Genomic DNA, 57482 nt, shown 5'->3' on the forward strand with positions numbered 1-57482 from the left:
TGGGCATTGTCATCGGGAAACACGAAGGAGCCCTGCACGGCTTCGACCACGCCAGCCTTGGCGCGAGCATAACGCGGCAACCTTGTGTGGCCGGTCGGATTGAAATTCCTCGTGCGCACGCGATCGCCGACGGCAAAGAGCGGTGCGGTATCAACAGGCCGATCGCAAGGGCCGCCCTTGTCGAGGACCGCATCAACCATGCCAGCCGTCAGAACCCGCTTCGGCACCGCGCCCTGCTGGAGAGAATGGCCGGTTTGCAACTCCTCGGCTGTTGCGAAGCCGTGCCGCTCCAGGAGCACGTCGATGGCGCGGGTCCAGATCTCATAGTAGCTGGCGGCAAGGTAATCGGCTGTCGGAATGTTCTCGCGCGCATGCCGGCTTTCGTCGATAGTCCAGGCTCCGAAGGCACCGCAGGACAATGTGATGCCGAGCGCCCGCTTTTCCCACTCGGCATGGAAATATGGCTCATTCGGTTCCGGCGCAACCGGGCCAAACCCCATTTGCCCGCCGAGATCATGCGGCCCGTTCATATCGCCGCCTCCGGAGATCTGGCGACCGCCGTTCCGATCATGGCATCGCGGCTGACGAAATCGGCCAATACAGCCTCGTCCAGGCCTTCGGAGCCGGCGGGCCGCTGCGGGATGACCAGATAGCGCAGCTCCGCCGTCGAATCCCAGACACGGATTTTCGTTTCCTGCGGCAGCGTCAGGCCGAATTCAGCCAGCACACCACGCGGATCAATCACCGCGCGCGAACGATAGGCCGGCGCCTTGTACCAGACAGGCGGTAGTCCGAGCACGGACCATGGGTAGCAGGAGCAAAGCGTGCAGACGACCAGATTGTGCGTATCCGGCGTATTGAAAACCGCGCGCATATGCTCGCCCTGACGGCCGGTAAATCCGAGGCTCGCAATCGCTGCCGTAGTGTCGCGCCGCAGCCAGTCGGCAAAGGCGGGATCGGCCCAGGCTTTTGCCACCACCTGCGCCCCGTTGCGCGGCCCGATCTTCGTCTCATAGGTTTCAACGATGCGATCGATCGCCGCCGGATCGATCAGGCCCTTTTCCGTCAGCAGCGTTTCCAGCGCTTTCACGCGCGCCTGCATATCGGAATAGCTGTTGTCGTGATCATGGTGATGGTGGTCGTCATCATGCGAATGCCCGTGGGACATGACTGTCTCCTGTCTTTGCCGGCCTATTTTAACATCGGCCAGAGACTGAGCACCAGCAGCACCGCCATCGTTATGTTAAACCATTTGAGGCGAACCGGATCGGACAGCCAGTCGCGCAGCGCCGAGCCGAAACCGGCCCAGGTCGAAACGCTCGGCACGTTGACCGCGGCGAAAGCGAGGCCGACCAGCAGCACGCTGAAGAGATAAAGCTGCTCATTGGTATAGGTCGCCATTGCGGTGACGGCCATCACCCACGCCTTGGGATTGACCCATTGAAAGGCGGCGGCGCTCATGAAGCTCATCGGTTGGGCACCGCTTTCCCTCTCGCTGAGGCTGCGCGACGTGCCGATCTTCCAGGCAATCCAGACGAGATAAGCCCCGCCGGCGAATTTCAGCGCGGTATAGAGCAGCGGCACCGTGTGCAGAAGCGCGCCCAGTCCCAACCCCACAGCAATCAGCAGCACGAAAAAGCCGACGCCGATCCCGAGCATATGCGGGATGGTGCGCCGGAAGCCGAAATTCACGCCCGATGTAAACAGCATCATGTTGTTCGGCCCAGGCGTGATCGAGGTCGTGAACGCGAACAGAAGAAGAGCCAGAAATGTATCCAGCGCCATAAAGCCTCCCCCGGACACCGTATTGTGACAAAGGACGGCATCCAAAATTTTTCTCGTGATTCTTGTCATGCGCGCCGAGTATGGTGACGCATGTCTGGCCTGACACTAATTCGCGCGCAATCCGAAAGCCATAATGCGATTGTCACGGTGACATCAGCCGTGTCGATTGAAATCCGGCGGGATGCAACTATCCTTCCGCTCTCTGAAGCGAGGACATACCATGCGAGACCCGATTCCTACTGTCACCCTACCCTCCGGCATTGCGGTTCCAGCACTCGGTCAGGGGACATGGAACATGGGAGACAATGCCGCCCACGCCCGGGATGAGATCGCCAGCCTGAAAATCGGACTGGATCTTGGCATGACGTTGATCGATACCGCCGAAATGTATGCCGATGGCGGCTCGGAGGAGATCGTCGGCAAGGCGATCGAGGGGCGGCGCGACGAGGTTTTCCTGGTCAGCAAGGTCTATCCGGCCAATGCAAGCCTCAGAGGTGCTGTCGAAGCCTGCGAGCGCAGCCTGAAACGCCTGAATACGGATCGCATCGATCTTTATCTGCTGCATTGGCGCGGAAATTATCCGCTTGCTGAGACAGTAGAAGCCTTCGAAAGCCTGAAGGCGGCCGGCAAGATCGAGGCCTGGGGCGTGTCGAATTTCGACGTTGCCGATATGGACGAGCTACTTGCGGTGCCGAACGGCGGCAATGTTGCCGCCAATCAGGTACTCTACAATCTTGCGCGACGGGGCATCGAATATGATCTGCTGCCCTGGTGCCAGGAGCGCAGCATCCCGATCATGGCCTATTCCCCTATCGAACAGGGCCGGCTGACCCACCATCCGGATCTGATCCGCATCGCCAAGACCTATCAGGCCACCCCTGCCCAGATCGCGCTTGCCTTTCTGCTGGAGCGCGACGGCGTGATGGCTATTCCGAAATCCTCAAACCCGCAGCGCATCGAGGAAAATCGGGGCTCCATAGACCTCGACATTACCGACGAGGATTGGGCCGTCCTCGATGCCGCGTTTCCACCGCCATCGCGAAAGAAGTCATTGGAAATGCTGTAGGCTCAGACCACCGCCTTCTGCTGCGCGACAATCAGCTCGATAGCTTGGAAGACGTCGATCTCTCGCCAGTCCGCCGGATCGCGATAGATCGGATAAAGCGAAAAGGCGGCAGCGGCAATCTGGTCGACGGTTCGCAGCTTCGTGCGCCTGCCTGCCAGCGCCGCTTTCGTATAGACGCCGAAATGATCCTGCGTCACACCCCAGCCGGCATAGAAGGGCGCAGCATAGGAGCGGACCGGAAGGCCGCGCAGCAGTGCATCGAAACCGAACTGGCTCGAAACCGTCCAGACCTCGTCGACGACCTCCAGGATCGACGCCACCGAGACGGCATCGTCTATCATGACCGCCCCACCCCTCGCGGCGGCGTCAGACGTAAGATATCCCTTACGCAGTCCGGCCATGACATCGGGATGGGTACGGATCAGGCATTGCACGCCGCTTGCCAATCCATCGGCAAGCATCCGCTCAAAGGAGGCCTGCGAACCGAGCGCCCGGCCGACCGAGACGTCGCCGACGACCTGATCGACCAAAAGGATACGGCGTTTGCTTGTTCGCTCGATTTGGGGCGACCGATGCGGCAGGTGATTGTACTTCGAGAGCCTGTTGAGAACGATCTGCTCTCGAATCGCCCGGCCGAGATCGCCTGCCTCGCCGGCGCCCTCTATCAGACGCTCGAGCCGCGACGGCCTGCTTGCATCGACTGGCAGGCCAAGATCGTCAATGACGATGGAAAGCGGGACCGCGCCGGCCTTGCCGAGGCCGACGGAACGGAGAAAGCCATCCTCCAGATGCCAATGTGGCAGTCGTCGGAAGCGGGCAATCGCTGCCGCCGTCTTGGCCGGCACGCGACCACCCCAGGAAACGATGCCGCCTATGCCGGGCGACAAGGTGGATGCGAGCTTCTGCGAACCGAAATAGTGGCCGAGCCAAGGGAAGTCGTTGCGCACGAAGAAGCTAGCGCCGAGGCGCATGCCGGCCGGCGGATGCCAATGCTTCTCGCCGAGATCAGGCAAAATTTCCCCGACGACGAATGCCACCCTTTTACCCCGCTGCAAATGCGGCCATCGATCTGGCCCGAGCGTCGCAAAGGCTAGGCGACGCCCGCAAACCGGTCAACGACGGATAGGTATCACATACCCTGCGGGCCGCGATTCATCGCCGCGATGCCGGTACGGCATACCTCGATGAGACCAAGCGGCTTGATGATGGCGATAAACTGGTCGATCTTCGACGACTTGCCGGTGATCTCGAGAATGAAGTGCTCGACGGTCGCGTCCACCACCTTGGCATGGAACGCATCGGCCAGCCGCAATGTTTCGGCACGCATCTCCCCGCTTCCGGTCACCTTCAGCAGCGCGACTTCGCGCTCGATCGGCCGTTCCTGGCCGAGTTCGCGGGCGCGCACGGTGAGATCGACGACGCGATGAACCGGAACGATGCGTTCCAACTGCGCCTTGATCTGCTCCAGCACCTGCGGCGTGCCACGCGTTACCACAGTGATCCGCGACAGATGCGCCTGATGCTCGGTCTCCGAAACCGTAAGGCTTTCGATGTTGTAGCCGCGGCCGGAGAAAAGGCCGATGACGCGGGCAAGCACGCCGGGCTCGTTATCAACAAGCACCGAGAGCGTGTGGCTCTCCGCCGCCGCCGTTTCTGGCGAGATGAAGTAGGCGGAGCCTGTGGGTTGAAGGTGTGCGTTCATTGTCCTTGTTCCGTTTCCTCGGTTCTTGTTCGGTATGCCAGCGCGACATTGGTAAGCTCGACGGTCCGGACGCGGCTTCTGCCGCGCCCCGGCCATTCGATCAGACCAGCTGACGGCCCTTGGCGTCGATGGCGTTGGCGACGGCTTCGTCGGTGGCTTCGTCCGGCAACAGCATCTCGTTATGCGCCTTGCCCGAGGGGATCATCGGGAAGCAGTTGGCGAGATTGGCAACGCGGCAATCGAAAATGACCGGCTTGTCGACGTCGATCATCTCTTGAATCATCGCATCGAGATCGCCGGGCTTTTCGCAACGCAGGCCGACCGCGCCATAGGCATCGGCCAGCTTGACGAAATCGGGCATCGCTTCCGTATAGGAATTCGACAGGCGGTTGCCGTGCAGCAGCTGCTGCCACTGGCGTACCATACCCATGTACTGGTTGTTCAGGATGAAGATCTTGATCGGCGCATTGTGCTGGATCGCCGCCGACATTTCCTGAATGCACATCTGGATCGAGGCGTCGCCGGCAATATCGATGACCAGGCTCTCCGGATGGGCGATCTGCACGCCGAGCGCTGCCGGCAGGCCATAGCCCATGGTGCCGAGGCCGCCCGAGGTCATCCAGCGGTTCGGCTCTTCGAAGCCATAGAACTGCGCCGCCCACATCTGATGCTGGCCGACTTCGGTCGTGATGTAGGTATCGCGATGCTTGGTCAGCTCATAGAGGCGCTGAATGGCATATTGCGGCATGATGACATCGTCGCTCGGCTTGTAGGCGAAGGAATTGCGCGCGCGCCAGCGAGCGATGTTTCCCCACCAGTCGCCAAGACGATCCGCTGCCGGCTTCTGCGGCAGTGCCCGCCACAGCCGGACCATGTCTTCGAGAACATTGCCGACATCGCCGAGAATGCCGACATCGACGCGAACATTCTTGTTGATCGAGGATGGATCGATATCGATATGGATCTTCTTCGAATTCGGCGAGAAAGCGTTCAGGCGGCCGGTAATGCGGTCGTCGAAGCGTGCGCCGATACAGACCATGACGTCGCAATCATGCATCGCCATGTTCGCCTCATAAGAACCGTGCATGCCCAGCATGCCGAGCCAGCTCTTGCCGGATGCCGGATAGGCGCCAAGGCCCATCAGGGTCGACGTGATCGGGAAGCCGGTCAAGTCGACCAGCTCCCGCAGCAGCTTGCATGCTTCGGGGCCGGAATTAACGACGCCGCCGCCGGAATAGATGATCGGCTGACGCGCATTCTTCATCAGTTCGATGGCTTGGTTGATCTTGTTCAGATCGCCCTGAACCTTGGGCTGATAGCTCTTCTGGACATCATGCGCTTCCGGCGGCGTGTAGGTGCCGGTAGCAAACTGGACATCCTTCGGAATGTCGACGACGACCGGGCCTGGACGGCCTGATTGCGCGATACGGAAGGCTTCGTGAATGACGGCTGCGAGCTGGTTGACGTCCTTGACCAGCCAGTTGTGCTTGGTGCAAGGCCTGGTGATGCCGACCGTGTCGCATTCCTGGAAAGCGTCGGAGCCGATCAACGAGGTCGGAACCTGACCGGTCAGGCAGACCAGCGGGATCGAGTCCATCAGCGCATCCTGCAGCGGCGTGACCGCATTCGTGGCACCAGGACCGGAAGTGACCAGCATGACGCCGACCTTGCCGGTCGAGCGGGCATAGCCTTCGGCCGCATGACCGGCGCCCTGCTCGTGGCGTACGAGAATGTGTTGGATATCGTCCTGCTGGAAAATCTCGTCGTAGATCGGAAGCACAGCGCCGCCCGGATAACCGAAGATGTGTTCGACGCCATTGTCCTTGAGCGCCCGCAACACGATCTCCGCGCCTGTCATTCGATTGTCGCTCGCCTGATTATCTGTGCCGGTCATACGTTTGTTCCGCTATCTGCTGGAGGTTTGGAAAGATGAAATCTCGATTTCGGGCATAAAAAAAGGCTCCTTGGGGAGCCTGTTGTCTAGCGCATGGGTGGCTGTCGCCGGATGGTTACACCATCCTGCCCATGCGCATTCCCACCACGATAAGAGCCATCGAAATTTTCATGGGGTCGAGTGATAGACAGAAAATTTCGAAGCGTCAACGCGTCAAGCAATAAAAAATCGCGCCCTCTCCCTATCCAAGTAAAAAGCGCGGCTTGCCGACAGGATTTTGTTAAGCCGCCGACCCTATGCTCCGCAATCTAACGCTTGAGGTAGCCGTTTGCTCAATAATGATCTGCAGACGTCCGGCAAGGCTGGAGATTTAGATCGCCGCGATAAACTGAAGCCAGGAAATCGCTTTCTCGGTCGCGTCGTTGCGTGCAACGGCTCCAGGGCGACCATTGCCGCCGTCGCCGAGGACGGCGGCACCGATCTCACGGAACTTTGGTCGGTCGGCAAGCTGATCTCCATCAGCGTCGGGACCAATCGCGTCGCGGCCATGGTCTACGCCATGAATACCAGTAACATCGGCTGGGGCGAAGAACAGGACAACCTCTTCCGTATCGAAGTGGAGCTGCTAGGCGAGGTCCGTGTCGAACCCGATGGCCGCGAGGAATTCTCAAGCGGCATTTCCGCTTATCCTTATCTCGGCGCCATCGCGCATCGCATCCGCGCCAGCGACCTCATGCGCATCTTCGATGCCGGCAAGGACAGCAGCTGCGTCATCGGCAAGCTGACGCAGGACGAAAGCATCGATGCCGCCATCCACATCCCGTCGATGCTGTCGAAACATTTCGCCGTGGTCGGCTCCACCGGCGTCGGCAAATCGACCGCCGTTTCACTTCTGCTGCACAAGGCGATCGGCGCCGATCCGAAGCTGCGCGTGCTGATCCTCGACCCGCACAATGAATTCGCCGCCGCCTTTCCGAAGCACTCCGTCGTCATCGATACCGAGACGCTCGACCTGCCCTTCTGGCTGATGCGGCTCGAGGAATTCAGCGAAGTCGTCTTCCGCGGCCGTCCGGCAGTGCCGGAAGAGCTAGATGCGCTGCGCGATCTCATTCCGGAGGCGAAACGAGCCTTTCGCGGCAGCGATTCAACCTTGATGCGCCGCCAGTCGGAAAAAGCATCGGTGACGGCGGATACGCCGGTTCCCTATCGCATGGCCGACCTGCTGGCGCTGATCGACGAACGCATCGGACGGCTGGAGGGCCGCCAGGAAAAGCCGCACCTGCGCTCGCTGAAAATGCGCGTCATCTCGGCAATCAACGATCCGCGCTATAATTTCATGTTCTCCAACAACACGATCACCGATACGATCATGGAGACCATTGCCGAGATCTTTCGCATTCCGGGCGATGGTAAGCCGATTTGCACCTTCCAGCTCGCCGGAATTCCTTCGGAAGTCGTCAACTCCGTCGCGTCAGTCCTATGCCGCATGGCGTTCGAGCTGACGCTCTGGAGCGATGGCGCGATCCATATGCTCGTCGTCTGCGAGGAAGCGCATCGCTATATCCCCGCCGATCCGACACTCGGCTTCCTGCCCACCCGGCAGGCCATTTCCCGCATCGCCAAGGAGGGACGCAAATACGGCGTTTCGCTTGGCATCATCACCCAGCGTCCGGGCGAACTCGACCAGACGATCCTGTCGCAATGCTCGACCCTGTTCGCCATGCGCCTTGCCAATGATCGCGACCAGGAAATCATCCGTTCTGCCATACCGAACTCCTCCGTATCGACGACGAGTTTTCTGTCATCCATAGGCAACGGCGAAGCCATCGCCTTCGGCGAAGCCATTGCCGTGCCGATGCGCATGCGTTTTTCTCGCGTGGCAGAGGATCTGCTGCCGAAAGCCCATGGCAGCGTGGCGAAAGCTAGCGAGGAATCGCCTGACACCGTCGACTTGCGGACCATTGTCAGTCGCATGCGCTCGATCTCCACTCCCGATATTTCCGCCCTGCAGCAGAGCTACAATGCCGCGAGTGAAGTTATGCCGGACATCGGGAACGATCTTGGCGATGCCCCTGTCGAGCAACCCGCAAGGCGTCCGATGGAGGCAACCGCGCCATCGATCGAACCCTATCGCCCGGACATGCTGCCGCGCGCCGACGCTGTGCCGCAGACGGCTGCCTCCATGCAGACATCGATCGACAGCAAGCTCGCGGAACTGCGCCGCGAAATCCGTGGCGACGACACGGCTGGCGCTCGCGCGATGCCGACGAGAGACCCCGCTCCGCCCCTGCGGCGGGAGCCCGGCCTTTCGCTGCGTGACAGTATCCTGAAGAAGCCGCTGAGCAGCCTTTACGACAAGGATTGATCGGTCAGCCTATGGCTGGCTGATGCGCTCCCAGCTTTCGTCCATCTGATTGCGAAACCACGTCATTTGCCGCTTGGCATATTGCCGCGTGGCTGCCGCTCCGGTTTCGAGAACGTCCTCTCGCGTCATCTCACCTCTTAGCATCGCTGCAATCTGCGACACACCGATCGCCTTCATGACCGGCATCTCCGGCGACAATTCCAACGCCAGCAGAGCCTGCACTTCGTCCGCAGCACCCATCGCCAGCATCTTTTCGAAACGGCTGTTGATGCGCTCATGCAGCAAGGCGCGGTCGGGCAGCACCACGATCTTCCGGGCGCGATCAGGATCGATCACAACTGGCCCGGTCTTCCCCTGAAAGGCGGCGATGGATCGGCCAGTCGCTTCGATCACCTCCAGGGCGCGAACGATGCGCTGGCCGTCCTGAGGATTGAGAGTTTCAGCAACGGCACTGTCGCGGTCGGCAAGCTCGCGATGCAGCGCCTCGGCTCCCTCCGCCAGGAACCGTTCCCGCAGACGGCTTCGAATCTCGACAGGAACCTCAGGCATGTCGGAAAGACCGCCTGTCAACGCCTTGAAGTAAAGCCCTGTTCCGCCAACGAAAACAGGCATTCTCCCCTCCTTGCGCAACCGCTCCACCAATGCGGCGGCTTCGCGCAGCCAGACCCCGGTGGAATAGGCTTGCGCCGCCGGCACATGACCATAGAGATGATGCGGAATGCCCTCCATATCCGCCTGCGAAGGCCGAGCGGTCAGCACGCGCAACGTATCGTAAACCTGCATGCTGTCGGCGTTGATGACCACGCCGCCATGCGCACGCGCCAATTCAATGGCCAGTGCGGACTTGCCGCTGGCGGTCGGCCCGGTTATCAGGATCGCGTCGATATCGCTCACAAGGTTTCTGCTCATGGCCTTCGTTGCCACGCTTATTGCCAATCCGTCAAATCCCGTTCTTGCTCCGGCCATCGCCGAACAGGCGGCGGACGCCGTCGGGGCTTCAGGGCTCTATTGGTTGGCCGACGGCATCGCCTGCGATATCGCGCTGCGTGATGATGCCGACCTGCAGGCGGCGGAAGCCGGCATTCTCGCCGTCATCGGCGGCGCGCCGATCGACCTGGTGATCCAGGAAGCCGAAATGCGTCGCAAGAAATTGCTAATCGCCGACATGGATTCGACCATGATCGGCCAGGAATGCATCGACGAGCTCGCGGCCGAAGTCGGTCTGAAGGAGAAGGTCGCCGACATCACGGCCCGCGCCATGAACGGCGAGATTGCCTTCGAGCCCGCCCTGCGCGAGCGTGTGGCTCTGCTGAAGGGCCTGCCGCTTTCCGTGGTCGACGATGTCATCGCAAAACGCATCACCCTGACGCCGGGCGGCCCTGAGCTGATCGCCACGATGAAAGCGAAGGGCTATTACGCCGCCCTCGTTTCCGGCGGCTTCACCGTCTTTACGAACCGCATCGGCGCGACATTGGGCTTCGACGAGGATCGCGCCAATATCCTGCTGGAGGAAAATGGCGTTCTGACGGGCCTTGTCCAAGAACCGATCCTCGGCAAGCAGGCCAAGGTGGATGCGCTGAACGAGATCGCCGAAAAGCTCGGAATTTCGACGGATGACGCGCTCGCCGTCGGCGACGGCGCCAACGATCTCGGCATGCTGCAGCTCGCCGGCGCGGGCGTCGCGCTCCACGCCAAGCCGACGGTTTCAGCGCAAGCCCGAATGCGCATCGACCACGGCGATCTGACCGCCCTGCTCTATCTTCAGGGCTATCGAAAGACCGACTTCATCAAACCATAAGACCGGCGGAAATCGCCGATACCGGATGCCATCGATGATCATCACCGAAACCGAACGCCTCATCATCCGCAACTGGCGCGAGACGGATCGCGATCTGGCCTTCGAGATCAATTCGGACGAGGCCGTCATGGAATTCTTTCCCTTCCGCCGCAACCGCGCGGAAGCAGATGCCTTTTTCGACCGCGTTCACTCGATGATCGCCGAAACCGGCCTCGGCTTCTATGCCCTGGAGAACAAATCGACCGGCGAGACGATCGGCTTTTGCGGGCTGGCGCGTGTCGATCACCTGGAGCCCCACATAGCCAAGGGCACGGTCGAAATCGGCTGGCGGCTGGCGGTCCGCTTCTGGGGCAAGGGATTTGCCAGCGAGGCAGCACGAGGGCTTCTCGCCCACGGTTTCGAAAAACTCGGTCTCGACCAGATCGTATCCTTTGCCGTACACGACAACATCAGGTCGACCTCCGTCATGGAGCGGATCGGCATGCATCGCGTCGCCGGTGGCGATTTCGACCATCCCAACGTGCCTGACACCTACCCACACCTGAAACGTCATGTGCTTTATCGCCTGACCGTGGATGAATGGCGCGCCGGACGATGACCGTCATCGAGACGCCCCGGCTGATCCTGCGACCCTGCCGGGAAGAGGATCGGGATCTGTTCTACGAACTCAGTTCCGATCCCGCAGTGCTTGCGTTCTTTCCCTTTCGCCGCAGTCGAGCAGATGCCGATGCTGTCTTCGCCATGGTCCGGAGCATCGTCCCGGAACCCGGCTTCGATCTTCTCGTGATGGCTTTGAAGCAGAGCGGCGAAGCGATCGGCCTTTGCGGGCTGTCGAAGCCGCAGCTCGAGCCCCATCTTCCGAAGGACGCGGTGGAAATCGGCTGGCGGATTTCAGCGCGCCACTGGCGCAATGGCTATGCCACAGAAGCCGGCCTGGCAATCTTGCGCCACGCCTTCGAGACGCTGAAGCTTGATGAAATCCTGTCGATCGCCGTTCACGACAACCGTCGTGCCCTGACGGTCATGCAAGGGATCGGCATGCATCCGGATCCGGCCATCGATTTCGACCACCCGCAGATTCCGGACACGCATCCGCAATTAAAGCGCCATGTCGTCTACCGCCTGCGTGCCGCCGAATGGCGGTCGCCGGGGCAAACGGAAAACTGACGTCTCTATTCGAGAGCAACAGCGATAAAGCGCAAGTCGCCACTTGGAGACGCGATCATCAACTGCGCGTTGCGGCGGCCTTCACGCTTCAGCGAGGCCACCTTTTCCGATGCGGCACTCGGCGTCTGCACGAATTCCTGCGCGACTTCGACGACGACATCCCCGGGTTTCAGGCCCTTCTCGGCGGCAGCCGAACCCGGCGCAACTTCCGTGATGACGACGCCATCGACGCTATCGGCGATACCGAAGCTCTTGCGGTTCTCGGCCGTCATCGTCGCCAGCTTCATGCCGAGTATATTTGTGTTTGCCTGGGCCGGCGGCTGAGTCTGCGGCGACTGCTGCTGGTTGTCACCCTGGTCCTGTCCATCCATGCCATCATCATTGCCGTCATCGCTCCCGTCCGGATTGATGACGCCGTCGCGATTGGCGTCGCCATCAGGCGCAAGCTGAGGCTGCTTGTCCTTGTCGGTGGTCGCCGCTGCCGCCTGATCGCTATTCTCCAGTCGGCCAAGCGTGACCTTGACGGTCTGTTCCTTGCCGTCGCGGAAGATGATCACATCGACTTCCTTGCCGACCGGGCTTTCGGCGACGACACGCGGCAGGTCGCGCATCTCAGCCACATCCTTGCCGTCGAATTTCAGGATGACGTCACCTGCCTTGATGGTGCCGTTGTCGACGGGGCCGCCCTTGATGACGCCGGCCACGAGCGCGCCCTTCGCGCTGCCGAGACCGAGACTGTTGGCGACATCATCCGTTACCGGCTGAATACGGACGCCAAGCCAGCCGCGACGGGTTTCGCCGAAATCCCTGAGCTGCTTGACGACGCCCTCGGCCAGCTCCGACGGCACGGCAAAGCCGATGCCGATCGAGCCGCCGCTCGGGGAGATGATGGCCGTGTTGATGCCGATCACCTCACCCTTCATGTTGAAGAGCGGACCGCCGGAATTACCCTTGTTGATCGCCGCATCCGTCTGGATGAAATTGTCGTAGGGACCGGCATTGATGTTTCGCCCGCGCGCGGAAACGATGCCGATGGTCACGGATCCACCCAGGCCGAAGGGATTGCCGATCGCCATCACCCAGTCACCGATCCTCATCTTGGAGGAATCGCCGAACTTCACCGCCGTCAGCGGGTGCTTCGGCTCGACCTTGAGGAGCGAAAGATCGGTCTTCGTATCGGTTCCGATCAGCTTCGCCTTCAGCTTCGTCCCGTTCGGGAAGATCGCCTCGATATCATCGGCGCCTTCGATGACGTGGTTGTTGGTGACGATATAGCCGGCCGCATCGATGACGAAGCCGGAGCCGAGCGAGCTCACCTTGCGGTTGCTGTCGTCATTATTCCTGTTCTTGAAGAAATCGTTGAAGAAATCCTGGAAAGGCGAATTGTCCGGCACCTTCGGCGTCGCCGGACCATCACCCTCGTCCTTCACCTTCTGCGAAGTGGAGATGTTGACGACGGCATCGAGCAAACCGGAAGCAAGATCTGCAACCGAAGCAGGGCCGGCATTCATCGCCGGGTTCATCGTCATCGTCGGTGTGTCCGCAGGCGGCGTCTGGTTGTCGGTGGCTGCCGGTGCCTGAGCACCCGCAGCCGCGCCGCTATTCTGCGTCTGCGCGTGGGCCTGTCCGGCACCACCCACGACGGGACCGGCAATCAGCGCCATGCTGGCCAGCAAAGCGAACGAACGTCTGAAAGGCAGGCGAATGGTCGGGGCCATCAGGCATCCTCATCGATAAAGGGAAATCTTGAATAAGCATCAACATAAGGCGGAATGATGAAGCGTGAAATCACCTTTTTGCGAAATCCCCGAACCTCAATCCGACCAGGGACTTGATGGCGAAGGTGACACGGTTTCGGCTAAAGAAAAGGGCCGCCGTGAGGCAGCCCTTCGATTTCAGCGGGTTGACGCCTCAGTTCGCCGGAGTCGTCGTCGGATTGGCCAGCGCCGGCGCGGCGGAATTGGGCGCAGTGCCGTTAGGACTATCGAAGAACTTGAAGAAGTCCGACTTGTTCGGCGGCAGGACCAGCGTCTTGCCACCTGAGACGAACGCCTTGTTGTAGGCGGCCATCGTGCGATAGAATTCGTAGAAATTCGGATCGCGCGATGAGGCACCGGCGAAGATGCCGTTGCGCTCGGCTTCACCCTGACCGCGCAAGACCTCCGAATCCCTCTGCGCATCCGCGAGGAGCTCGACGACCTGACGGTCCGCGATCGCGCGGCGGCGCTGGCCTTCTTCGTTACCCCGTGCGCGGAGGAGCTCGGCTTCCGCCAAACGCTCGGCCTTCATACGATCGTAAGTATTCTGCGACACTTCCTGAGACAGGTCCGTGCGGCGGATGCGGACATCCTCGATATTGAGACCGAGCGTCTCGGCATCGCGACGCAGATCGTCCCGCACTTCTGTCATCATCGACGCGCGTTCGTTGGACAATGCCGCTTCGAAGTTGCGCAGACCGTAGACACGACGCAGCGAGGCGTCGAGGCGAGTTCTGAGACGGGATTCCGCCGCATCGCGATCGCCCGACACCGCCTCGCGGAACTTGCGAGCATCGGTGATCTTGTAGACGACGAAAGCATCGACCTCGTAGAACTTGCCGCCCGACACCTGGACGCGGATATTGTCCAGATCGAAACGGAGTTCCTGCAGCTGGATGTATTGAACGCGGTCAGCATCCATGAAGGCGAAGGGCAGCTTGAAATAGAGCCCCGGCTCCGCCTTGACTGCGCGGATCTGGCCGAAACGCAGGACGATTGCCTGCTCCCGGGCATTGACCACGAACACCGACGAATAAACGAGCAGCAGCAGCACCGCGAGCGCGATGAGAATGGTTGGCAAACGGCTGGACGTCATTATTTGGCCTCCGGCTGAGCTGCAGTGGCGGGCTTGCCCGCCTGCGTCGCGGGCTGCTTGCCGAGGTCGTTCAGCGGCAGATAGGGCACGACGCCCTGCTTGTCGTCGATGATGACACTGTTGGAATTGCCGATGACGGTCTCCATGGTTTCAAGGAACAGCCGCTTGCGGGTGACTTCCGGCGCCTTGATATACTCGTCGTAGATCGAGATGAAGCGCTGCGCCTCACCCTGAGCTTCCTTTACGACACGATCCTTGTAGGCAGCCGCTTCTTCGCGGATCTGAGCCGCGCGACCACGAGCCTGCCCTAGCTGCTGGTTGGCGTACTGATTGGCTTCTTCAACCTGCTGGTCTTCGTTCTGCTCGGCGCGCTGCACTTCTTCGAACGCATCCGCCACTTCGCGCGGCGGTGCTACATCCTCGATCGGCACGGCAGTAATGGAGATGCCGGCGCCGTAGCGGTCCAGCGTATCCTGGATGATGGCCCTCACCTGAACGGCGATTTCCTGGCGGTTATCGCGATAGATGTCCTGGGCGGGACGGCGGCCGACGATTTCGCGCATGGCGCTTTCGGCAACCTGCTGCAGCGTTTCGTCGGGACTTTCGAGATTGAAGAGATAGGATTGCGGATTGGTTACCACAAAGAGAACCGAGAACTGGACGTTGACGATATTCTGATCGCCCGTCAGCATCAGGCCGGCATTCGAACCGGCAGCCGAGCGACCGCCTATATTGCGCTGCTGTTCCGTGACCTTCACGAACTCAACGCGATCCATCGGCCAGAAATGGAAATGCAGGCCGGGCATCGAGACTTCCTCGCGCGGCTTGCCGAAACGCAGTTCCACACCACGCTCGTCAGGCTGCACCGTATAGATGCACTGGATCAGCCAGAAAACACCGATAACCGCTGCAATGATGAGGAAGACACCTGCATTAAAGCCACCAGGGATAAAGCCCCTCAACCGGTCCTGGCCGCGGCGAATAATATCCTCGAGATCCGGAGGCCCTCCGTTGCCGCTTCCCCGCGGCCGGTTCGGTCCTTGCCCCCAAGGTCCCTGATTATTTCCACCGCCGCCGCCGCCGCCCCATGGGCCACCGCCGCCGCCATTCTGATTGCTCCAAGGCATCAAAACCTCTTTGTTTGTTGACTCCCAGCACCGCGCCGAACCCGCAAAATTAGCAGGCAGCAGCGATTGCTTCCCGTTATAGGTATCGACGCACCTGCTTTCAACGCAACTTCAGGAAGTTCGGCGGATTAACTGGAAAATATTTGAATTTTCGGGGCAGCCCTTATGCATTTCGCCTAAAATAACTGACGAAACGCGTCGGGTAGGTATCTTTCTCGCCGGCGGGCACGGCAAGCTCGCTGTCGACCTGCCAAAGGGCGGGATCGATGGCCGGGAAGGAGGTGTCGCCATCCACCTCCGCCTCGACATGCGTGATGAGCAACCGGTCTGCCAGACCGATCGCCTGCCGATAGATCTCGCCGCCGCCCAGAATGCAGATCTCGTCGACGCCGCTCTCCATCGCAAGGCGGGCAGCGGCATCGATGGCTTCGCTGAGCGAATGCACCACCGTTACGCCTTCTGGCGAAAAGCTTGCGTCGCGAGTGATGACGACATTCGGTCGGCCGGGCAGCGGCTTGCCGATCGACTGGAACGTCTTGCGTCCCATGATGACGGGCTTGCCGAGGGTCATCGCCTTGAAGCGCTTGAGATCGGACGACTGTCGCCAGGGCATGGCGCCATCGCGCCCGATAATGCCATTGCGCGAAACGGCAACGACGATGGTCTTGATCGGCTGGGTCATGCTTCCTCCCTCAAACAACGTCACCGCCGCCTTAGGCGAGTCGGCCTCATGATTCCATTGCATGATAGCGCTGACATCAGGTGGAGAGCACCCCACTTGTAGCTCGATCAGCCGCCATTAAGCTCGTCGAGCTGCCCGGCCAACACCCCGCCATCTTCGCGATCATCCGCCATCTTGCGGTAAAGACCGGCCATGCCTTTGAATATCAGCGCGGCGGGATCGTCTTTACCGAGGAAATCCGAAATCTCCTCCATCTCCGCGACCCAGCGATAGGCCTTCGGATACATGTCCGGAATGCCCTGCACAAATTTCGCATCGAGATCCGGCAGGCTTTCCTGAAGTTCGCGCTTCAGGGCCTCGTCCGCTCCGGAGCGGATCGCGGCGAGCAGCATGGCTGTCCCAAGGCCCGTCACGCCCTTGTTGATTCCGGCATAGCACATCTTCAGCGCCGACGCGGCGCCGATCGGCCCATCGATGCGGCGCACCTGAAGCCCGCGTTCGGCCAGCACGGCGCTGTCGTTGGCCGCATCTCCGCTGACATAAAGCTTGGGTCCCTTCTGGCCGGGCTTCGGTGGGCCGCCGATAATGGAACCATCAAGAACCACGCCGCAATCGCTGGCGAAGATCGCGGCGACCTGCGTCATCGTCTGCGGCGAAATCGCGTTGCAGTCCATGAACGTCGTCCTCGTGCCGCGCCGACGCACGGCGGTAGCGATCTGCTCGGCCACGTCGACGGCATTGGCGGGCGGGACGATGGAAAGGATGAGGCCGGCTCCGGCGATATTGTCCAGTCCGACGACGTCCATGCCCACAGACTTCGCTCGATCGACCGTCGCCGCAGAACGACCTTCGAGATAGGTCAGCACCTTCGCGCCGTTCTCGACCAAACGCCTCGCAATGGCGCTGCCCATCGCGCCGGCTCCGATGACTGCGATATCCACGACCGATCTCCTTCTCCATACAAGGACGACAACATAACGCCTCGCGGCCGGCCAGACGAGCGGAATGCCGCGCGGTAACGATAAGTTTTTGACGATTGGCGACGGCACAAAAACGATCTGCCGAGACAGGCACTATAGCTTTTTCTTATAGGCAGCCGACCATTTCGAAATGGGCAATTGCCGCGCTTCCCGTCATCCCTAGTCGCCAGTCAAGACCCATCAGGGCGAGCAGCCTCGACGTGGCATTGACGGGACACGGAGGAGAAATGCTGACCCTTTTATTTGACGGCCTCGCTTATGGCATGTTGCTGTTCGTGCTCTCGTGCGGGCTGGCGGTGACGCTGGGATTGATGAATTTCATCAATCTGGCCCACGGCGCTTTCGCCATGGCCGGCGGCTATGTCACGGTGGTGCTGACGAACAGATATGGCGTGCCTTTTCTGCTGACGCTGCCGATTGCCTTCGCCGCTACCGCCATCGCCGGGGTCATTCTTGAGAAGACCCTCTACGCACGGCTCTATGACAAGAGCCCGCTCGATCAGGTGCTGTTCTCGATCGGCATCGTCTTCATCGCCGTCGCCGGCATCGACTACATCATGGGATCGCAGCAGCAGATCCTGAACCTGCCGGACTTCCTGCGCGGCCGCGTCGAGGTGTTCGGCGTCGGCATCGGCGTCTATCGCGCCTTTCTGATCATCGTCTGCGGCCTGCTTGCCTTCGCGCTGCAGATGGCGCTTGCCCATACGCGCTTCGGCAGCCGCCTGCGTGCTTCGGTGGACGATCGGCGTGTGGCGCGGGGCGTCGGCATTCATGTCAACATGATCTTCGCCATCACCTTCGCCGTCGGATCCGGCCTTGCGGGCCTCGGCGGCGCTCTCGGCGCGGAAATCCTCGGGCTCGATCCGACATTTCCGCTGAAGTTCATGGTCTACTTCCTCATCGTCGTCTCTGTCGGCGGCACATCGAGCATGTACGGACCGCTCTGTGCCTCGATCCTGCTTGGCGTGGCAGACGTTCTCGGCAAGTATTACGTGCCGGCGCTCGGCGGCTTCGTGATCTATATCGTCCTCGTCGCCGTTCTGGTCGTCCGGCCACAAGGCCTCTTCGCGAGGGCCAACTGATGAAGACATCCGGTTCCGCAAACACGGCGCTCGAACAGCGCATCTCCGGCGTCATGAGAAAATCGGCGCGCTGGAGCATCCTCGAACTGGCGTTCTGGGCACTCGCCATCGCCTCATGGTTTCTCTTTCCGAGCCAGCACCTGATCCTCAACGAAGTCGTCGGCTTCGCGATCCTCGCCCTGTCGATCGATCTGATACTGGGCTATGCCGGCATCGTCTCCCTTGGGCAGGCTGCGATGTACGGCGTCGGCGCCTATGCCAGTGGGCTCTTCTCGATCCACGTCACCGGAGAACCGTTAACGGGACTGATCGTCGGCGCTCTCTCAGGCGCGGTCGTTGCCTTCCTCACAAGCTTCCTGCTGCTACGCGGCGGCGATCTGACGAGGCTGATGGTCACCCTGGGCGTGGCGGCCGTCTTCTCTGAAATCGCCAACCAGGCAAGCTGGCTGACGGGCGGCGCGGACGGCCTGCAGGGAATTACCATCCAGCCTTTGTTCGGTGTCTTCGATTTCGACATCTACGGACATACGGCCTATGCCTATAGCCTCGGCGTCCTGTTCATCCTCTTCCTTCTGGCCCGGCTGATCGTTTCCTCGCCCTTCGGTTACTCGCTGAAGGCGATCCGCGACAATCCGCTGCGCGCCTCGGCGATCGGCATACCGGTCAATGCGCGCCTGGTCGCCATCTACACGCTTTCCGGCGCCTATGCCGGCATCGCCGGCGCGCTCTTCACACAGACGCAGCAGTTCATATCGCTCGATGTCCTGTCCTTCCAGAAATCCGCCGACGGCCTGATGGTCCTCGTCATCGGTGGCACCGGCTATCTCTATGGCGGCATCGTCGGCGCACTTGTCTACGAGCTGATACAGGACGCACTGTCCTCGATCACCCCGCAATACTGGCAGTTCTGGCTCGGCATGCTTCTGGTCGCCTTTGTCCTCATCGGGCGCGACCGTCCGCGTCAGCTTGTACTTACCCTCTCCGCCCGCTTTTCCGCTGCCCGCGGCAATCTCTTGCGGGGCCGCGCATCCACGAGGAGAGTACCGTGACGGCTGCCGTTCTCGAAACAAGACATCTCAACAAGTCGTTCGGCGCGCTGAAAGCCACCACCGACGTATCGTTCCGCCTGGAAAAGGGCACGCGTCATGCGCTCATAGGGCCGAATGGCGCGGGCAAGACGACCTTCATCAATCTTCTGACCGGCGTGCTGGCACCTTCAGGCGGCCAGGTTGCTCAAGCGCGAAAGGCGCGTGCATCGCGGCCTGGTGCGGACATTCCAGATCAACCAGCTGTTCGGCGAGTTGAACGTCGTGGAGAGCCTGGGGCTCGTGATCAGCGAGCGGCGCGGGCATGGCCGGGACTGGTTTCGCACCGCCGGCACGCTTGCGGGCATGGAGGATGAAATCGCCGGACTTGTTGGGGACTTTGGGCTCGACACCGTGCTCGACCAGCCCTGCTCCAGCCTGCCATACGGCAAGCAGCGCCTGCTCGAAATCGCGCTGGCGATCGCCTGCAAGCCCAAGGTTCTGCTGCTCGACGAACCCGCCGCCGGTGTGCCGGAAGCGGATCGGCACGAGGTTCTGGCGCGCCTTTCGGCCCTGCCGAAGGACGTCTCGATCCTGCTCATCGAGCACGACATGGACCTCGTCTTCAACTTCGCCGACCGGATCTCGGTCCTCGTCGCCGGCGCCCTCTTTGCCGAGGGCACGGTGGCGGAGATCTCGACCGACCCGCGCGTCAAGGAAGTCTATCTCGGAGGGGCCAACCATGCCTGAACTCCTTTCGCTCGATCGCCTCTCGGCCGGCTACGGCAAAGCCGTGGTCCTGCATGGCATCAGCCTTTCCGTCGGCTCCGGCGAGGCCGTCGCCCTCCTCGGCCGCAACGGTGTCGGCAAGACGACGACGCTGAACAGCATCGTCGGGCTGACGCGCTATCACGGCGGCAGGGTCACGGTCGACGGTGCGGATATCGAGCGCCTGACGCCGGAACGCCGCGTTGCAACCGGCGTCGGCTGGGTGCCGCAGGAGCGCGGCATATTCCGCTCGCTGACGGTCGAGGAAAACATCACCGCAGTCGCCCGTCCCGGCAGGTGGAACCTGCAGGCCATCTACGAGCTGTTCCCACGGCTGAAGGAACGCCGCGGCAACTACGGCAACCAGTTGTCGGGCGGCGAACAGCAGATGCTGTCGATCGCCCGCGCGCTCGTCCTCAACCCGAAGATCTTGCTGCTGGACGAGCCGCCCGAAGGCCTGGCGCCGATCATCGTCGAGGAATTGCTTGCCGCCATCAGGCGCATCGTCCGCAACGAGGGCATGGCCGCCATCATCGTCGAGCAGCACGCGCAGCAGATCCTCGCGATCACGGACAAGGCGGTCATCCTCGAACGCGGCACCGTCGCCTATTCCGGCAAGAGCGCCGATCTCGCACAGGATGCCGCAACCCTCAGCAAGTTTCTGGGCGTTGGCACCGGCGGAGCGGATGCGCCGGTCTCGACAAAACGAAAGCACTGAATTGCAGCGGCAGTGGCCGGCAAACACCGGACTAAAGCCGCGCCAAAAACACATGGGTTTAACAGGAGGAGAGAATGAGCATCAGGAAACTGGCATTAGGCGCAATCGCGGCAATCGGCCTCATGGGCGCAGCCGCGCCGAGTTATGCCGAAGATACGGTCAAGATCGGCGTCGTCATTCCGCTCACCGGCGGATTCCAGTCCAACGGCCGCCAGATCAGCGCGGCGATCAAGACCTTCGTGGCGACCAGGGGCAACACGGCGGGCGGGAAAAAGGTCGAGCTGATCGTCAAGGATGACGCGAGTGCGGCGGATAACTCCCTGCGGCTGGCGCAGGAACTGGTGACCAACGACAAGGTCTCCATCCTCACAGGCTTCGGCAATACGCCCGCCGCTCTGTCCGTGGCGCAATTGTCGAAGCGGGCGAAGATCCCGCAGGTCATCATGGTCGCCGCGACCTCTTCGATCATGAACGCCTCGCCCTATATGCTGCGGACCTCGTGGACGATCCCGCAGGTGGCGAGCATCATCGGCAAGTGGGCTCCGGAAAACGGCGCGAAGAAATTCGTCAGCATCGTTTCCGATTATGGTCCGGGCGCAGACGCGGAGAAATGGTTTCAGCAGACCATCGAGGCCAATGGCGGCACGGTCATTTCGAAGCTGAAGGTGCCGCTTGCCAATCCGGATTTCGCGCCCTTCCTGCAGCGCGCGGCGGATGAAAAGCCGGAAGCGCTCTTCGTCTTCGTTCCCACCGGTGCTGGTGCTGCCTTCATGAAGCAGTTCGTCGAGCGCGGTCTCGACAAGTCAGGCATCAAGGTCATCGCCATGGCCGACGTCACCGACGAAGACCTCCTGAACAATATGGGCGACCCGACGATCGGCGTCGTTACCGGCGGCCCCTATTCCGCAAGCCACGACTCCGCCGAGAACGAGGCTTTCGTGGAAGCCTTCAAGAAGGCGAATGACGGCATGCGCCCGAACATGGTCGCGGTTGCCGCCTGGGACGCGCTCGACCTGATCTACAAGACCCTCGACAAGACCAAGGGCGACGCGACCGGCGACACCTTCGTCACCGCCGCCAAGGGCATGAAGCTCGATAGCCCGAGGGGGCCGATCTCGATCGATCCGGACACACGCGACATCGTCCAGGATATCTACATGCGCAAGGTCGAGAAGGTCGGCGGCGAATTGTACAATGTCGAGTTCAAGACCTACGAAAACGTTAGGGATCCCGCTCACTGAGCGATGATCCCTTCGGGGAGGGCCGTGCCACACAACGGCCCTCCTTCTTGCAGGCGTTGCCTGCAATCCGACCCACCGACTTTTCGCATGAGGGACCAGTCGCATGTCGACGATCGCATTCATCGGCTTCGGAGAGGCCGCACAGGCCTTTGCTTCCGGCTGGAAAACCGTCGAAAACAATCCAATCGAAACCCCTCTCGCCATCTTCGACATCAAGGTCGCCGATGCCGCGTCCCGGTCAGCCCTGCTCGATGCCTGCGCGCGACTTGCGGTCGCCTGCACAGAGACCCCGCGAGACGCGATCACTGGGAGGACATGGATATTCAGCCTCGTGACCGCCGATCGCGCCCTCGAAGCCGCAGAGATGATTGCGCCGCATATCGACGAGGGCGCACTCTATCTCGACTGCAATTCCTGCTCGCCATCAACCAAGATCGCGGCCGCCGACGTCATCGAACAGACGGGCGCCCACTATGTCGATGTCGCCGTAATGGCGCCCGTCCACCCTGCCCGCCACCGCACGCCACTGCTTCTTGCGGGCAGCGAGGCGGCGAAGGCCGAGGGGTTCCTGACGCGCCTCGGGATGAATGCCCGCATTGCCGGCGACAAAGTCGGACAGGCATCCTCGATCAAGATGCTGCGCTCCGTCATGATCAAGGGTTTCGAGGCGCTGACGACCGAATGCGTGCTGGCTGCCCGCCGCGCCGGCGTCGAAGAGGCCGTTCTGGCCTCGCTGCAAGCGTCAGACCCCGGCATCGATTGGAAGGCGCGCTGCGCCTACAATCTCGAACGCATGATGGTCCACGGCGTGCGTCGCGCCGCCGAGATGGAGGAAGTGGTCGTCACCCTGCGCGACCTCGGCCTGCCGGATGGAATGGCCGCCGCCACCGTTGACTGGCAGCGGCGAATTGGCAATCTAGGCCTAAGCGCCGCCGATCTGTCGCTGACTGAGCGCATAGACCGGATACTGGGGCGCCTTCTGACTTGAATTCCACGCGAAAGACAGAGGCGGAGTTGCAGCATAATCTTCGTCATCTGCGGGTTTTTCTGACGGTCGTGGATACCGCCTCGGTCACGAAAGCCGCCGACCTGTGCCATGTGTCGCAGCCCGCGGTCACGCAGGCCCTCTCCAAGATCGAACGCGGCGTCGGCATGCCGCTTTTCACGCGCACCACACAGGGCCTGTTCGTCAACAAGCAGGGCGAAGTGCTCGCGCGCCGCGTCAGGCGCGCCTTCGGCTATCTCGACCCGGCATTATCGGAACTGAGCCCGAGGCTGCGGATAACGGCGACGACGGCGCAGCTTCAGGCGTTGATCGCCGTGCGCGAGGCGGAAAACTTCACGCTTGCCGCGCGCCGCCTCGGCCTTGCCCAACCAACCGTGCACCGCGCCGTCACGCAATTCGAACAGGAGGCCGCCCGTCCGCTGTTCGAGCGCACCTCCTATGGCATCGTCGCCACGCGCGCGGCACAGACGCTCGCCCAGGCCGCAAGACTGGCCTTCGCGGAACTTGCGCAGGCGGAAGCCGATCTTGCCGAAACGGTTTCGGAAGAAGCAGGCCGCATCGTCATCGGCGCGATGCCGTTGTCGCGATCCTATGTGCTGCCGCAAGCAATCGCCAGCTTCCGCAAGTTTCGTCCGAAGACATCAATACAGGTTTTGGAGGGCCCTTACGCCGATCTCCTGGCGGGCCTAAGACGCGGTGAAATCGACTTCCTGATCGGCGCCCTGCGTGATCCCGCGCCGATCGGCGATGTTGAGCAGCAGGTGCTCTTCGCCGATACCCTGGTGCTGGTCGCCGGTCGCGATCATCCCCTGACGAAAAAGCAGAGCGTCGCCGTCGAGGAACTGGCACGGTATCCTTGGGTCGTCGCATTGAAAGGCACGCCGATCCGCGGCCATTTCGACGCCATGTTCGATGCGCTGGGAGAGAGGCCGTCCGGCATCGTCGAATCTTCCTCCCTCATCCTCATGCGCGAGCTGCTGGACAGAACGGATCATCTCGGCTGCATATCCTATCTGCAGGCCGAGGCGGAACTGCTGCGCGGGCTGCTCAAGGCCCTGCCCTGCAATCTCGATCACACCGCGCGGCCGATCGGGCTAACGCTGAGGTCCGGCTGGATGCCGACGGCTGCCCAGGACCTGTTTTTGCACTTCGTCCGCGAAAGGGTGAACGCGCCGTCGGAAGCAACTTAGCCGCCGCGACAATTGCTCTACGCGTTGCGGAGAACAAGGACGGCATAGATGCAGGACCTGCCGCTTTCATTCTTGAACACGCAATCCGTCGGCGGGCCAAGCTCGAGACAATCCCCTGCCGACATCCGATGCCTCACATCGCCTTCGAGAAAAGTCAGCTGCCCCTCCAGCACCCATATGAGCTGCCGCATGAAAGCATAGGCCGATGCCGGCATGGGAACATCGGCTCCCGCGGGCAATTCGATGCGAACCAGATCCAGCGGCAGGTCCGACTTCGGGGACACATGCCGCCGCTCGTAGCCGGTCTGCGGATCGACCCAGACGGGCTGATCCTCCTTCTTCAGGAAACGGCCCTGCTGCATTTCAGCACGCGCCATCAATGTCGACATGCTCAGGCTGAAAGCACCTGACAACTTGCCGAGCAGCGTCGCCGTCGGACTGCTCTCGCCGCGTTCGATCTTATGGATCATGGCGCGGGAAACAGCGGAACGTTCGGCAAGCTCCGTCAGCGACCAGCCGCGGCTCTCGCGTTCGATGCGAATGCGCGCACCGATGCGCCTATCGATTTCATCAAGTTGAGACATCGTTTTACTATAGTAGACTACCCTGAGGATAGCAATCTGGAAATCCACACCATCTCTATGACTAAATAATTGATATATTGATATAATATGTGCAAACTGCTTCGTGCCATGGGTCGTCCGGTTATCAGCTTACTGGTTTTTATGACAACATAGTGGACAAGCTCGGAAATCGGCGTATGACAGAGTGAAACGATCAATCACACCAGAATCCAATTGAGTGGATAGCTTCACGGAGCAATCGATGCAAATTCGCGATGCCAATGACGAAGATGTCGCGGGAATAACCGCGATCTACAACGACGCCGTCGTCAACACAGCCGCGATCTGGAACGAAACACAGGTCGACACGGACAATCGAAAGCGATGGCTGCAGGATCGACACAGGCTGGGCTATCCGGTGCTGGTCGCCATCGACGATCGCGGCGAAGTCGTCGGATATGCCTCATTCGGTGACTGGCGGGCGTTCGACGGCTATCGGCACACGGTCGAGCATTCCGTCTATGTCCGCAATGATCAATATCGAAGCGGTATCGGCAGGGCGTTGATGGTCGAGCTGATCGAGCGAGCCAAGATCATCGGAAAGCACGCGATAATCGCCGGCATCGAGGCCGGCAACGTTGCTTCGATCAGGCTCCATGAGAAGCTCGGCTTTAAGCAGGTCGGCCTTCTCCCGGAAGTCGGCACGAAATTCGGACGATGGCTCGATCTGGCGTTCCTGCAACTGCTGCTCGATCGGCGCACTGATCCCGATACCCCACCCTCAGCCTGAAAGTGCCGGATACCATGCCGATCGCGGTCGCAACGTTCATCCTCGCCGGAGCAGCGCTCGTTGCCGGGCGAAACGCCGCTTAAACGGCGACCTCGGCCGCGATGGCCGCGTGCGGCTCGTAGCCCACGACTTCGAAATCCTCGATGCGGTAGCCGTCTATGCTGTCAGGCCGGCGCAGCAAGCGCAGGGTCGGGAACGGCCTGGGATCGCGGCTCAACTGCTCGCGGATCGCATCCAGATGGTTGAGATAGAGGTGCACGTCGCCGCCCGACCAGACCAGCTCTCCCAGATCCATGTCTACCTGCTGCGCAACCATGGCCAACAAAGCCGCCTGCTGGGAGATATTGAACGGGTTCCCCAGGAACAGATCGCAGGAGCGCTGGAAGACCATGAGACTAAGGCGCGGACGCCGGCCTTCAGCTCCGGATATGTTCGACACATGGAACTGATAGACCATGTGGCAGGGATGCAGCGCCATGTCGGCCAACTCACCGACATTCCATGCATGGAAGATCATCCGGCGGCTGCTGGGATTGGTCTTCAGGTCGTGGATGACCGATGCGAGCTGATCGTGCACCCGGCCCTCGGCATCGCGCCATTGCCGCCATTGCTTGCCATAGACCGGGCCAAGATCGCCCCATTCGAGCGCAAAAGCCTCGTCAGCCAGAACCCGCGCCTCGAAAGCGATCTGATCGATGTTCTCGCCGGTAGCCTTGCGATATTTCGCCAACGGCCAATCGGTCCAGATCCGCACGTTTTCCTTGAGGAGATTGCGGATGTTCGTATCGCCAGTCAGGAACCAGAGCATTTCCTTGACGGCGAGCTTCCAGTAGACGCGCTTGGTCGTGAAGACCGGGAACTGCCCCTTCGAGAGATCGAAGCGCATCATCGCTCCGAGGCCGCTCAGGGTGCCGACGCCCGTTCTATCGATCCGGCGATCACCGTTCTCGAGCAGGTGCGCCATCAGGTCGAGATATTGATACTCCGGGTGACGAACCATCTTCAGCTCCGAAATCGCTCTTGAAGTTTTCCGGGCAGCTCGAGTGCCGCCAGCGGCAGTTCGCCGCCGCGCGCCCGGCCGATTCCTTTTTCGCAATTCTAGTGACAAGCTCGTGTGAAACCAACCGCGGCTGACAATAATCCCACCGAATCTCTGTCTTCCTGCCGCAAACCGATGTTTCGGCAAAGCATTTATGACAATTGCCCTTCCCTTCGCCCGCGGAAAACATTATATCACCCATGCCGGTCTTCGGGCCGGCTATGGCGATAAATGAGCGGTGTAATAAACCTATTGGACCCGGGGGCGGTACCCGGCGCCTCCACCAAAAACCGGCCGGCCAAACTGGCGTCAGACCGGCTTTTGATGGGGGCGAAACAGGATCGACAAGGGTGTAAAGATCGACTTTTTGCTCGGCATTGTACCGCCGTTATCGGGCTAAAATTGTAGTTGCAAATGACAACTATGCGGAAGCTCGTCTCGCTGCTTAATCGCGGTGTGACACTTCAAATAAAGTCCTAAGGGGTCGCACTCTTGGGCGGGGTTCGAAGGCACCTGGCAACAGAAGCCTTCACCTTATCCTCCAGTGCTATATTATATGTGACGAGGCGATGACTCGCGCACGGGGCTTTCCCGTCGACGTTCGGCGTGGCATAAGCCTTAGAAAAAGCATGGGCCAACGAAAGACAGGAAAGCATGGCGCAGGATCACATCCGCTACGACATTTTGGCACAGGACGCCCTGCGTGGAGTTATACGCAAGGTGTTGACCGAGGTCGGCGCCTCCGGCCGTTTGCCCGGTGATCATCATTTCTTCATCACCTTCCTGACGGGCGCTCCCGGTGTGCGCATTTCGCAGCACCTGAAGTCGAAGTATCCAGAGCAGATGACTATCGTCATCCAGCATCAGTTCTGGGATATGAAAGTTACGGAGAGCCAGTTCGAGATCGGCCTGTCTTTCTCCGACGTCCCCGAAAAGCTGGTCATCCCCTTCAACGCGGTCCGCGGCTTCTACGATCCTTCCGTCAACTTCGAACTGGAGTTCGACGTGCCGTTGGCCGACGAAGAGGACATCACCTCCAGCGAGATCACCGCCTATCCGGTGCCGGCCGAACATGCCGAAGAGCCGGCAACGGCCAAGGACGGCGAGGAAAAGAAGCCAGGTTCCGTCGTCTCTCTCGACGCATTCCGCAAGAAGCAGTGAGCATGTTGGGGAAGCGTCCGCTTCCCCTTTCCACATCGGCAACGGGAAAAGATCGATGAACGCCGAAATCGTCAATCTGCGCCAGTTCCGCAAGAAACAGGTTCGTTCCGAGAAAGAAAAGCAGGCAGAACAGAACCGCATCACGTTCGGCCGTCCCAAGGCTGAAAAGAACCTGACGAAGGCGCTCAACGACAAGGCCACAAAAGAACACGAGGCCGGTCGTAGGGAGATGCCTGAAACAGACGACTGATTGCTGCGCCAGAATTAAAAAACTTCCGAAATCAGTTGCTTACTCGTGCATTTTGAATCACGTTAGAAATATCCCACCGTTTCCGATTTTTTTTGATCGACCCGCCGATGATCCGTAAACATTCCGCGACGCTGCATGGCCATCGCACGAGCTTTTCCCTTGAGGATGCCTTCTGGACAGAACTGAAGGCAATTGCCAATGTGCACGGCACTTCGCTCGCAGCGCTGATTTCCGAAATCGACGATGGACGCGACGCAGAGAGCAATCTCTCCTCCGCGCTGCGTCTCTATGTTCTCAAGTGGCTGAAGGAACGCAATTAGCGTCGCTGCTCCCGATTACGGCATCCGGTTGAAACCATTGCTGCCCATGCCGCACAAAGCCATGCGCTATTGGGCAACACCGGGCAATCCGTTGAAGTTCAACGGCGCTGTCGGCTGCGGCGACTGGCCGTTGAGCGCTGGCAATTGCTGGACCTCGGCTTTGGCACGAGCTTCGGCGGCTGCCTTGGCCTTAGCCTCCTCTTCCGCTTGCTTCTGCGCCGCTGCTTGCCTCATCAAATCGCGCAGCCGGATTTCTTCGGCCCGCCGCTGCTGCTCGATGGCGGCGTCGCGCTGCCGTTGGGCTTCGCGCGCAACGGCCACGTATTTGTAAAGCGAGACCTCGCGCCGGAGCCGCTGCTTTTCGAGTACATTGGCCTGAAGGCGCTCGACGCGCCGGCGCTCGCGCTCGAAAGCGCGCAGCGACAGGAAGCTGGTGACGTCGCTCACGTCCATCGTCCGGCCGGGCGTTGCCAGCGGGCCGGCGAAATCGAGGCGCAAAGCCGGCTCGGCGCCACTCTGCGCCTCGCTTGCAGCATTGAAGTCGATGCCAAGAGAGCCGCGCATTCGCTCATCCGGCAAGCTGATTTCGGCATTGCCGGAGAGCTTCGCCACATCGTTGCCGGCAACGATGTTCGTAGCACGCACGACGCCGGTGGAGACATTGAACGGTATGCTCGTGGCCGGCAGCACGGCTTCGCCATTGTTGAGCAGCGTCTGCACGATCGGCAACACCTTGTCGGCCGTGATATCGCCCTGGATCTGATCCGTCGCCGACAGCAAGGGCGGCAGGACGGACAGATTGAGGCCACGCACATGAGTCTCCCCGAGCTTGACCTCGCCCGAACCACTGGCATTGGCCGCAAGGTCGCCCATGCTCTTGCCGCTGGCTTCGACATTCATGGCCAGGCCGAAGCGGCCGCTGGCAAGTGGCGCACCGTCACGTTGCCAGGCGACCGCGGCAAGATCGCCATTGGCGAGGCTGAGCTTCGTTTGCATCAGTCCGATGCCGTCGGAATTGGCGAGCATCAGGCTGCCATTCAGCGTGCCGCCGTTCCAGCCGCCGGACAGATCGTTCAGCCGCAATTCCTCGCCCTTGTAGGCGACATTGCCGGTGAAATTCGAAATGGGACCGAATATGCCCGGCCATACCTGCTTCGCCGAAAGCTTGATGCCGATATCGAGCCCGCTGAAAGCCGGCAATCCGAGCTTGTCCTTGGTCAGGTTGCCGGTTTTGACGTCCGTGATCGGACCATAAATCGCCTCGGCCAGCCAGCCGAGATCCGCCTTGTCGAGCGCCAATTCCCCGGTCGCCTTTATGTTCGGCGCTTTTCTGTCGAAGGTGAGCGCGCCCGACACATTGTTGTCGGCAAACAGTCCCTTCATATCGGAGAATACGATCTTGTCGGGGCTGACAGCGGCGTTGGCCTGGAACTTGACCGGCAAGCCGGTGCCCATCTGCGGGATGCCGATGCCGTTCATGACGAAATAGGGATCGAGATCGGCGCTATCGAGCGACAGTGCGACGTTGCCGTTGAGGAAGCTGTCGGGGCGCACATCGACCTTGCCGTTCGCGGTGAACGAGGTCTTGTCGGTCGCGAAAGTCAGCGCCGCATCGGCCGGATCGGTGCCGCTGGCGGACACTTTCAACGTCATGCGGCCATTGGCATCGGCTTCGACCGGCAGCGGATCGAGACCAGCCTGGCCGAAGAGGATAGACGTCACGGAATTTTCGAGTGTTCCTTCCAGCGTCGTCGTGCCCTTGCCTGCGAACGCCGCCAGATCGGACATGCGGTAATCGAAATTGACGCGGCTGCCGTTCGAAACGCCGGCGAGCGTCACTGTCAATGCATTGTCCTGATCGCCGCCGAGCGTCACCGCGCCGCGAAGCGCGGTATTTCCATACCAGGCGGCATTGCGCACCAGACGATCCATGACAGGATGATGGGGCAGATGCTGGCGCAGCATCTCGAAGAAGGGGCCGGGATCGGCCGCCTTGAAGGTGATTTCGCCCGATCCCTTGTAGCTCGACGGCGAACCGTCGGCGCGGCCCGTCGCGGTGATCTCCGCGCCGGCGACATCGCGTACCGCAAGCTTGTCAAGCGTCAGCGCGCCATCCGCGATAGAGAACGACGTATCGACATCGTCGGCCGGCACGCCGAAGGCGACGAATTTCGCAGCCTGCAGATGGGCGGTGATCCGGTGATCGAAAAGGGATTCGCCGGCGTCCTGACCGGTGAACAGACCGGTCAACGCTCTCAGCGCATCGAGATCGAACGCATCGCCGGTAAGATCGACGGCAAGCTTTGGCGCATCCTTGTCGTTCGGCGCCTGGCGATCGAGGCGGCCCTTGAGCGTAGCCGACCCGATGGCGATCTCCAGATTCTCGAAGCGCTGCTCCTCATGCCGCAAGCTGACGTCAGCGGAGAAGCCGGCCTGGCGCAGTTGGCGGATAGACGGATCCACGGATCCCACCAGCCAGGAGGCCAGGCCAGAGGGCTGGCTGGAGGCGACGACGAGATTGCCGATGAAATTCGGCTCGCCCTGCAGCATCAGATTGCCGCGAGCCTCGACCTGCGTGCGCCCAGGCAGCGTGCCGATCGCATGATCGATCTTCCAGCCCGTTCCGGCCGGCTCGAGATCGAGCTGCACGTCACGGATGGTCGTGTCGCCGGCAACGATCGCGGGCAACCGGAAGGTCGCCTTACCGGGCACTTGCGGCACCGGAATTTCCGCCGCGGTCGCGATCAGGCTGTTCAAACGTTGGCGCGCCGAAACGGCCGGGTTCCGGTTGGTCTTGCCATTGGGGCCTTTGCTGTTACCCAGGCGATTGACGTCGATCTGCTGGCCATCGGCAGTCAGCAGAAACTCCGGCTTGGTCCCGGTATCCAGCGTCGCCTCGCCTGTCACCACGTAGGGATCGTCGGCAGCGCCGACTTCCAGGCGATACTCCGGAACGCGGATACGATCGTTGGTCAGCTCGAAACGCCCCTTGATGCGAGGCTGGACTTGCTGGTCGCCAGAATTGCCGGAACGTTTGTCATCAACCCCGGCGTTGAACGAACCCATGTAGTCCGGTCTGCTGTTGACCAGCTTCAACTCGCCATCGAGATCGACATTGAGCGGATGCCGGTCAGGCATCAGCCGGGTACGAACGCGCAAAACGCCGTTGTCATCAGGCTGGCTGCTGGAAACACTGAAGTTGCCATGCTCGCCATCGAGCGCCGCATCGCCTTCGATCCGCCATGGCCCTGCCAGCGATTTCGCCGACATTTCAGCATTGAAACCGGTAATATGCCGGGTGCGGCCCAATTGCTCGTCGACAAACAGGATGTCCCCCTCTTCGACATGGACGCTTTCAAGCACCACCGATTTGGCGGGAATTTCGGGCTGGCTGCCGCGCATCCAGTCCAATGTGCCATCCTTCAGCAACCGCAGGCGCACCTTCGGCTTCGACACGCGCATATCGAAGATCAGGGCTTCGCCGGAAAGGAAGGGCGCCAGCTCGGCATCCATGGAGAATTCGTCGACCTGCACCAATGGCGTTCCGTCGGTCTCCTGGCCAACGCGAACATCATGCAGCGTCACGGATGGAAAGGGCAGAAGGCGAGCATCGACGGTGCCGTGGACGGTCACCTTCTTGCCGATGATACGGCTCGCCTGATCCTCGAAATTCTTACGAAAATCGGTCCAGTCTATGAAGAGCGGAGCGAGCAGCGCCATGAACAGCACTACTACGAGCAATCCACCCAGAAAAACCAGGACCCTACCTAACAATGCGCACCGTCTCCAATCTTCATTCCAAATAAGCGATGAACCGTAACCTATCGGAGCACATACACCACATTGCCCCGGATACGCACGTTTCTATCCGATGCCATTGCAAAATCGCATCATTTTTCCCGAACGATGCCGCGTGATCCAGCGCATCCTGGCCGCCTTCCATGACAAAGGTCGGAAAAGGGTGGCTCAAACCTAGCTCCATTCACGCGGGTAGCAAGCCAAGATCATGGGAATGCTCCACCTTTCAATGGGCGTGGAATATCTTACCGGGGTTGAAAATGGCATCGGGATCGAGCGCTTCCTTGATCTGTCGCATCAAATCGACGGCATCGCCGAGCTCCTGTTCGAGGAACGACATTTTGCCCTGCCCCACGCCATGCTCGCCTGTGCACGTTCCGTCCATGGCCAGCGCACGCGCATTGAGGCGGGCAACAAAGTTCTCGACCGTTGCGATGCCTTCCGGGGTCTTGTCGTCGAACAGGACAAGCACGTGGAAATTGCCGTCGCCGGCATGGCCGACGATCGGCGCCAACAATCCATTCGCCTCGATATCGGCCTGGGTCTCCGCGACACACTCGGCCAGCCGCGATATCGGCACGCAGACGTCGGTCGACAGCGCCGCCAGGTCGGGCGCAAGCGCGCGCGCTGCCCAATAGGCATCATGCCGCGCCTTCCAGAGCTTGTTGCGCTCCTCCGCATTAACAGTCCAAAGGAATTCGCCGCCGCCGCATTCGGCTGCGATCTCGGCGAATTGTGCCGATTGCAGCGCAACGGTCTCGTCGGTGCCGTGAAACTCGAGGAAAAGCGTGGGCTTCTCGTCAAAGGTCAGGCCGGAATAGCGGTTGCAGGCCCGCAGCTGCATGGCATCGAGCAACTCGATACGCGCAACGGGAATGCCCATCTGGATCGTCATGATGACGGCATCGCATGCCGACTGGATATCGGGAAAGGCGCAGGCGCCGCCGGCGATCTTCTGGGGAATTCCCTGCAGGCGCAGCGTCACCGACGTCAGCACGCCAAGCGTTCCTTCCGCGCCGACGAAGAGCCGGGTCAGATCATAGCCGGCGGACGATTTCTTGGCGCGGCGGGCGGTGCGAATTTCTTCGCCATTGGCGGTAACGACGGTCAATGCCAGCACGTTGTCCTTCATCGTGCCGTAGCGGACCGCATTCGTGCCCGAGGCGCGGGTGGACGCCATGCCGCCGATCGAGGCATTGGCGCCGGGGTCGATCGGGAAGAACAGGCCGGTGTCACGAAGATAGGTGTTGAGCTCTTCGCGCGTCACACCGGGCTCGACGGTGCAATCCAGATCCTCGGCATTCACTTCAAGAACCCGGTTCATCCGGCTGAAATCGATGCAAATTCCGCCCTGCGGTGCATTTACCTGCCCTTCCAGCGAAGAGCCCGTGCCGAAGGGGATGACAGGCACCTTATGCTCGGCGCAAGCCTTGACGACAGCCTGCACGTCCTCGCGCGTTTCGGCGAAAATCACGCCGTCGGGAAGCTGCGCGGGAATATAGGTGGTCGTATGGGCATGCTGGGCGCGGAAGCTTTCGCCGGTCTGGAAGCGCTCTCCGAATGCCTGCTTCAGAATGCCGAGAACGGCTGATATCCCCGCCTCGTTGCGTTTTCCCGCCTTAGCGTCAGCCAGCACCATCTTCCGAATCTCCCATCGCGAGCGTCAAAGGACGTTAACCTTTTGTCGGTTCTATGGGACATAGATGTGGCGGTGTCCAGCCATGAAAATGATCCACCGTTCTCGCGCCACATCGCCCCTTGCGCCTTTTGCATGAGTGCCCGTTTGGAGCGCCCTGGATAGACGCGCGCAAAGAAACGCCGCGACCTTAAAATGCGCATTTTTTAGGCAAGCGCTGGCAAACTATCCATCGAAGATGAAACCCTCTCGCGAGGATACCCGCGGCGGTCCGACATGAACGTCATGCCAGCGACTGGCATGGGTCTTGCCTTTTGCCTTCCAGCTTTCACATAGCTCGATTGGAAGGACATTCGATGAAGCGCAGACAATTGCTCATGGCACTCGGCATCGCGATACTCGCGACGGGATCGTTTTCCGCCCCGCACGCAGCCCGGGCGGATGCCTTGAGCGACATAGCATCGCGCGGCACGCTCCGCGTCGCCGTTCCGCAGGACTTTCCGCCTTTCGGCAGCGTCGGCACGGATATGGCGCCGATGGGCTATGACATCGACATGGCCAACCTGATCGGCGAAAAACTTGGCGTAAAGACAGAACTCGTGCCGGTCACCAGTGCCAACCGCATTCCCTACCTGCAGACGAACAAGGTCGATCTGGTGATTTCGAGCCTCGGCAAGAATGCCGAACGCCAGGCCGTCATCGATTTCTCGGATGCCTATGCGCCCTTCTTCAACGGGATATTCGGCCCTGCCGACACCGCCGCCGCCAAGCCGGAGGATCTTTCCGGCAAGACCATCGGCGTCACTCGTGGCGCGATCGAGGATCTGGCGCTGACCAAGGTCGCGCCGCAGGACGCGACGATCAAGCGCTACGAAGACAATAACGGCACCATCTCCGCCTTCCTCTCCGGCCAGGTGCAGTTGATCGCGACGGGCAACGTCGTCGCGGCGGCAATTCTCGCCAAGAACCCGCCGAAAAAGCCCGAGATGAAATTCCTCATCACCAACTCCCCCTGCTACATCGGCTTCAACAAGAGCGAGCCGGCCCTACAGAAGAAGGTCGATGAGATCATCGCCGCCGCCAAGACCGATGGGACGTTGAACAAGATATCGCAGAAGTGGCTCGGTGCCGATCTTCCCGCCGGCTTCTGATCAACGCACGACGAACCGCACCGTTAGCTGGCGGCGCGGTCCGTCCGAGCGAGGTATCTTCCCATGCGCTATCATTTCGACTTCGGCTGGCTCGCCGAATATTACCCAGTCCTGATCAAGGGCATCCTTGTCACCCTGGAGCTGACTCTGATCGGCGCCGTGCTCGGCATCATCCTCGGCATCGCCTGCGCCTGGGCGCGCGCGCTCGGCCCACGCTGGCTCAAGCCCATCGTTGCAACCTATGTCGAGCTGATCCGCAACACGCCGTTCCTGATCCAGCTCTTCTTCATCTTCTTCGGCCTGCCCGGCATCGGCGTCCAGATGAACGAGATGACCGCGGCCAATCTCGCCATGGTCATCAATCTCGGCGCCTATAGCTGCGAGATCATCCGCGCCGGCATACAGGCAACACCGCGCGGCCAGTTCGAGGCCGGTGCGAGCCTCGCCATGACGCCGTTCGAGACCTTCTGGCATGTCGTCCTCGTTCCTTCCCTGCAACGTATCTGGCCTGCACTATCGTCGCAGGTCGTCATCGTCATGCTCGGCTCATCGGTCGTCTCGCAGATCGCGGCAGAGGATCTGACCTTCGCGGCAAACTTCATCCAGTCGCGCTCGTTCCGCGCCTTCGAAGCCTATTTCGTGTCCACGGCGATCTATCTGGTGCTGGCAGTCCTGCTCCGGCAGACGCTCTCCGGCGTCGGCGCATTGATCTTTCCACGCAGGGTCCGCCGATGATCCAGTTCACCACATGGGATATTCTTCGCGGCCTCTTGCTGGCCACGCGCTGGACGATACTTCTGTCGCTCGTCTCCTTTGCCGGCGGCGCCATCGTCGGTGCCATCCTGCTGTTCCTGCGCATCGGCAAGCGCAAGGCCGGCCGCATCGCCGTTAAATACTTCGTTGAGCTGTTTCAGGGCACACCGCTGCTGATGCAGCTCTTCCTCGCCTTCTTCGGCCTCGGGCTCTTCGGCATCGACGTGCCGGCATGGCTGGCCGCCGGTGCTGCGCTGACCCTCTGGTCGGCCGCCTTTCTCACCGAGATCTGGCGCGGCTGCGTCGAGGCGGTCGCGAAGGGACAATGGGAAGCCTCCGCCAGCCTCGGCATGGGTTACATCCAGCAGATGCGCTACGTCATCCTGCCACAGGCGCTGCGCATCGCCGTGCCGCCGACGGTTGGCTTCTCCGTGCAGGTCGTCAAGGGCACGGCGCTGACCTCGATCATCGGCTTCGTCGAGCTGTCGAAGGCCGGCACCATCATCACCAATGCGACCTTCCAGCCATTCACCGTCTATGGCTTCGTCGCGCTCATCTATTTTGCCCTGTGCTGGCCGCTGTCGAGAAGCAGCCAGATCCTGGAGAGGAAGCTCAATGTCGCTCATCGAGGTCACTGAAGTCCGCAAGAGCTTTGGCACCAACGAGGTCCTGAAAGGCATCAACCTCGATGTCGAGCCGGGCGAAGTGATCGCCATCATCGGCAAGAGCGGCTCGGGCAAATCGACGCTGCTGCGCTGCATCAACGGGTTGGAGACGATCAACGACGGCTCGATCTCCGTCGCCGGCGCGCAGCTTCTGCCCGATGACCTGCATCTGAAAGCCCTGCGGCTGAAGGTCGGGATGATCTTTCAGCAGTTCAACCTCTTTCCGCATCTGAGTGCGGGACGCAACGTCATGCTGTCGCAGATGGTCGTCAAGAAGATCGCCAAGGCCGAAGCCGAGGCCACGGCACGCCGCATGCTCGATCGCGTCGGCCTCGGGCATAAGTTCGACGCCTTTCCGGACGAACTTTCCGGCGGCCAGCAGCAGCGCGTCGCCATTGCCAGGGCGCTCGCCATGCAGCCGATCGCGCTTCTCTGTGATGAGATCACGTCAGCCCTCGACCCGGAGCTTGTGGCCGAGGTTCTGGCCGTCGTGCGCGAGCTGGCAGGCGAAGGCATGACGCTGCTGATGGTGACGCATGAGATGAAGTTCGCCCGCGACGTCTGCTCCCGCGTCGTCTTCATGCATCAGGGCCGGGTGCATGAAATCGGGCCGCCGGGCGAAGTCTTCGCCAATCCGCAGACGCCGGAGCTCAAGCAGTTCCTCGGCCTTCACTGAAAGCCGGTCAGCCTCGCTGTCCGGCTCCTCGCACCATACCGCCCCATGCGCCCGGTGCGATGCCGAAGGCTTTCTTGAAATGCCGCGTCAAATGACTCTGATCGGCAAAACCGGTCGCGGCGGCGACCTCGGCGATCGACTCGCCCTTGCCGATCATCACTTTCGCCTGCTGCAGCCGCCGCATCAGCAGGAAGCGGTGCGGACTCGTGGCAAAGGCGGCGCGGAAATGCCGCGCGAGCGCAAAGCGATCAAGGCCGGTGATGCGCTCGAGCTCCTGTGAACGCACGTCGCGCGTGACATGCGCTTCCAGATACTCCCGCGCCGCTTTCGCCTGCCCCCAGGCGATGCTGCCCAATGGCCTTTGCGGCAGGCGCGCATGCTGGACGAGGCCATCGGCAAGCCGGGAAACGAAATCGTCGACGAAGAGCTCGTCCAGCTCGCGATCGAGCTCGCCGAGTGCCGCCAGCAGCAGGCCGGCAAGGCGGCTATCCTCAATGACAGGCTCGTCGACGAAGGGCAGCCCGATACGAGCTGCCTCCAGGCACTGAAACAGCAAGGAAGGCTCCAGATAGAGCATGCGATAGACGAGGCCGTCATCGGTCGCCGCCCCGCCATCATGCAATTCGTCGGGATGAAGGACGATCACCCGCCCCGGCAGGCTGTAGCGCTGCTCGCCGCGATAACGGAAGGTCTGAACGCCGCGCATGGTGACACCCAGCGCATGGGTGTCGTGGCGATGCAGTTCGAAGGCATCGCCGCGAAACTGCGCCTGAATGCGCTCGATACCTGGATAGGCGGGCGCGGACAGGATGCGGTTGGCGTCGGGTGCCACGCACAAACGTTCAAGACCCTCGAAGATCTGTCCAGCTACACCGTCGCTTAACGTCTCATTTCCCGACTGCATGAAAGTGACCACCGATGTTCGATACCAAAATCGCGATCGTTCTGCGAAGCGATCTTCAATCCTGGCAAAAACTGAATGTGACCGCGTTCCTGACAAGCGGCATTGCCGGACAAAGTCCGGAAATCATCGGCGAACCCTATCGCGATCGTGCCGGCAACGTCTACAACGCATTGTCCGTCCAGCCGATCATCGTCCTGTCAGCCGATGAGAAAGATATCGCCGCCATCCATCGCCGCTCACTGGAACGCGGCGTCACCTCCTCGCTCTTCATCGAGGAAATGTTCGCGACCGGCCATGATGCTGCCAATCGCGCCGTCTTCTCCGAATTCGCCCCCGAAGACGCCAAGGTCGTCGGCATCGCCCTACGCGCGGAGAAGAAGATCGTCGACAAGATCACCAAGGGCGCAAGCATGCATGCGTGATCGGGCGGCATAGGGAAACGGCCGGATCCTGAGACCCGGCCGCATTTGTTGAAGAGACTCAGCCGTTCTGGGTGATCGGCGCGATCTGGATCTCGACGCGGCGATTCTGGGCGCGGCCAGATTCGTTTGCGTTGGACGCAACCGGCTGCGTGGGACCGAAGCCGATAGCGGACATGCGGCGCTGGTCGATGCCCTGGCTGCCAAGATAGGAGGCAACCGAGCCGGCGCGGCGTTCGGACAGATCCTGGTTATGCTGCAGGCTGCCGGTCGAATCCGTGTGGCCGTTGACGTCGATCAGGGTGCGGTTGAACTTACGCAGAACGATTGCGACGGAATTGAGCGTCGGGAAGAACTCCGGCTTGATGGCGTCCTGGTCGATGTCGAAAGTGATCGCCGACGGCATGTTCAGAATGATGCGGTCGCCGGCACGGGTAACCGAAACGCCGGTACCCTGCAGCTGCGCGCGCAGCTCGGATTCCTGTTGGTCCATATAGTTGCCGATGCCGGCACCTGCGAGCGCACCGACGCCGGCGCCGATCAGCGCGGCATTGCGGCGCGAAGCCGGCGAATGACCGATGAGAAGACCAGCGACAGCACCGACACCGGCACCGAGCGCAGCACCGCCCGCCGTATTCGATACTTTCTGCTCGCCCGTATAGGGGTCGGTCGTGGTGCACGCGTTCAAAAAACCTGCCGCTAGGGCAAGAATGGCAATTTTCTTGATCATAGAATCGTCGCTCTCCGGTTCGATGGCCGCAGCAGATATGAAGCATTGCGGCAATATGATGAAGAGAAATCTTATCTGGACCTTTGTCCCCTGTGCATAGCGCAAAGGCATGGCATTTTCGGAAACCAACCGCCGCCCGCGATCTGCGGGGCCGACATCGACCCCGTTTCACCTTACCTGCGACGTGGGCCGGACGATCAGAGATTCTGGAAGAGCTGCAGCACCGTATTGTAGCTCGCATTGGCGATCGAAAGCGATTGCAGCCCGAGCTGCTGCTGCGTCTGCAGCGCTAATACCTTGCTCGACTGCTGTTCCATATCGGCATCCACAAGCTTGCCGACACCGCTGGTCAGCGAATCGCTGAGATTGCCGGCGAACTGGCTCTGAAGATTGACGCGTGCCTCCAGGGAGCCGAAGGCCGAGCCGATCGTGCTGAGCTGCTGCAGCATCGCCGTCACGGTATTGACCATATCGACGATGGCGCCCTTCGTCGTATTGGCATCGAGCGAAACTTCCACCTGGCCGCTGGTGTCGCCATTCTTGCTGTCGATGAGCACATAGTTCTTCGCCGCCCCGGCTTCGGTCGCAAAGGCCGTCGAGGTCAGCACGCCATAGCCGCCGGTGCCACTCGACTGATCGTCGACCAGGTATCGTGCATCCGTCGAGACGATGGTACCGCCCGTCGACGTTACGCCCTCGTAGTTCAGCATGCCGATCGAAATGCTTCCATTGGTGTGGCGAATGAGAGAGCCCGGCACCTGGTGCGGCTCGGTCGGGTCTTCGCCGTCCTGTAATACGATCCAGTTGACGCCGTTGAAGCTTGCCGACTCCGCGACATTGCGAAGCTGCTGCTTGAGCTCGGTAATCTCGTCATTGAGCTTCGTCTTGTCGACGCTCGTCTCAAAGGCGCTGACAAGCTTCGTTCGGATCTGCGTCACGATGTCGACCGCGCTGCTGACGCCCGTGGAGGCGGTGCTGACCGTGGATGCGGCAAGACCAAGCGCATCCTGCACCGCCGAAATGGCGCCGACATCGGTGCGTGTCAAAGTCGAGATTTTCCAGTATGTGGCGTCGTCTTTCACCGACTGCACGCGCAGGCCGGACGACATCTGCCGCTCTGCAGCAGTCAGTTTGGTCTTGGTGTCTCTCAGCACTTCAAGCGCTGTGGTGACAGAGGGATTGACCCTGATGGAGGTCGAAAAAATACTCACGGCACATGAACTCCGGACGCAAAAATACGCAACGAATACAAGGAGACATTGAAACCTTGCCGCGGGCGCTCATGCGCGCGGGCCGAACGTATCGGCGAACGGGGAGCCCGGCTAAAACAATGCCTGAACTCCGACGGTTACAGGTCACTATCATTAGCAAACATGCTTAAAAAAACGCTAATCGGAACGCATAATTTACCATAAATAAGCGCACAAGCTGCAACGGGCGCAACTCACCCGTGCTCGACTTTCATTCCGCAGCCCGCAGATTAGCCAGCTTCGCGCGCAGCACCGCGTCCGACATTTCCTCGTGCAGGCGTTGTTCTTCATGCGTCTGCGGCTTAGCGAAGCGGGCAATAAGGAGATAGGCGACGGGCGTGATGTAGAGCGTGACCAAGGTGGCGAAACCAAGTCCGCCGACGATCACCCAGCCGAGCGCTATGCGCGCTTCCGCGCCGGCACCTTCGGCAAACACCAGCGGCACGCCGCCGAGGATGGTCGCAATCATGGTCATCATGACGGGGCGCAGGCGGAGCGCGCAGGCTTTTTCGATTGCTTCACGCACGCCCTCGCCCTTGTCGCGAAGCTGGTTGGCGAACTCCACGATCAATATGCCGTTCTTCGCCATCACGCCGACAAGAAGCACCAGCCCGATCTGGCTATAGATGTTGAGGCTCGAACCGGTGATGACAAGCGCAAAGACGGCACAGGCAAGGCCAAGCGGCACCGTGGACATGATGATCAGCGACGACAGCACGCTTTCGAACTGCGCGGCAAGCACCAGGAAGATGATGATGATGGCAAAGCCGAAAGTGAGCGCCATTCCGCTGGAATTCTCCTCCAGCGTTGCCGCTTCCGCCAGCGGCATTAACCGCGCTCCGGGCGGCAACAGCGGCGTCGCGATCCTCGTCACCTCTTCGACGGCCTGTCCGAGCGACATGCCGTTCTTGAGGCCGGCGGTGATCGCAACCGAGGCCAGCTGCTGCTCACGGGTCAGCTGCGGCGCGACGGCATTTTCCTTCAATGTGGCAATAACCGACATCGGCACGATCTTGCCGTCGCCGGTCTTCAAATAGACGTTCTCAAGATCTGTGGGATCGTCGATCGGGCGCATCGTCGAGGTGAGCAGCACCGGATAGGAGTCGCCGGCGACGAAAACATCGACCACGGAACGCCCCTCGAGCAGCGACTGCAGCGCCACCGAAAGACCTGTGATATCAACCCCAAGATCGGACGCACGCTCGCGATCGATGGCAACGGAGACCTGGGCCTGGGTCGGTTCGTTGTTGAGACGCGGCGTGTCGAACTGCCCCGTTGCATCGAGCGCCTGCACCAGTTTCAGTGCCGCTTCAGTCAGCGCCTCGTGATTATTGCCAACGAGAGCCATCTGCACGCCGCTGCCGGCGCCGCGAATGCGCAGGCTGTTCGCCTGAATGACGTTCCCTCGAAGAGCAGGCACATTTGCCGTGGCGCGGTTGATATCGGAAACGATATCCTGCTGCGTGCGATGGCGCTCGCTCCAGGGCGCCAGCGTCAGCACCATAAAACCGCTATTCTCCTGGCCGTTCATGCCTGATATCGCATAGATATTGCGGATATCGCCGCTATCCATCAGCGGCTGCAGCCGCTCTTCGACGCGCTGCAACTGATCCTTCGTATAATCGAGGCCGGCGCCCTGCGGCGTCGTCAGTCGAAGCATGACCATGGCTCGGTCTTCGTTTGGCGTCAGTTCACTTTTAACATTCAGGAAGGCAAGGACGGCAGCGGCCGAGAACAGGGCGCAGAAGACGATGACCACAAGCGGTGCATTGAGACAGGCCCGTAGCGTCCGACGATAGACGGCGGCAAACAGCTCGCCGAAACGGCCGAGCATGCCATGATCCTCGCGCATCTCCTTGGTCAGCATGCGCGACGCGAGCATGGGGCAAAGCGTCAATGCCACGATCGACGACAGGCCGACGGAGAAGGCCAGTACGAAGCCGAATTCGCGGAACAGGCCGCCCACCTGCCCCGGCAGGAACGACAGCGGAATGAACACCGCGGCAAGCGTGGCCGTCGTCGCGATAACGGCGAAGAACACTTCGCGCGTGCCGAGCACGGCGGCGGCCCGCGGCCCGATTTTCTCGGCCCTGCGACGGACGATGTTTTCCAGCACGACGATGGCGTCGTCGACCACGAGGCCGGTGGCAAGCACGATCGCCAGCAGCGTCAGGATATTGACCGAGAAACCGACCATGTAGAGCGCGGCGAGCGTGCCCGTCAGCGCCACCGGCATGGTGACGACCGGGATCAGCGTTGCCCGCCAGTCTCTCAGGAAGAGATAGATGACGACGGTGACGATCAGCGCCGAAAGAACGAGTGCCAGCACGACCTCGTGGATCGCCCCCTGAATGAACACGGCATCGTCGCTGGTGATGGCGATGCGCGTTCCCTCGGGCAGCGACTTCGAAAGCTGCGCGACGACAGTCTTCACGCCTTCCGAGATATTGAGCGTATTCGATTGCGCCTGACGGATAATGCCGAGGCCAATCCCCTGCACGCCGTTGGAGCGCAGCGCAGTTGTCCCGTCGCGCGGGCCGAGCGTCACGGTGGCGACATCGGAAAGCCGCACACGGTCCTTGACCATCAGCCGCGCAAAATCCTCCGGCGTCTGCAGCGCTGCCGTCGCGCGCACGACGATATCCTGACGCGCGCTTTTCAGCGATCCCGCCGGCACGTCGAGTGCGGCGGTCGCAAGCGCCGTCGTCAGATCGCCGATCGTCAGCCCTCGCCCGGCAAGCGCTGCCTGATCGACATCGATACGGAAGACCTTCTCCTGATCGCCGTAGAGTTCGACATCGGCAACGCCCTCTACCGAAGCCAGCCGGTCGGTAATCTCCTTGTCGACGAGCTGCGTCAGGTCGTCCATCGTCAGAGTACTGGAGGTTACGGCAAGGCGCATGATCGGCTGCGAATCCGAATCCGCCTTGACGATCTGCGGCGCATCGGCCTGATCGGGCAATTGCTCGGTGATGCGGCCGATGGCGTCCCGGACATCGTTGGCGGCGACGGAAAGATCCGTGGCGTCGGAGAACTCCAGCGTCACCCTGCTCTGCCCGAAGGACGAGCTGGAGGAAACCGACTTCAGGCCGCTGACGCGGGCGACCGCACCTTCGATGACCTTGGTCAGCTCTTGATCGATTGTCTGTGGCGACGCGCCGTCGAACATGGTTCTCACGGTGACGACCGGACGGTCAACGTCCGGCAGCTCGCGCACCTCGACGCCGAAATAGGCGGCAAGGCCGGCAACGACCAGCAGCGTATTGAAGACCAGCGCCAGGATCGGCCGGCGCACGAAAAGCGCGGTGAAGGACTGCTTGCCCGAACCCGCGCCACCTTGGTTCATGTCATCGCCATGCTCCGTCATTGCGTGATGACCTCGGTGGCCTGGGCGACATCGCGCGCAAAGCGAACGTCGCCGCCTTCAGTCACTCGCTGCAATCCTTCGATGACGATGAGATCGCCATCGCGAAGATCGCCCCTGACCAGCACGGCATCCAGATTGCGCTGTACGATGCTAATACGCACCTTCGAGGATTTGCCGTCGGTAACGCGCCATACATGCGCGCCCTCTCCATCCCACTGCACGGCAAGCGGATCGACGGAGGGATAGGTTTCGCCGGAGAAGCGCATGCCGACATTGAAGGACATGCCGGCCCGCAGCTCATCGGAAGCATTGTCGATGCGGGCGCGCACGCGCAGGGTCCGGCTGGCGCCATCGATACGATTGTCCACCGCCTCGACCGCGCCGGCAAAGGCGCGCCCCGGCAGCGCGACCGATGTCGCTTCCACCGGCTGATCGACCTTGACCGTATTGGCGAAGCGCTCCGGCACCCAATAGTCCACCAGGATCTCGGAGCGATCGTCCAGCGTCACGATGCTGGTCGTCGTCGTCACATTGTCGCCGACCACGACCGGCACGATGCCGACGATGCCGTCTATCGGCGCAACGACATCGCGGCGCTTCAGAGCGAGTTCCGCCGATTGCAGCGCCAGCTTGGCGCCCTGCTCGACGATCTCGGCATCGAAGACATCCATGCGCGACACGCTGGACTTGATATTGCGATAGAGCTGGGATTTTTCGGAGGCACTCCTCAGCGCCACTTCCGCCTGGCCGCGAGCGATAATCTGTTCGTCATCGTCGAGACGCGCCAGCACCTGCCCCTGCTTTACCCGGTCGCCGGACTTGATGAGGATTTCCCTGATCGTGCCCGCCGCCTGCGGCATGACGACGACCGAACGGATGGCATCGCCGGTGCCGATCGCGCTGAGGCGGTCATTGACGATGCCGCCGACCACCCGCTCCGTGACGACGAGCGGCACATTCTGGCCGCGCCGCGCGCCGCCGTTTGCAGCACTAGCCTGCTTCTCGCCATTGTCGCTCTTGCCCGGCGCAACAACCGCCACCACGGCTTCGGGAGCGCCAGCTCCCCGCAACAGGCCGGCTACGCCCGGCACGAAGGCCACGGCGGCGGCGATACCTGCCACCAGCAAGAAAAAACACAGGGAAAGCTGCTTCCAGGCGGTCATGCACGTCTCCGGCTCGTTGTGTCAGAGGCGATGAAATCGCGTCGTCGGTTCTTTAATGGCCTCATCTCGTCAAGCGCACTTACTGAGGCCAAGTTCGGGTTGGTAGCGATATAACGCACGATTGTGCCCGATTTGCTGCAATATCGTTTTTTTGAGCATATGCGGCAAGCTTTGCCACAGATTATGACAAAGTTGTAATCTTGGCGCCGACAACGAGGCGTTTTATTTGCGCTCTCAGGTCTCTGTTCAGAGAGGGAAATGGCCTTCTCATTCCCTTTTTTTGCCTGTGAATGTGCACTTTTTGTTCTGTTTTCAGCCCGTTTCTTTTGCCTTTCGGGGTAGAATCATTACATTGGGCCGTATGACCATCGGACATGACGACATTCCCTTCTTTGACGAGGAGCCGGAGCACCTGGCACCGCGCCGTTCTGCGCCGGATGCAAGCAGCATTGGCGGCGGCATTGCGGCCCGCGCCATGGCGGCGCGCGACAGCCACCGCCGGCCGGACTATCTGGCAGGCCTCAATCCGGAGCAGACGGAAGCGGTGGAAACGCTTGATGGACCCGTTCTGGTGCTTGCCGGCGCTGGCACCGGCAAGACGCGCGTGCTCACGACCCGCATCGCCCATATCCTCTCCACCAATCGCGCCTTCCCCAGCCAGATCCTCGCCGTCACCTTCACCAACAAGGCGGCGCGCGAGATGAAGGAACGTGTCGCCCTGCTCGTCGGCGGCGCTGTCGAGGGCATGCCCTGGCTCGGCACCTTCCACTCGATCGGCGTCAAGCTGCTGCGCCGTCATGCCGAACTGATCGGCCTTACCTCCAGCTTCACCATTCTCGACACCGACGACGTCATCCGCCTGATCAAGCAGCTGATCCAGGCGGAAGGCATCGACGACAAGCGCTGGCCGGCCAAGCAATTCGCCGGCATGATCGACACCTGGAAGAACAAGGGTCTTGGCCCCGCCGAGATTCCCGAGGGCGACGCCCGCGCCTTTGCCAACGGCAAGGGCCGCGAACTCTATGCCGCCTATCAGAACCGCCTGAAGACGCTGAACGCCTGCGACTTCGGCGACCTTTTACTGCATCCGATCAATATGTTCCGGCAGAATCCTGATATATTGAAGGATTATCACCAGCGATTCCGCTACATCCTCGTCGACGAGTATCAGGATACCAACACGGCGCAATATATGTGGCTTCGCCTTTTGGCGCAGCGACCAAAGGGCGAGTTGCAGAACGTCTGCTGCGTCGGCGACGACGACCAGTCGATCTATGGCTGGCGCGGCGCGGAAGTGGACAATATCCTGCGCTTCGAAAAGGACTTTCCCGGCGCCAAGGTGATCAAGCTCGAGCGCAACTACCGCTCCACCGAACATATCCTCGGGGCTGCCGCGCATCTGATCGCCCACAATGAAGGCCGGCTCGGCAAGACGCTGTTCACCGACCGTTCCGATCCCGACGACATCAAGGTGCAGGTGCATGCTTCCTGGGATTCCGAGGAGGAAGCCCGCGCCATCGGCGAGGAGATCGAGCAGCTTCAGCGCAACAAACACAAGCTGAACGACATGGCGATCCTGGTGCGCGCCTCCTTCCAGATGCGCGAATTCGAAGACCGTTTCGTCACGCTCGGCCTGAACTACCGCGTCGTCGGCGGCCCTCGCTTCTACGAGCGCCTCGAAATCCGCGACGCCATGGCCTATTTCCGCCTCGTCTGCCAGCCGGCCGACGATCTCGCCTTCGAGCGCATCGTCAACACGCCGAAGCGCGGCCTCGGCGACACCACCGTGCGCGCGCTGCATGATTATGCCCGCGTCCGCAACATCCCGATGCTGGCGGCATCAGCCGACATCGTCGAGACCGACGAGATGAAGCCGAAGCCGCGCAAGGCGCTGTTCGACGTCGTGCAATCCTTCCGCCGCTGGCAGGGCCTGCTCGAAAATACGCCGCACACTGAACTTGCCGAGCAGATTCTCGAAGAGTCCGGCTACACGGACATGTGGAAGAACGACAAATCGGCAGAAGCGCCCGGACGACTTGAAAACCTGAAGGAACTCATCCGCTCGATGGACAGCTTCGAATCCATGCGCGGCTTCCTCGAACACGTCGCCCTCGTCATGGATGTCGAGCAGAACGAAAATCTCGACGCCGTCTCGATCATGACGCTGCACTCGGCCAAGGGCCTGGAATTCGACACCGTCTTCCTGCCCGGCTGGGAGGAAGGCCTGTTTCCGCATCAGCGCTCGCTCGACGAGAGCGGCCGGGCGGGCCTCGAGGAAGAACGCCGCCTCGCCTATGTCGGCCTCACCCGCGCCAAGCATCGCTGCCATATCTGGTTCGTCTCCAACCGCCGTATCCACGGCCTATGGCAATCGACCATCCCTTCCCGCTTCCTAGACGAGCTGCCGGTCACCCATGTCGAGGTCGCCGAAGTGGAGCAATCCTACGGCGGTTACGGCCGCGGCGGCTATGGCCAGTCGCGCTTCGACAAGGCCGAGCCCTTCGCCAATTCCTATTCCACCCCCGGCTGGAAACGCGCCCAGGCGAACCGCAACGACGCCACCCGCGACAACTGGGGCAGCCGCTCCGGCCACGCCGTCGAACGCATCGGCTACGGCGAAAGCGGCCCGAAGGTGCGCACAATCGACGGCGAGCTGGTGGCCAAATCCACCTCCTCCGAACCCTCAAAATTCGCCATCGGCGACCGCGTCTTCCACATCAAGTTCGGCAACGGCAATATCGCGGAGATAGAGGGCAACAAACTAACGATCGAATTCGATCGCGCCGGGCAGAAGCGCGTGCTGGATGGGTTCGTCGAGCGGGTGTGATCACCTAGATCATCTGGTTTGGGACCAGAGGCGCACACTAGTGCGAAGGCCTACGCCAATACAAAGCGAAGCCTTGGACTCACTGTAGGGCTCCTCATCTCCCCGCCCCTCCGTCATCCTCGGGCTTGACCCGAGGATCTACGCACAAGCGTTCTGATCGGACGCATTGTGCCCACTAGAACCACGGGCGCATCACAGGTGGCGGCGAAAGACAGAAGGCTGTCAGCTTGCCAATAACATGTCCACAAACAACAAGGCCTGTGTTTGGATCCTCGGGTCAAGCCCGAGGATGACGGAATGTGGGGGTATGCCACGGTGGCAAACGCAGACGCCGTCCCGGCCACCTTTGGCTCCGGACGACCAAGATCTCCGTTAGCATCGTACACGCATGGGTGGATATACCTACATCATCACCAATAAGCGGGGCACTTTGTACATCGGCGTCACCTCCGATCTTGAACGCCGCATCTACGAGCATCGCGAGGGTCTGACACCCGGATTCGCATGGAAGTATGGGTGCACGCGATCGGTCTGGTATGAAGACCACGCCGGCATCGTTTCAGCCATACAGCGGGAAAAATCTCTGAAGCGCTGGTATCGCCAGTGGAAAATCGAGTTGATCGAGAAAATGAATCCAGATTGGCGTGATCTATATTTCGAACTGTGGTGACATCTGCATCAACCAGCCCGCCTCCCCTCCTCAACACCCTATCCTGATAGCCGCATTGCTGCATTGCAAAATCCGCATCGCTAGCACGCTACCAATCTCGGACCAATCCCTTATATCGAGTCAAGCGGCTTCGAGTCAGCGCGCCTCCCGCGATGTCTCGGCAAGCCGTTGCCAGCCTGCCGTCCGGCACACCTACAGGGCCCCACCCTCGTCTGGCAAAAACAAAAATCGAGGATAAAAAAGTGGCTGGCATAGCAACACGCTCTGCGCCCACGAGCGCCGGTGCATCCGCACATCAAGGCCAGGGCAATTACCAATTCGCGCTTATCGCACTCACCTCACTCTTTTTCATGTGGGGTTTCATCACCTGCCTGAACGACATTCTGGTGCCGCACCTGAAAAGCGTCTTTCAGCTCAACTATACGCAATCGATGCTGATCCAACTCTGCTTCTTCGGCGCGTACTTCATCGTATCGCTGCCGGCAGGAGCGCTTGTGAAGCGCATCAGCTATAAATGGGGCATCGTCGTCGGCCTCGTCATCGCCGCGATCGGCTGCGCCCTGTTCATCCCGGCCGCAAGCTACCGCGTCTATGTCCTATTCCTCGGCGCCCTCTTCGTGCTCGCCACCGGCGTCACCATCCTGCAGGTCGCGGCCAATCCTTATGTCACCGTGCTTGGCCCGCCGGATACCGCCGCAAGCCGCCTCAATCTCACCCAGGCGTTCAATTCGCTCGGCACCACGCTTGCCCCTTGGTTTGGCGCCATGCTGATCCTCTCGGCCGCGACCGTTGCCGTCGCCAATGCAACGCCGGAGCAGCTCGATGCCATCAGGCTTACAGAGGCCGGAGCGGTGAAACTCCCCTACCTCATGCTTGCAGCGGCTTTCCTTCTGCTTGCCGCCATTTTCGCGGCGCTGAAGCTGCCGCAGGTCGAAGATGAGGAAACGGTCGAGCCCATGCGCGGCGGCGGTTCGGCCTGGCAGTATCGCCACCTCGTCCTCGGCGCTGTCGGCATCTTCCTCTATGTCGGCGCCGAAGTCAGCATCGGCAGCTTCCTTGTTAATTTCCTGAGCCAGCCTGATATCGCCCATTTCTCCGAGTCCGAAGCCGCTCACTACGTCTCCTATTTCTGGGGCGGCGCGATGATCGGCCGATTCATCGGCTCGCTGGTCATGCGCCATGTCGACGACGGCAAGGCGCTGGCCTTCAATGCCATTATCGTCGCCATCCTGCTTCTGGTGACCGTGCTCACGACCGGCCATGTCGCCATGTGGTCAGTGCTGGCGATCGGCCTCTTCAACTCGATCATGTTTCCGACGATCTTCAGCCTGGCGCTGCATGGTCTCGGTAAATACACCAGCCAGGGCTCGGGCATCCTGTGCCTCGCCATTGTCGGCGGCGCCATCCTGCCGATGATCCAGGGCGGACTTGCCGACACCATCGGCATCCATCTCGCCTTCCTGATGCCGATCATCTGCTACATCTATATCGCCTTCTACGGCCTCAAGGGCCACAAGCCCGCATAAGCCCTTGCAAACCATTGCGCCTCGTCCGGTCCGCCGGCGGGGCGCAAAAGGCTTGATCCGAAGCCCGTCACTTGGCATCGTGCAGTGCAACAGAGACGGAAGGACAGGCCTCATGAAAGCACTGCTGCTCATCGACATCCAGAACGGCTTCTGCCCCGACGGCAATCTTCCGGTGCCGGATGGCGATCAGGTGGTGCCTGTTGCCAACGCGCTCATCGACAGCGGCAGATACGACCTGATTGTGGCATCGCAGGACTGGCATCCAGCCGGTCACGGCAGCTTCGCCTCCGCCCATCCCGGAAAGAAGCCTTTCGAGATGGGCATGCTTTCGGGCAAGCCGCAGATGATGTGGCCAGACCACTGCGTTCAGAATACCGAGGACGCCATGTTCCACCCCGATCTCAACGCCTCCGGCATCGATTTCGTCCAGCAGAAGGGGCAGAATCCGGCCGTCGACAGCTATTCCGCCTTTCGCGACAACGATCAGGCAGCGCTCACCGGCCTTGCCGCATATCTGCGCGCCGAAGGGGTGACTGCGCTCGATCTCTGCGGGCTGGCGACGGATTACTGCGTGAAGTTCTCCGCGCTCGACGCGGTCGAGATGCTGCCGGGTGTCACCGTCCGCTTCATCGAGGATGCGAGCCGCGGTATCGATCCGGCCGGCGTAAAGGCGGCGATCGACGAAATGCGCACGCGTGGCGTCACTATTATCGGCAGCCAGGATGCGCTTGCCTAAAATCGCGACGGCCCGGCTAAACCTTCTCTAAGGAAAATGATGCAAGCTGTTCCCGATCAATGAGATATCGGGATTTTTCGCGTGCAGTCGATCATCATCAACGGGCGTTTTCTCGGCCAGCCTCTGTCCGGCGTACAGCGCTTTGCGCGCGAACTCACGCTGGCGCTCGACCGCAAGATCTCCGCCGGCAACGTACCCGCCGCATTGAAGGGTGCAAGCTGGCGGCTGGCCGTCCCGCGCCACACCCCTGTCGACCTTGGGCTTTCCGCCATAGTGATCGATTCCTTCGGCTCCGGCCCCGGCCATGTCTGGGAGCAGACGGCGCTGCTTGCGCGTTCGCGCGGCGGCCGGCTGATCGGCTTCGGCGGCAGCGGCCCTCTCCTGCACCGCCGCCAGGCCGTCGTCATCCACGACGTAACGATCTTCCGGCACCCCAAATCCTTCAAGCGCAGCTACCGCCTGCTGCATAGCGCACTCGGCACGGTACTAACCCGCACCGCCAAGATCGGCACGGTCTCGGAGTTTTCACGTCAAGAGCTTGCCTCCGTCTTCCGCGTCCCCTCCGGCGGGATCGATGTCGTCTACAACGCTGTCGATCATTTCGCCGCGATCGAGCCGGATGAGACCATCGTCCAACGCCTCGGGCTGCAGACCAACGGTTTCTTCCTGCTTGTCGGCACGATGAAGCCGAACAAGAATCTCGATTTTGCCATGCGCGCCTTCGAGGCGCTCGGCGACGAAAGCCAGAAGCTCGTGGTTGTCGGCGGCACTGCGCCGACCGTGTTCAAATCGGATGGTCCGCAGTCGAGCGATCGCCTGCTCTTTCCCGGGCGGCTCAGCGATGCAGAGATCGCCGCACTGGAGCGTCACGCCACCGCCTTTGTCTTTCCGAGCCTCTATGAAGGCTTCGGCATCCCTCCTCTGGAGGCCATGACGCAGGGCTGCCCGGTGCTCGCGGCCGATATTCCCGCCGTGCGTGAAGCCTCCGGCGACGCCGCGCTCTATTTCGATCCGACCAAGCAGGACGAGCTTATTGCCGCCATGCGAAGGATTGCCGAGGACAGCGCCCTGCGCGAGAACCTGCGTCGACGCGGCCGAGAAAACGTCGCCCGCTTCTCCTGGGACCACAGCGCCGACCGTGTGCTCTCGATGCTGGAAGATCTTTGAGCGCGAAGAGCATTTCCAGGAAAACCGCTACGCACTTTTCCTGAAACTGCTCTAGGACCGGGCTCTCGGCCGGAACATCGTGACAAAATAGCTGTAAAGTCCGAGCAGGCAGAAGAGCGCACCACCGATCACGCCCGCTGAGACCGATATCCAGAGCGAATAGGTGAAGCCCGCAGTCGCAAGCACCGGCACGGCCAGGCCGACGGCGGAGAGCAAGACCGGCTGCCAGACAAAATCGAAGGGCAGCGATATCAGCACCTTCACGCCGACCGCCATCGCAATCATCGCCCCGATCATGCCGCCGGCCATCAGGGCCGCATCGCCGAAGGAGCCGAGATAGCCGCCCGCCAGCGTCCCGGCACTCAACAGCACGCAGTCGATCGCAGCGAGCAGGAAAATCGCCAGTAGCCGATGCTGCAGATGCGCCGGCGTCGGCAGCATGTTGAGTGTCAGGGCGCGGCACACTGCAAGGCCGGTCACGAAGGGCGCCGCCACGAGAAACTCGTTGCGCAGGCCGGCGGAAATGACGAACTGCCCGATGGGCTGCAAGAGCGCGAAGATGCCGGCCGCCGTCATCAGGGTAAAGCCGGTCAGCAGCGAATAATAGTCGCCGAGCTGCTTTCTGAAAGCCGGTGTTGCGCCCTCGCGGTCATAGGTGGCAACCACATCGGGATACTGGATGGCCTGCAAGGCCGAAACGATCAGCACGAAGGGCCGTTGCAGCAGGTCGAGCGCCAACAGCGCGCCGGCAGCGCCTCCTGCTCCCAGCGCCGTCGTCAGGATCGACTTCAACGCCAATGGCGCCAGAATGCCGATAACCGACGCGCTGGCCGCGACGCTGCCATAGACGAAGTGCTTGCGGACCAGCGGCGGCTCGAAATGCGCCGCCTCGCGCAGACTGTTGCGCGTGAGGAACGCAGCCCAGATACCGTAGGCGACATAGCCGGCCAGCAGGCCGGCGACCGTGCAGGTGAAGTTCGGGGCGATGGCCGCACCGGCGAGCGTGCCGACCGCCAGAATGGTGGCGCGCGAACCCTGCAGGCGCGAGAAGGCGCGAAACTCCTTGCGGAAGCGCAGCATGGTGAGATGTAGATCGCTGCCGCCCTGAAAGATCGCGACCAGACCACCGAGCACGGCGACCTCGCCGGGCACGGAGAAGAATATCGAGGCGTACGCCGCGATCAGGCAGAACGCCGCGCATGACGAGAATTCGACGGTCAGCGCCTTGCGCTCCAATGCCTCGCTGCCGGGTGTCTGCCCAGGATAGAAACGGCTGCAGGCAAAACGGATCCATTCGAAACAGAAGATCGCCGCAAACTGGCTGATCGAGATGAAGAGCGAATAGGCAGCGTAATCAGCAGGAGCCAGCAGATGCGCGACCGCGATCAGCAGCCCGAAAGCCACCGCCGCCTGATAGAAATATGCCGCCAATGCCACGATCTTCGCCATGTGGGCAGCTAACAGCAAAAGATTGAGAAAAGCGCTAAGCTCGAAGGGATAATTCCGGAATGAGGCGGCAAGTGCCATCGACGGCGACGCGTCTGCAGCGGCAACTCTGAGCCGCAAGCAGACATTTAGCTCGCCCCGTGCTAAAGAACAGCCGTCATCACCAAAGAGCAGAGACGCCGTTTTGACGGAGCCTAAATTACTTGCAGGCGGCAACCCGCAAATACCCAAAGGCGAAGGCAATGTGCCTGTCCAGGCCTATATTGCAGCGATGCCCGGTTGGAAACAGCGCATCGGACGCGCCATCGACGACGTCATCGAACGCACCGTTCCCAACGTGAGAAAAGCGGTCAAATGGAACACGCCGTTATACGGCGTCGAAGGCCAGGGCTGGTTCCTCGGTTTCCATTGCTACGAGCGATATGTGAAAGTGACGTTCTTCCGCGGCGCATCGCTCGATCCGGTACCGCCGGGCCAGTCGAAGCAGAAAGAGGTTCGCTATCTCGATATCCACGAGGATGACCTGATCGACGACAGCAGTCTTTCAGACTGGATCAAGCAAGCGAGCAAATTGCCGGGCGAAAGGCTTTAGAACCGCCCTTCTCCTTCACCTCTGGCTTCGGTCCTCTGTAAAGAAGGATCGGATAGCTAGCGTAAAGCCGCAGACGATCGAACCCTAACGGCCACCAGGGCACGGGTTGCCGGAGACACGCTCCGGAGCCACAGGGGCCGATTGGCATTGAATTGCCTTTTTGCACTGCACACGTTAGAAGAGCCGCCAAATTCAAGGGATGGAAACGGGCGGTGGGGGACAGCGCGGCCTGCGGAGGAGTGCCACTATGGAGATCGTCAATACGATAGCCGCCTTGCGCGAACGGCTTGTCGTGCATCGCAGAGCCGGCAAGAGCATCGGCCTGGTGCCGACCATGGGCTACCTGCATGCCGGCCATTTGGAGCTGGTATCCCGTGCCAGGGCGGAAAACGATATCGTCGTCACCTCGATCTTCGTCAATCCGCTGCAGTTTGGCGCCAATGAGGATCTGGCGAAATATCCGCGCGATCTTGAGCGCGATAGCGCCATGCTGCGGAACGGCGGCGTCGATTTTCTCTTTGCGCCTGATGTGACCGATATGTATCCCCGGCCGATAGAAACGCTCGTCGATGTGCCGAATCTCGGCGCGGAGCTGGAAGGTGCGGTTCGCCCCGGTCACTTCGCCGGTGTCGCCACTGTCGTCACCAAGCTTTTCAATATCGTCCAGCCCGACAGCGCCTATTTCGGCGAAAAGGATTATCAGCAGGTGGCGATCATCCGCCGCATGGTCGAGGATCTGGCGCAGCCGGTTCGGGTCGTGCCGGTGCCGACCGTCCGCGATGCGGACGGACTGGCCTTGTCCTCGCGCAACGTCTACCTCTCGCAAGAAGAGCGTGCCGCCGCCGTCATCGTCCCGAAGGCATTGGCGGAAGCCGAAAGGCTTTACAATCTCGGCGCCGACGATCCCACCGCATTCGAGGAGGCCTTGCGCGCCTTCATCGAAAAGGAGCCGCTCGCAACCGCCGAAGTCGCCGCGGTTCGTCATCCCGATACGCTGGCGCATCTGACGAAACTGCAGGGCCAACCCGTGCTCGTCGCCCTGTTCGTGCGCATCGGCGCCACCCGCCTGCTCGACAACCGCGTGATCGGCCGCAAGCAGGCCGCCAGCGAAAAGGCCGCCTGAGATGAGCACTGTCGGACAGACCAAACGCATGACGCCCGCCGCCATCGAAGCGACGAAGGGCACGCGCCCGATCGTCAGCCTGACGGCCTATACGACGCCGATCGCCCGCCTGCTCGATCCGCATTGCGACCTGCTACTGGTCGGCGATTCCCTCGGCATGGTGCTCTACGGCATGGAGACAACAGTCGGCGTCACGCTGGACATGATGATTGCTCACGGCCAGGGCGTCATGCGCGGCGTCAAGCATGCCTGCGTCATCGTCGACCTGCCCTTCGGCTCCTATCAGGAATCGAAAGAGCAGGCCTTTCGCAATGCCGCACGAATCCTCAAAGAGACCGGCTGCGACGGCGTGAAGCTGGAAGGTGGCGAGGAAATGGCTGATACGATCGCTTTCCTCACGGCCCGCGGCATCCCCGTCTTCGGGCATATCGGGCTGATGCCGCAGCAGGTGAACACCACGGGCGGCTACCGCTCGCTCGGCCGCTCCGACAAGGAAGCCGACAAGATCCGGCGCGACGCCAAGGCGGTTGCCGATGCCGGCGCCTTCGCCGTGGTCGTCGAGGGCACCGTCGAGCCGCTTGCCCGCGAGATCACCGCCTCGATCAGCATCCCCACCATCGGCATCGGCGCATCCCCCGCCTGCGACGGCCAGATCCTCGTCTCCGACGACATGCTCGGCTTGTTCAACGATTTCAAGCCACGCTTCGTGAAGCATTTCGCGGAACTGGCCCCCATCATTTCAAAGGCGGCGGAAACCTATGCGGAAGAAGTAAAGGCACGGACGTTTCCCGGGCCGGAGCACACCTTCCAGCCGAAGAAATAGAGCCGGGTTCAGCTCTTGGCCGGCTCCTTCTCCAACAGGTAGATCGCCTCGCCGAAATCTTCCATCTTGCTCATCAGTGCTGCGTGCGCATCCCGCAGACCCTGATTGTAGTAGTGGTGGCCAATCTCGGCGGTGAAGAAATCGAGCAGGAATTCGGCGGGCAGCGTGCCGAGCATCTGGTCGAGCTCGTCGGCGAAATAGCGCTGAAGGCGCGCGATCATGGCTGCCTTCTCTTCCTTCTCAAAAGTGATCTTCTTCATACTCCGCGCCTCCCATTTTGCGAACAAGCCCAACAAGATGGATCAAGGGAATCAATTGATCCATCAAGTAAATTGAATTGCCGGCTCTTTGCACACAGCTTACAGCTCCGCCATTGAACAGCGCGCGGGAGCGGACACGCAAGGAGTGCGATCATATTTGTGATCAGCGCCTGGGGCTGTAAATCCACTATCCGGGATTACGCGCCGGGTTTTCCACGAAGGACAGAGCGGACTATGAGTCGCGCGGAGTTTTTTGACGGGTTGAAGGGTGGTATTCCCGTCGGCCTTGCAGCAGCGCCCTTCGGTGCCTTGTTTGGCGCTTTGGCGCGCGACCAGGGCATGTCGCTCGGCGAATTGACCCTGATGAGCGGCACTGTTTATGCCGGCGCCAGCCAGATGGTGGGGCTGGATCTCTTCGGCCACAACGTCCAGGCTTGGCTCATCGTGCTATCGATCCTGGCTGTGAACTTTCGCCATGTGCTCTATTCGGCGGCGATTGCCCGCTATATCAGGCACTTCTCCGCGGTCGAAAAATTCTTCACCTTCTTCCTGCTGGTCGATCCACAATTTGCCGAAACGGTGAAGCGGCACGAAAGCGGCAAAGCCGTGACCTTCGCCTGGTATTTCGGCTTTGCTGCAATGGTCTATGTTCCCTGGGTGCTGCTGAGCCTTGCCGGCGGTTTGCTCGGCAGTCTGATCGGCGATCCGAAATCCATCGGCCTCGATATCCTGCTGCCGATCTATTTCCTCGGCATCGTCATCGGTTTCCGCAAGCGCGACAACTTCTTGCCCGTCGTGGTGGCCAGCGCCGCCGCTTCGGCCGTCGCCTATCGCTATGTCGGCTCGCCCTGGCATGTCAGCATCGGAGCGCTCGCCGGCGTCGCCCTCGCTGCTATTCTGCCGCCGGTGAAGGCAAATCGTAAACCCGACCTCGTCCACGAAAACCACGAGGCCTGACCATGCTCGATTTCAATCCGCATATGGTCCTGCTGATCCTGGCCGCCGCCGTGGTGACCTTCCTCACGCGCATCGGCGGCTACATCCTCATTGTCAAGATGACCCGCATCCCGCCGCGTGTCGAGGCGGCGCTGAATGCAGTGCCTGCGGCGGTGTTGACGACCCTCGTCGCACCCGCCTTCTTCATCGGCGGCTGGGATATCAAGGTGGCGATGTTCGCCGCCCTTCTCGTGGGCTTGCGCTATTCCTCGACCTTCATGCTGGTCGCGGG

At 61.1% G+C, this 57482-nt stretch carries 53 protein-coding genes, 1 other RNA gene and 1 pseudogene (2 of these 55 only partly in view); 32 read left to right on the forward strand and 23 right to left on the reverse strand.

Going from position 1 to position 57482, the window contains the following annotated elements:
- The 3 genes in view from nthB to JTP94_RS23830 are tightly spaced (at most 23 nt apart) and all read right to left on the reverse strand, a layout consistent with a single transcriptional unit that may run on beyond the window.
- A protein-coding gene (nthB, locus tag JTP94_RS23820; protein WP_204852884.1) for a nitrile hydratase subunit beta crosses the window boundary here: on the reverse strand, positions 1-530 show its 5' portion. The gene continues 130 nt to the left of window position 1, outside the view; only the first 530 of its 660 coding nucleotides appear in the window; it begins with the start codon at positions 528-530; the stop codon falls past the left edge of the window.
- Positions 527-1168, reverse strand: a complete 642-nt coding sequence (gene nthA, locus JTP94_RS23825; RefSeq protein WP_204852885.1) for a nitrile hydratase subunit alpha — start codon at positions 1166-1168, stop codon at positions 527-529. The genes nthB and nthA overlap by 4 nt, the downstream gene beginning before the upstream one ends.
- 23 nt (positions 1169-1191) lie before the next feature.
- Positions 1192-1785: a LysE family translocator gene (locus JTP94_RS23830; protein ID WP_047639863.1), complete on the reverse strand. Its 594-nt coding sequence runs from the start codon at positions 1783-1785 to the stop codon at positions 1192-1194.
- A gap of 220 nt (positions 1786-2005) precedes the next feature.
- On the opposite strand from JTP94_RS23830, the gene JTP94_RS23835 reads away from it, so the two are divergent.
- On the forward strand, positions 2006-2851 hold the full coding sequence (locus JTP94_RS23835; RefSeq protein ID WP_204852886.1) for an aldo/keto reductase: 846 nt from the start codon (positions 2006-2008) through the stop codon (positions 2849-2851).
- 2 nt (positions 2852-2853) lie between these two features.
- On the opposite strand, the gene JTP94_RS23840 is transcribed toward JTP94_RS23835, so the two are convergent.
- From JTP94_RS23840 to JTP94_RS23850, 3 genes are all read right to left on the reverse strand, one after another.
- A complete protein-coding gene (locus tag JTP94_RS23840) occupies positions 2854-3888 on the reverse strand; it encodes a capsular biosynthesis protein (RefSeq protein ID WP_204852887.1) in 1035 nt (344 codons plus the stop codon).
- A 92-nt stretch (positions 3889-3980) separates the two neighbouring features.
- Positions 3981-4553, reverse strand: coding sequence for an acetolactate synthase small subunit (gene ilvN / locus JTP94_RS23845; protein ID WP_034477086.1), 573 nt, complete (start codon positions 4551-4553; stop codon positions 3981-3983).
- 100 nt (positions 4554-4653) lie between these two features.
- On the reverse strand, positions 4654-6447 hold the full coding sequence (locus tag JTP94_RS23850; protein ID WP_204852888.1) for an acetolactate synthase 3 large subunit: 1794 nt from the start codon (positions 6445-6447) through the stop codon (positions 4654-4656).
- A 328-nt stretch (positions 6448-6775) separates the two neighbouring features.
- Here JTP94_RS23850 and JTP94_RS23855 point away from each other — a divergent pair, with 328 nt between their 5' ends.
- Positions 6776-8812 carry an ATP-binding protein gene (locus tag JTP94_RS23855; RefSeq protein WP_204852889.1) on the forward strand — a complete coding sequence of 679 codons (2037 nt, stop codon included), beginning with the start codon at positions 6776-6778 and terminating at the stop codon, positions 8810-8812.
- Positions 8813-8821: 9 nt separating this feature from the next.
- On the opposite strand, the gene miaA is transcribed toward JTP94_RS23855, so the two are convergent.
- On the reverse strand, positions 8822-9721 hold the full coding sequence (gene miaA, locus JTP94_RS23860; RefSeq protein ID WP_204852890.1) for a tRNA (adenosine(37)-N6)-dimethylallyltransferase MiaA: 900 nt from the start codon (positions 9719-9721) through the stop codon (positions 8822-8824).
- On the opposite strand from miaA, the gene serB reads away from it, so the two are divergent.
- The 3 genes from serB to JTP94_RS23875 are packed head-to-tail and all read left to right on the forward strand — an operon-like array spanning position 9720 to position 11777.
- Positions 9720-10610 (forward strand): phosphoserine phosphatase SerB, encoded by an 891-nt coding sequence (serB, locus tag JTP94_RS23865; RefSeq protein ID WP_204852891.1) that lies wholly within the window; start codon positions 9720-9722, stop codon positions 10608-10610. The two genes, miaA and serB, sit on opposite strands and share 2 nt — an antisense overlap.
- A 34-nt stretch (positions 10611-10644) precedes the next feature.
- Positions 10645-11208, forward strand: a complete 564-nt coding sequence (locus JTP94_RS23870) for a GNAT family N-acetyltransferase (RefSeq protein ID WP_204852892.1) — start codon at positions 10645-10647, stop codon at positions 11206-11208.
- Positions 11205-11777, forward strand: coding sequence for a GNAT family N-acetyltransferase (locus JTP94_RS23875; RefSeq protein WP_204852893.1), 573 nt, complete (start codon positions 11205-11207; stop codon positions 11775-11777). The genes JTP94_RS23870 and JTP94_RS23875 overlap by 4 nt, the downstream gene beginning before the upstream one ends.
- A 5-nt stretch (positions 11778-11782) precedes the next feature.
- Here the strand turns inward: JTP94_RS23875 and JTP94_RS23880 are convergent, their stop codons facing one another.
- From JTP94_RS23880 to JTP94_RS23900, 5 genes are all read right to left on the reverse strand, one after another.
- Entirely contained in the window at positions 11783-13495 is a 1713-nt protein-coding gene (locus tag JTP94_RS23880) for a DegQ family serine endoprotease (RefSeq protein ID WP_204852894.1), read from the reverse strand.
- Between the two features lie 193 nt (positions 13496-13688).
- The gene (gene hflC, locus JTP94_RS23885) at positions 13689-14630 is read right to left on the reverse strand and encodes a protease modulator HflC (RefSeq protein ID WP_204852895.1); all 942 of its coding nucleotides are present in this window, start codon (positions 14628-14630) and stop codon (positions 13689-13691) included.
- A complete protein-coding gene (gene hflK, locus JTP94_RS23890; RefSeq protein ID WP_204852896.1) occupies positions 14630-15757 on the reverse strand; it encodes an FtsH protease activity modulator HflK in 1128 nt (375 codons plus the stop codon). Before hflK ends, hflC begins: the two co-directional genes overlap by 1 nt.
- Before the next feature lie 163 nt (positions 15758-15920).
- Positions 15921-16439, reverse strand: coding sequence for a dihydrofolate reductase (locus tag JTP94_RS23895; protein WP_204852897.1), 519 nt, complete (start codon positions 16437-16439; stop codon positions 15921-15923).
- Positions 16440-16546: 107 nt separating this feature from the next.
- Positions 16547-17380, reverse strand: coding sequence for an NAD(P)-dependent oxidoreductase (locus JTP94_RS23900; RefSeq protein ID WP_204852898.1), 834 nt, complete (start codon positions 17378-17380; stop codon positions 16547-16549).
- 266 nt (positions 17381-17646) lie between these two features.
- Here JTP94_RS23900 and JTP94_RS23905 point away from each other — a divergent pair, with 266 nt between their 5' ends.
- From JTP94_RS23905 to JTP94_RS23935, 7 genes and pseudogenes are all read left to right on the forward strand, one after another.
- Entirely contained in the window at positions 17647-18501 is an 855-nt protein-coding gene (locus JTP94_RS23905) for a branched-chain amino acid ABC transporter permease (protein WP_204852899.1), read from the forward strand.
- The gene (locus tag JTP94_RS23910) at positions 18501-19550 is read left to right on the forward strand and encodes a branched-chain amino acid ABC transporter permease (RefSeq protein ID WP_204852900.1); all 1050 of its coding nucleotides are present in this window, start codon (positions 18501-18503) and stop codon (positions 19548-19550) included. Before JTP94_RS23905 ends, JTP94_RS23910 begins: the two co-directional genes overlap by 1 nt.
- Positions 19547-20276: pseudogene (locus tag JTP94_RS23915) on the forward strand (ABC transporter ATP-binding protein). The gene JTP94_RS23910 and the pseudogene JTP94_RS23915 overlap by 4 nt, the downstream one beginning before the upstream one ends.
- On the forward strand, positions 20269-21012 hold the full coding sequence (locus tag JTP94_RS23920; protein WP_204852901.1) for an ABC transporter ATP-binding protein: 744 nt from the start codon (positions 20269-20271) through the stop codon (positions 21010-21012). The pseudogene JTP94_RS23915 and the gene JTP94_RS23920 overlap by 8 nt, the downstream one beginning before the upstream one ends.
- Positions 21013-21086: 74 nt before the next feature.
- Positions 21087-22253, forward strand: coding sequence for an ABC transporter substrate-binding protein (locus JTP94_RS23925; protein ID WP_204852902.1), 1167 nt, complete (start codon positions 21087-21089; stop codon positions 22251-22253).
- A 103-nt stretch (positions 22254-22356) separates the two neighbouring features.
- Entirely contained in the window at positions 22357-23241 is an 885-nt protein-coding gene (locus tag JTP94_RS23930) for a DUF1932 domain-containing protein (protein WP_204852903.1), read from the forward strand.
- Positions 23242-23267: 26 nt separating this feature from the next.
- Complete coding sequence (locus JTP94_RS23935) at positions 23268-24449, forward strand: LysR family transcriptional regulator (RefSeq protein WP_409456623.1); 1182 nt, start codon at positions 23268-23270, stop codon at positions 24447-24449.
- Positions 24450-24466: 17 nt separating this feature from the next.
- Here JTP94_RS23935 and JTP94_RS23940 read toward each other — a convergent pair whose 3' ends face one another.
- Positions 24467-25033 carry an XRE family transcriptional regulator gene (locus JTP94_RS23940; RefSeq protein WP_204852905.1) on the reverse strand — a complete coding sequence of 189 codons (567 nt, stop codon included), beginning with the start codon at positions 25031-25033 and terminating at the stop codon, positions 24467-24469.
- Between the two features lie 241 nt (positions 25034-25274).
- On the opposite strand from JTP94_RS23940, the gene JTP94_RS23945 reads away from it, so the two are divergent.
- Complete coding sequence (locus tag JTP94_RS23945; protein WP_204852906.1) at positions 25275-25802, forward strand: GNAT family N-acetyltransferase; 528 nt, start codon at positions 25275-25277, stop codon at positions 25800-25802.
- A gap of 79 nt (positions 25803-25881) precedes the next feature.
- Here the strand turns inward: JTP94_RS23945 and JTP94_RS23950 are convergent, their stop codons facing one another.
- Positions 25882-26802 carry a thymidylate synthase gene (locus JTP94_RS23950; RefSeq protein WP_204852907.1) on the reverse strand — a complete coding sequence of 307 codons (921 nt, stop codon included), beginning with the start codon at positions 26800-26802 and terminating at the stop codon, positions 25882-25884.
- 202 nt (positions 26803-27004) lie between these two features.
- Between JTP94_RS23950 and ssrA the strand changes: the two genes are divergently transcribed.
- From ssrA to JTP94_RS23970, 4 genes are all read left to right on the forward strand, one after another.
- Positions 27005-27375: a transfer-messenger RNA gene (gene ssrA, locus JTP94_RS23955) on the forward strand.
- Positions 27376-27495: 120 nt separating this feature from the next.
- Positions 27496-28002: an SspB family protein gene (locus JTP94_RS23960; RefSeq protein WP_204852908.1), complete on the forward strand. Its 507-nt coding sequence runs from the start codon at positions 27496-27498 to the stop codon at positions 28000-28002.
- A gap of 55 nt (positions 28003-28057) precedes the next feature.
- Entirely contained in the window at positions 28058-28252 is a 195-nt protein-coding gene (locus tag JTP94_RS23965; RefSeq protein ID WP_204852909.1) for a DUF4169 family protein, read from the forward strand.
- A 107-nt stretch (positions 28253-28359) separates the two neighbouring features.
- Entirely contained in the window at positions 28360-28572 is a 213-nt protein-coding gene (locus JTP94_RS23970; RefSeq protein ID WP_204852910.1) for a ribbon-helix-helix domain-containing protein, read from the forward strand.
- Between the two features lie 66 nt (positions 28573-28638).
- On the opposite strand, the gene JTP94_RS23975 is transcribed toward JTP94_RS23970, so the two are convergent.
- Complete coding sequence (locus JTP94_RS23975; RefSeq protein ID WP_204852911.1) at positions 28639-32346, reverse strand: AsmA family protein; 3708 nt, start codon at positions 32344-32346, stop codon at positions 28639-28641.
- Between the two features lie 250 nt (positions 32347-32596).
- Positions 32597-34009 (reverse strand): FAD-binding oxidoreductase, encoded by a 1413-nt coding sequence (locus JTP94_RS23980; RefSeq protein WP_204852912.1) that lies wholly within the window; start codon positions 34007-34009, stop codon positions 32597-32599.
- 353 nt (positions 34010-34362) lie between these two features.
- On the opposite strand from JTP94_RS23980, the gene JTP94_RS23985 reads away from it, so the two are divergent.
- From JTP94_RS23985 to JTP94_RS24000, 4 genes are all read left to right on the forward strand, one after another.
- A complete protein-coding gene (locus JTP94_RS23985; protein ID WP_204852913.1) occupies positions 34363-35157 on the forward strand; it encodes a transporter substrate-binding domain-containing protein in 795 nt (264 codons plus the stop codon).
- A gap of 63 nt (positions 35158-35220) precedes the next feature.
- The gene (locus JTP94_RS23990) at positions 35221-35892 is read left to right on the forward strand and encodes an amino acid ABC transporter permease (RefSeq protein WP_204852914.1); all 672 of its coding nucleotides are present in this window, start codon (positions 35221-35223) and stop codon (positions 35890-35892) included.
- Positions 35889-36548, forward strand: coding sequence for an amino acid ABC transporter permease (locus tag JTP94_RS23995; protein WP_204852915.1), 660 nt, complete (start codon positions 35889-35891; stop codon positions 36546-36548). Before JTP94_RS23990 ends, JTP94_RS23995 begins: the two co-directional genes overlap by 4 nt.
- Positions 36526-37251: an amino acid ABC transporter ATP-binding protein gene (locus JTP94_RS24000; RefSeq protein WP_204852916.1), complete on the forward strand. Its 726-nt coding sequence runs from the start codon at positions 36526-36528 to the stop codon at positions 37249-37251. The genes JTP94_RS23995 and JTP94_RS24000 overlap by 23 nt, the downstream gene beginning before the upstream one ends.
- A gap of 7 nt (positions 37252-37258) precedes the next feature.
- Here the strand turns inward: JTP94_RS24000 and JTP94_RS24005 are convergent, their stop codons facing one another.
- The gene (locus JTP94_RS24005) at positions 37259-38155 is read right to left on the reverse strand and encodes an AraC family transcriptional regulator (protein WP_204852917.1); all 897 of its coding nucleotides are present in this window, start codon (positions 38153-38155) and stop codon (positions 37259-37261) included.
- A 14-nt stretch (positions 38156-38169) separates the two neighbouring features.
- Between JTP94_RS24005 and JTP94_RS24010 the strand changes: the two genes are divergently transcribed.
- Complete coding sequence (locus JTP94_RS24010) at positions 38170-38577, forward strand: DUF2000 family protein (protein ID WP_204852918.1); 408 nt, start codon at positions 38170-38172, stop codon at positions 38575-38577.
- Positions 38578-38635: 58 nt separating this feature from the next.
- Here JTP94_RS24010 and JTP94_RS24015 read toward each other — a convergent pair whose 3' ends face one another.
- The 4 genes from JTP94_RS24015 to JTP94_RS24030 all read right to left on the reverse strand — a co-directional run bounded on the left by JTP94_RS24015 (position 38636) and on the right by JTP94_RS24030 (position 45084).
- The gene (locus JTP94_RS24015; RefSeq protein WP_204852919.1) at positions 38636-39304 is read right to left on the reverse strand and encodes an OmpA family protein; all 669 of its coding nucleotides are present in this window, start codon (positions 39302-39304) and stop codon (positions 38636-38638) included.
- A 197-nt stretch (positions 39305-39501) separates the two neighbouring features.
- The gene (locus tag JTP94_RS24020) at positions 39502-40515 is read right to left on the reverse strand and encodes a flagellin (protein ID WP_204852920.1); all 1014 of its coding nucleotides are present in this window, start codon (positions 40513-40515) and stop codon (positions 39502-39504) included.
- A 250-nt stretch (positions 40516-40765) separates the two neighbouring features.
- Positions 40766-43900, reverse strand: coding sequence for an efflux RND transporter permease subunit (locus JTP94_RS24025; RefSeq protein WP_204852921.1), 3135 nt, complete (start codon positions 43898-43900; stop codon positions 40766-40768).
- A gap of 17 nt (positions 43901-43917) precedes the next feature.
- A complete protein-coding gene (locus tag JTP94_RS24030; RefSeq protein ID WP_204852922.1) occupies positions 43918-45084 on the reverse strand; it encodes an efflux RND transporter periplasmic adaptor subunit in 1167 nt (388 codons plus the stop codon).
- Between the two features lie 361 nt (positions 45085-45445).
- Here JTP94_RS24030 and JTP94_RS24035 point away from each other — a divergent pair, with 361 nt between their 5' ends.
- From JTP94_RS24035 to JTP94_RS24055, 5 genes are all read left to right on the forward strand, one after another.
- Positions 45446-47911 (forward strand): ATP-dependent helicase, encoded by a 2466-nt coding sequence (locus JTP94_RS24035; protein WP_204852923.1) that lies wholly within the window; start codon positions 45446-45448, stop codon positions 47909-47911.
- Positions 47912-48299: 388 nt separating this feature from the next.
- The gene (locus JTP94_RS24040) at positions 48300-48581 is read left to right on the forward strand and encodes a GIY-YIG nuclease family protein (protein ID WP_204852924.1); all 282 of its coding nucleotides are present in this window, start codon (positions 48300-48302) and stop codon (positions 48579-48581) included.
- A gap of 242 nt (positions 48582-48823) precedes the next feature.
- The gene (locus JTP94_RS24045; protein WP_409456624.1) at positions 48824-50107 is read left to right on the forward strand and encodes a sugar MFS transporter; all 1284 of its coding nucleotides are present in this window, start codon (positions 48824-48826) and stop codon (positions 50105-50107) included.
- 112 nt (positions 50108-50219) lie between these two features.
- Positions 50220-50843 (forward strand): bifunctional nicotinamidase/pyrazinamidase, encoded by a 624-nt coding sequence (gene pncA, locus JTP94_RS24050; protein ID WP_204852925.1) that lies wholly within the window; start codon positions 50220-50222, stop codon positions 50841-50843.
- Between the two features lie 81 nt (positions 50844-50924).
- Complete coding sequence (locus JTP94_RS24055; protein ID WP_204852926.1) at positions 50925-52010, forward strand: glycosyltransferase family 1 protein; 1086 nt, start codon at positions 50925-50927, stop codon at positions 52008-52010.
- Between the two features lie 51 nt (positions 52011-52061).
- On the opposite strand, the gene JTP94_RS24060 is transcribed toward JTP94_RS24055, so the two are convergent.
- Positions 52062-53459, reverse strand: a complete 1398-nt coding sequence (locus JTP94_RS24060) for a hypothetical protein (RefSeq protein ID WP_204852927.1) — start codon at positions 53457-53459, stop codon at positions 52062-52064.
- A 181-nt stretch (positions 53460-53640) separates the two neighbouring features.
- Here JTP94_RS24060 and JTP94_RS24065 point away from each other — a divergent pair, with 181 nt between their 5' ends.
- The 3 genes from JTP94_RS24065 to panB all read left to right on the forward strand — a co-directional run bounded on the left by JTP94_RS24065 (position 53641) and on the right by panB (position 55994).
- Positions 53641-54048 (forward strand): DUF1801 domain-containing protein, encoded by a 408-nt coding sequence (locus tag JTP94_RS24065; RefSeq protein ID WP_246755210.1) that lies wholly within the window; start codon positions 53641-53643, stop codon positions 54046-54048.
- A gap of 247 nt (positions 54049-54295) precedes the next feature.
- The gene (panC, locus tag JTP94_RS24070; protein WP_204852928.1) at positions 54296-55171 is read left to right on the forward strand and encodes a pantoate--beta-alanine ligase; all 876 of its coding nucleotides are present in this window, start codon (positions 54296-54298) and stop codon (positions 55169-55171) included.
- A gap of 1 nt (position 55172) precedes the next feature.
- A complete protein-coding gene (panB, locus tag JTP94_RS24075) occupies positions 55173-55994 on the forward strand; it encodes a 3-methyl-2-oxobutanoate hydroxymethyltransferase (RefSeq protein ID WP_204852929.1) in 822 nt (273 codons plus the stop codon).
- 8 nt (positions 55995-56002) lie between these two features.
- On the opposite strand, the gene JTP94_RS24080 is transcribed toward panB, so the two are convergent.
- The gene (locus tag JTP94_RS24080; protein WP_204852930.1) at positions 56003-56254 is read right to left on the reverse strand and encodes a DUF2164 domain-containing protein; all 252 of its coding nucleotides are present in this window, start codon (positions 56252-56254) and stop codon (positions 56003-56005) included.
- Positions 56255-56488: 234 nt separating this feature from the next.
- On the opposite strand from JTP94_RS24080, the gene JTP94_RS24085 reads away from it, so the two are divergent.
- Together JTP94_RS24085 and JTP94_RS24090 are read left to right on the forward strand one after the other, a co-directional pair.
- Positions 56489-57211: an AzlC family ABC transporter permease gene (locus tag JTP94_RS24085; RefSeq protein WP_204852931.1), complete on the forward strand. Its 723-nt coding sequence runs from the start codon at positions 56489-56491 to the stop codon at positions 57209-57211.
- Positions 57212-57213: 2 nt separating this feature from the next.
- A protein-coding gene (locus tag JTP94_RS24090) for an AzlD family protein (protein WP_204852932.1) crosses the window boundary here: on the forward strand, positions 57214-57482 show its 5' portion. Its footprint extends 43 nt past the window's final position; 269 of the gene's 312 nt are visible here — the first part of the coding sequence; its start codon is at positions 57214-57216; its stop codon lies beyond the right edge, outside the window.

Origin of the sequence: Martinezella lusitana (genome assembly GCF_016901135.1) — a bacterium.
Taxonomy (GTDB): Bacteria; Pseudomonadota; Alphaproteobacteria; order Rhizobiales; family Rhizobiaceae; genus Rhizobium; species Rhizobium lusitanum_D.

Coding starts and splice junctions, on each gene's coding strand:
- JTP94_RS23910 (WP_204852900.1), top strand. CDS start 18,501: ATGAAGACATCCGGTTCCGCAAACACGGCGCTCGAACAGCGCATCTCC.
- nthA (WP_204852885.1), bottom strand. CDS start 1,168: ATGTCCCACGGGCATTCGCATGATGACGACCACCATCACCATGATCAC.
- JTP94_RS23875 (WP_204852893.1), top strand. CDS start 11,205: ATGACCGTCATCGAGACGCCCCGGCTGATCCTGCGACCCTGCCGGGAA.
- JTP94_RS23960 (WP_204852908.1), top strand. CDS start 27,496: ATGGCGCAGGATCACATCCGCTACGACATTTTGGCACAGGACGCCCTG.
- JTP94_RS24025 (WP_204852921.1), bottom strand. CDS start 43,900: ATGAACCAAGGTGGCGCGGGTTCGGGCAAGCAGTCCTTCACCGCGCTT.
- hflK (WP_204852896.1), bottom strand. CDS start 15,757: ATGCCTTGGAGCAATCAGAATGGCGGCGGCGGTGGCCCATGGGGCGGC.
- JTP94_RS23830 (WP_047639863.1), bottom strand. CDS start 1,785: ATGGCGCTGGATACATTTCTGGCTCTTCTTCTGTTCGCGTTCACGACC.
- JTP94_RS23835 (WP_204852886.1), top strand. CDS start 2,006: ATGCGAGACCCGATTCCTACTGTCACCCTACCCTCCGGCATTGCGGTT.
- panC (WP_204852928.1), top strand. CDS start 54,296: ATGGAGATCGTCAATACGATAGCCGCCTTGCGCGAACGGCTTGTCGTG.
- JTP94_RS24015 (WP_204852919.1), bottom strand. CDS start 39,304: ATGATCAAGAAAATTGCCATTCTTGCCCTAGCGGCAGGTTTTTTGAAC.
- JTP94_RS24035 (WP_204852923.1), top strand. CDS start 45,446: ATGACCATCGGACATGACGACATTCCCTTCTTTGACGAGGAGCCGGAG.
- JTP94_RS23895 (WP_204852897.1), bottom strand. CDS start 16,439: ATGACCCAGCCGATCAAGACCATCGTCGTTGCCGTTTCGCGCAATGGC.
- JTP94_RS23925 (WP_204852902.1), top strand. CDS start 21,087: ATGAGCATCAGGAAACTGGCATTAGGCGCAATCGCGGCAATCGGCCTC.
- ilvN (WP_034477086.1), bottom strand. CDS start 4,553: ATGAACGCACACCTTCAACCCACAGGCTCCGCCTACTTCATCTCGCCA.
- JTP94_RS23850 (WP_204852888.1), bottom strand. CDS start 6,447: ATGACCGGCACAGATAATCAGGCGAGCGACAATCGAATGACAGGCGCG.
- JTP94_RS23940 (WP_204852905.1), bottom strand. CDS start 25,033: ATGTCTCAACTTGATGAAATCGATAGGCGCATCGGTGCGCGCATTCGC.
- JTP94_RS23880 (WP_204852894.1), bottom strand. CDS start 13,495: ATGGCCCCGACCATTCGCCTGCCTTTCAGACGTTCGTTCGCTTTGCTG.
- JTP94_RS23905 (WP_204852899.1), top strand. CDS start 17,647: ATGCTGACCCTTTTATTTGACGGCCTCGCTTATGGCATGTTGCTGTTC.
- JTP94_RS23920 (WP_204852901.1), top strand. CDS start 20,269: ATGCCTGAACTCCTTTCGCTCGATCGCCTCTCGGCCGGCTACGGCAAA.
- JTP94_RS24060 (WP_204852927.1), bottom strand. CDS start 53,459: ATGGCGAAGATCGTGGCATTGGCGGCATATTTCTATCAGGCGGCGGTG.
- JTP94_RS23995 (WP_204852915.1), top strand. CDS start 35,889: ATGATCCAGTTCACCACATGGGATATTCTTCGCGGCCTCTTGCTGGCC.
- JTP94_RS23965 (WP_204852909.1), top strand. CDS start 28,058: ATGAACGCCGAAATCGTCAATCTGCGCCAGTTCCGCAAGAAACAGGTT.
- JTP94_RS24010 (WP_204852918.1), top strand. CDS start 38,170: ATGTTCGATACCAAAATCGCGATCGTTCTGCGAAGCGATCTTCAATCC.
- JTP94_RS23990 (WP_204852914.1), top strand. CDS start 35,221: ATGCGCTATCATTTCGACTTCGGCTGGCTCGCCGAATATTACCCAGTC.
- JTP94_RS23945 (WP_204852906.1), top strand. CDS start 25,275: ATGCAAATTCGCGATGCCAATGACGAAGATGTCGCGGGAATAACCGCG.
- JTP94_RS23980 (WP_204852912.1), bottom strand. CDS start 34,009: ATGGTGCTGGCTGACGCTAAGGCGGGAAAACGCAACGAGGCGGGGATA.
- JTP94_RS23930 (WP_204852903.1), top strand. CDS start 22,357: ATGTCGACGATCGCATTCATCGGCTTCGGAGAGGCCGCACAGGCCTTT.
- JTP94_RS24000 (WP_204852916.1), top strand. CDS start 36,526: ATGTCGCTCATCGAGGTCACTGAAGTCCGCAAGAGCTTTGGCACCAAC.
- JTP94_RS24080 (WP_204852930.1), bottom strand. CDS start 56,254: ATGAAGAAGATCACTTTTGAGAAGGAAGAGAAGGCAGCCATGATCGCG.
- JTP94_RS24040 (WP_204852924.1), top strand. CDS start 48,300: ATGGGTGGATATACCTACATCATCACCAATAAGCGGGGCACTTTGTAC.
- hflC (WP_204852895.1), bottom strand. CDS start 14,630: ATGACGTCCAGCCGTTTGCCAACCATTCTCATCGCGCTCGCGGTGCTG.
- JTP94_RS24085 (WP_204852931.1), top strand. CDS start 56,489: ATGAGTCGCGCGGAGTTTTTTGACGGGTTGAAGGGTGGTATTCCCGTC.
- panB (WP_204852929.1), top strand. CDS start 55,173: ATGAGCACTGTCGGACAGACCAAACGCATGACGCCCGCCGCCATCGAA.
- JTP94_RS23870 (WP_204852892.1), top strand. CDS start 10,645: ATGATCATCACCGAAACCGAACGCCTCATCATCCGCAACTGGCGCGAG.
- JTP94_RS24030 (WP_204852922.1), bottom strand. CDS start 45,084: ATGACCGCCTGGAAGCAGCTTTCCCTGTGTTTTTTCTTGCTGGTGGCA.
- JTP94_RS23950 (WP_204852907.1), bottom strand. CDS start 26,802: ATGGTTCGTCACCCGGAGTATCAATATCTCGACCTGATGGCGCACCTG.
- miaA (WP_204852890.1), bottom strand. CDS start 9,721: ATGAGCAGAAACCTTGTGAGCGATATCGACGCGATCCTGATAACCGGG.
- JTP94_RS23970 (WP_204852910.1), top strand. CDS start 28,360: ATGATCCGTAAACATTCCGCGACGCTGCATGGCCATCGCACGAGCTTT.
- pncA (WP_204852925.1), top strand. CDS start 50,220: ATGAAAGCACTGCTGCTCATCGACATCCAGAACGGCTTCTGCCCCGAC.
- JTP94_RS23985 (WP_204852913.1), top strand. CDS start 34,363: ATGAAGCGCAGACAATTGCTCATGGCACTCGGCATCGCGATACTCGCG.
- JTP94_RS24005 (WP_204852917.1), bottom strand. CDS start 38,155: ATGCAGTCGGGAAATGAGACGTTAAGCGACGGTGTAGCTGGACAGATC.
- serB (WP_204852891.1), top strand. CDS start 9,720: ATGGCCTTCGTTGCCACGCTTATTGCCAATCCGTCAAATCCCGTTCTT.